Source organism: Oribacterium sp. oral taxon 108 str. F0425, assembly GCF_000214455.1.
Lineage (GTDB): Bacteria > Bacillota > Clostridia > Lachnospirales > Lachnospiraceae > Oribacterium > Oribacterium asaccharolyticum.
On record NZ_AFIH01000001.1, the window covers coordinates 2,083,187 to 2,140,857 of the forward strand.

Sequence of the window (57,671 nt, forward strand, 5' to 3'; positions counted from 1 at the left end):
AATGCCGTAAGAATTATGGGAAGCCAAAGTAAAGATAACCACAAAGGGGCTCGCAGATAAAAATCTATTACCCCCGGTAATGCATTTCTTTTTTTCATGATTCCTCTTTCATCATCTTTTATCTAAACAAAACAATCTCTGTTAATCTGCTGTTTCTTTTCTAAATCCTTTTTCCGAATAATCTTTGCCATTATACTATTTCTTCCTTCCAAGGTAAAGTTACAAGCTTCCTGCGGAGAACGAAAAGATTACTCCGGAGAACAAAAAGATTACGAACTTAAGGAAAAACGAGTTATCCTTAAGATTTTCTTTATTGTTTTATTTTCTTCCTCTAGTAGAATGAATGCAGTTTTGCGAATGATTTTTCGAAAATAAAATGTAGAAGCAGAGGTTACACTATGAAGAAAATGAATTTAGTTGCTACTCTTGCTATTGCAATGAGTATTATGGCATCTATCCCCGCTATGGCAAATTGGAACATGGGCCAGGGAGAGAACAGCAATCGTTGGTGGTACGGAAATGAAGACGGAAGCTGGTGCCACTCCGGTTGGTTCTGGCTGGACGGAAACAGAGACGGACTCGCAGAGTGCTATTACTTTGATGATGCCGGTTGGGCTTTGATGGACACTACCACTCCGGACGGGTATACCGTAAATGCGGATGGTGCCTGGTATGTAGGGGATCCGGATGAAGGCGTAAAAGAAAAAGAAGTAGAGGTGCAGTACGAGCAGGCCGAACAGGATGCTATCAATAAGAAAAAGCCTGTCATAAAAGTTCCCGAGAAAAAGAACGGTGTTATGAAGAACTATAAGCCGAGAGGAACAGGCATCCAGGGAAGCGGCGTAACCCCTAAATCCGGGGAAGTCAATGCTGCCGATTTCAGTAGAGAGCAGGGCAAGAATTAAACAGCGCAAAGAGCGAAACAGACTATTTAAAAGGCTTAAGCAGGTATCAGGGCTGAGATTTAAAAAATCTCAGCCCTGATTCACCTATGAGACTTATGGAATCATCGGCTTGGAACACGAAATCCCCTAACCCCTTAGAACAAGAGCAGACCCAAAACTTCTTTCTTTAAAGTCTCCGCCTTTCTCTTCATATTCAAAAGACTTCTCAAATCACTTCGTCCTGCCGCCACAAAAACAAGAGTACGATACATCCCCAATTTACTGATGCCTTCTTCATTTTTGAAAATATCACAGGCATAGGAACAACTCAAATAGGGACTTTCGTCGTTCATGAACTTGACCGTTTTTTCTAAAAGTGTCTTGTCCTCTCCTACAAAAAGAATCTCTTCGGCAATATTCCTTTCCTTAAGGAGCAGAGAAAGGTTACTCTTCGCAAGGGAAAGCAGAGCCTCTTCATCCCCTTCTCTTTCCCGGTCTCCCGAAAGCTTGTCGGATAAGCTTTTGCAAAGCCCCTCTCTTCCGAATCTTCTTTTACTTCCCAATACGGTAAAACCGTAGATGCTCTCCAAATCTTCTTCTCTCGGAAGCTTCTTTTCAAAAAGATACTGCAATGTAAAAACAAAAACAGAAAGAAATCCACCCAGTATCACGCCTAAAATGGCTTGTTTCGCAAAGGTTCTTTTGCTGAATCCGAGGTTCACACTTGCCGTTTCCTTAGGAAGACTCTTCTCCTGATCCTTCAGGTTTTTAATGTTTTCCAAGCGTTTGTTCAGACTTGCCTTCTTGTCCTCCTGTCTTCCCAGGATAGAATCCTGTCCTCTTCCTTCCACATTTTCCCCGGAGTTTTGATAGGTCAAAACACTGTGCACACGCATTCCCTGTGCGCTTGTATCCGAAAGAAGAATGATGCTATGCGGTTCCAACTCTTCTCCCAGTTTTGCGGCAGCATTCTCCCAATAGGCCTTCGCGGCATTTCCCATTTTTTCTACCTCTTCCGCACTTGCACCTGCGAAAGAGAGACTGATGTTCCCGGTTTTATCATCGGCATCCAGGAACAGGAGATCCGGAATATCACTGCTTTTCAAGCTACCTGTAGAGGATGCAATTTGATCATAGAAATCCGTCGAGCGAAAAAGCGTCTTATAAGCTTCCACCAAGCCTTCTCTCTCCGCTATTCTGTCCCTGTAAATCGATTCCGAATTTCCCTGCGCATCCACAGGATTGGGCAGCTTCAGATAAAGGTCCATCTGTCTCTCATAGACGGAATCCGGCTTCAATTGAAAGAGAGCCGACTCCTCCAGTCTCTTTACTTCCCAAAGAGCTAAATCCTTTTCCCGCTCCAGCTGCGTTTTTACATAATTCGCCGTTCCCTCTTCTAAGGCCCGCTCCTTATCAAACGCCGACTCTTCCTCCGTACTTACGGCAGGATTCTCCTCACCTCTCCGCAAGGTTCTCAGGCTTGCAAAAAGAATGCCGAAAATACAGCTGCACGCAAGAATCAGGATTCCTTTTCTCAAGTACATGGCTAAAAGCTCGGGAAGGTCAAGTACAAGCTCCTCTTGCATCTCTTTTTCCATAAGTTTGTTTTCTCCTAAACTGCTACTCTTTTCTCCGAAGTGTGTCCGTTTCATTGTATCATAGAGAAGAAAAAAGATAAGCCGTTTTCGTGATTTAGCTTATCTTTTCTCTCTTCTGTTTTTCTTCGTAGAAAAAGCATTTCCTCTCTTCTCATCCGGTCTTACAGAACTTTTCTCCCTTGAACATACTTTGCTTCCATCTCAAATAATTCCTTTTCCGTATACAAAAGCATTTCCAGACGCTCAATCAGGCTTTCTTCCCTGACGCTCTGTCTCTTCCGGGAAAACACCAGGAAATCCGCCTCATAATCCGGCATAAAAGCCCCAACCTTCCCGAAGAAAGCGCCGCCGGAAAGCGTTGCCATATAAAAGGCCTCTTCCAGATTTAAGGCACTGTCATGCTCTTCCAAAAGGCAGTTTCGGAGCTTGGAGGCCCGGATGGCATCCGTAAGGGCTCGAAACATGGACAGGTTCGCCCCTCCCGCAACATCGGTTCCCAAGGAAAGCTTTGCGCCTTTCTTCAGAAAATGCTTTACCGGAGAAACGCCGGATTGCAGATTGGTATTGGACTGCGGACAGTGACAAATAAAGCATCCTCTCTGAATCAGAAGCTTAAGCTCTTCCTCTCCGGTATGAACACAGTGGGCCATAACGGTATGGTTTAAGAGACCATAACGATCATAACTCTCTCCATAGTTTCGGGTACCCGGACAAAGCTCGGAAACCCAGGCGATTTCCGCCTTATTTTCGGAAAGATGAGATTGCAGCGGAATTCCCTTTTCTTCCATCATTTTCCCGAGACCGAGAAGCAACTCATCCGAGCAGGTTGGGGTAAAGCGCGGCGTCAGAATCGGTCGGCAGTGCCGATAGTTCTTCGGGATTTCCTCCAGCCACTCTCTTGTATTCTTTAGCGACTCTTCCGCACTATGCTCTGTTAAATAATCAGGAGAATTCCGGTCCATATTGACCTTTCCCACCATAGTCTCCAGGCCGCTTTCTTCCAGAAGCTCCATCAGGCAAAGCGTTGCATCCTTATGTAAAGTTCCGAAAATGACTGCCCTCGTAGTAGGACTTTCCTTTAAATCCTCCACAAAATTACGATAAGCCGCCCTTGCATAGTCGGTATCCCGGTATTTCGCCTCTTCCGGAAAGGTATTGATATTCAGCCAGTCCAGAAGCGGTAAATCCATTTTCGTTCCCCGATAGGCATACTGGGGTGCATGGAGATGCAGGTCCACCATCCCCGGAAGCACGAGTTTTCCACGATAGTCTTTGATTTCCAAAGCGGAACAATTCGAAGGCAAGCTCTCATAGACGGCAAGGCATTTCCCGTTCTTTACGTGCAAATAGGCATTTTCCTTTGTCTCAATATGCTCCGGTCCCGTGCTGTAGCACAGGTCTCCAATTACTAAATATTCCATTTCCCCTCCTACAAAAACAAAATGGAACAGCTTCCGATGCCCGAAGCGGAAGATTTCTCTTTCCTGTCCGGACACTTTAACACTCGATGGAAACCGTTCCTTGTGCAGTGTATCTTAAATGAAAATATATTTCAAAATGAAGATAAAGCTTAATACGTACATCAAAATGCTGACTTTCTTTCCTTTTCCACAGAGAAGGTGAATGACGGTATGGCTCATAATTCCGAATGCAATTCCCTCGGAAATGGAATAGGTAAAGGCCATCGCAATAATGCAGATAAATACGGGAATCGCCGTAAGCATATCGTTCCAATCAATCTTTGCCACCTGCTGCATCATGAAAAATCCGACTACGATGAGTGCCGGTGCTGTTGCAAAGGACGGAATCGCAAGGAAAATCGGAGAGAAGAACAGTGCAATAAGGAAGAGTACACCTACTACAATAGACGTAAGACCGGTCTTGCCGCCTTCCGCAATCCCGGAAGCGGACTCTCCGAAGGTTGTAATCGTGGAAGTTCCGAAAATAGCGCCTACCGTGGTTCCGATTGCATCCGCAAGAAGGGCCCCCTTAATCCCGGGAAGCTTTCCGTCCCGATCCAACATATCGGCCTTGGAAGCGCATCCGATTAATGTGCCGAGGGTATCAAAGACATCCACGAAAAGGAAGGCGAAAACAACCATACCGAATTCAAGGCTGGCAAGCTTCGATAAATCCATTTTCATAAAGGTCGGTGCCACGGATGCCGGCATGGAAACGACCTTGCCGGGAATCAGGCTGTAAAAACCGCCGTCCGGATTCGGCTGATAAAGGCCGGTAAGCTGGCAGAGAATTCCCAGTCCCCAAGTGATCACAATCCCCAGCAAAATATTTCCTTTTACGTTTTTAATAACCAGGCAGGCTGTGATTAATACGCCGAGTAAGGCAAGAAGCACGGTGATTCCTTCTGATTGGAAGGTACCGTTTAGGACAGAGCCCTTGAAAGAAAATAAGGTTACCAAAGTTGCACCGTCTACTACAATATGTGCATTTTGTAAACCGATAAAGGTGATGAAAAGTCCAAACCCTACGGAAACACCAAGTTTCAGGCTGGGCGGTATCGCATTGAAAATTGCCTCACGAACATTGGTCAGAGATAAAAGGATGAAGATGATTCCTTCCACGAACACGGCTGCCAATGCCATTTCCCAGGTGTAACCCATATTTAGTACCACGGTATAAGCGAAGTAAGCGTTCAGTCCCATTCCCGCCGACAAAACAAAGGGCAGATTGGCCAGTAGCGCCATCATGATGCAGGCTATGGCGGAAGCTATGGCTGTTGCCGTAAACACGGAGCCCGCATCCATTCCTGCTGCAGAAAGTACTCGCGGATTTACGGCGAGGATGTAAGCCATCGTCATAAAGCTGGTAATGCCCGCTATGAGTTCCGTTCTTACATCAGTTTGATGTTCCTTGAGTTTGAAAAATTTTTCCATTTGTCGTCCCCCTAAAAATGAAATAGACAGTATATGAAAACCGGTAAAGACTTCACGACATGTTCATACCGGGATTCAACGAGAAAAAAAGAACCGTTCAAAATATCTTCTTAAGTGAATCTCTGACTGAGCTATACATCATTCGTTTTTTACGAACAAACGATATTTTACATCAATCATCAAAAAAGAACAGGACTTTTTTGTTTCCTATATTTCTTTTTTGTTTTCCTATATTTCTTTTTATTCTGCACTGCATAAAAACTTTCTATTTTCTTTCCTCGACAATCTTCGCTATAGTTAAGTTATAAGGGTTCCGTTCCTCTATTTTTATGGCTTTAGACTCTATATTTCACTTCCTTTCCCACTTACTTTTCTACTCTTTAAGGAGCAGCAGTATGAACAAAAGTCTTTACGACAAATTATCCAAGGTTTGCAAAAAAGAAAGTCCTGCGGATCTGATTTTTCGAGACGCCCATATTTTTGACGCCTACACCGCCTCCTTTTACGATGGAGATGTAGCGGTTAAACAAGGCTATATTGCCGGAATCGGAAAGGACTTTCCGGGAGATACCGTAATCGACTGCAAGGGGAAGTATCTTTTCCCCGGATTCATCGATGCACATGCTCATTTGGAAGCCGCTCTGGTTCCTCCCAATGAAGTGATTAGTGCGGCAGCGGCCTGCGGAACCACAAGCTTTATTGTAACCCCCCACGAAGTATGGACGGTGGCGGGAAAGGAGGGTATCGATTATCTCCTGAAGCAAAGTGAAAAAAGTCCCGCCAATGTCTTTCTTATGCTTCCCTACTGCATCAGTCCATCCCTTTCGGAAGGGCATGAAGCCAAGTTTTCCTCAACAGATTTCTTTTCCTTCCTGAAAAATCCGCGCATTCTGGGGCTTGAAGAACTCATGGACACAAGAGGAGTTATCCACTCCAATCCTGTACTTTGGAAAACGGCAGACGGAGCGGAAAGCAAATTTCCCGGCGGCTATTCCAGCTTCTTATCCTTAGACTCTGAAGCCTGTTCTCTTATGAAATTACAAACCGGCCAGATTCCGAAGGACTTTTCCTATACGCTGGATGAAGTTCACGCCGGGATGCACATTCACATCAAGGAAGACTCCGCCGTGCATAAGCTGGAAACCTCGATTCAGGGAATCCTTTCCAAGGGAATAGACAGTAGGAGCTTCTCCTTTTGTACCGACGGTAAGAAAGTGGGGGACATTCTAAGAGAAGGTCACATTAATCACTTAATCCGAAGAGCGATTTCTCTCGGCCTTCCCGTTGGAAAGGCTTATCAGATGGCAAGCATCAATGCTGCGGAATGCTATCACTTAAGTCATCTGGGCGTGATTGCTCCCGGAAAACAAGCCGATCTCGTCCTCCTTTCCGATCCGAAAAAAGTCGATATTGAGGCCGTTTTTCATAAAGGAAAACGGGTGGAGAAGAAGGAAAAGTATCCCCTTCCGCATTGTCCTAAAGAACTGAAAAAAACACTCCACTTCCCTCCCCTGGAGGAAGAAGATTTTCATCTTCCTATCTTCAAGCAAAACTCCACGGTTATCGGAATCCAAGAGGGAGAGATTCGCAGCAGCCGTCTGCAGGTCAACTTCCGAAGAAGCAATAACTTTGATCCCCTGGAGAACCCGGACTATCGGAAAATCGCTTCGATTTCTCGTAACAACGGAAGGAAGAGAATGTGTGTCGCCATCTGCTCCGGCTATCCTATCCGGCAAGGTGCGGTAGCTAGCTCTCTTTCCCGAGACTGTGACGGCATTCTCGTAATTGGAGACTCGGACAGGGATATGTGTCTTGCGGCAAATGAGCTTCTCCGAACACAGGGAGGCGTTTCCGTCGTATCACAGGGCACCGTCCTCTTTTCCCTCGCCCTTCCCATTATGGGACTACTGACGGAATGCGGTCATGAAAAGGCGGAAGAACAGTTACGGCTGGTGAAAGAAAAACTGCATGAAATGGGAATCGGTACTGCCATGGACCCTCTCCTTCCGCTTGCCTTCCTGTCCTCTCCCTCCATCCCGGAGATTCGAATCACGCCGAGGGGAATGTATGTTATAAAGGGTGCCCAGTCCAGACTTTTAAAACAATAGCTTGTTTTCGAATTAAATAGCTTGTTTTCGAATTAAATTATTCTTGAAGATAAGATAAAATTATGATTAAATTCTAATGAGTTAAAAAGCTTTTTACATAAGGAGGATTGTATGGAAGAAAACACAAAGCAAGAAAACGTAGTACAGAACAGTACAACGTCAGGAAATACAACACAGGGAAGTACTGCACAGAATAGCGGAGCACAAAGCGGTACAGCTCAAGGAAATGTTGCTCAGGGAACCCCCATTTATGTGGGAAGTCCGGCTCCCTCTACACAAAATGCACAGAGAACACCGGGCAGTATCCCGGTATACCCTGTGGAAGCCAAGGGTAAGTCTTACTTTGACGGAACCACCTTACAGCTTATCGGCTGGCGTTTCTTAGGTGCTATGGTTTCTTTAATCACTTTCGGACTTTGCATTCCATGGGCCTACACCATGATTTATAAGTGGGAGGCAACACATACTTATATCGAAGGACGCCGCTTAAAGTTTGACGGTTCCGCGCTCCAACTTTTCGGAAAGTTTATCATTTGGTTTTTGGGCGGTTTCGGTCTCAGCATCCTCTTTATCATAGCGGAAGTGATTGTGATTTTTGCTGCAGGCGGATTCGAGGATACCTTTGACAGCATTCAATCCGGCATCATGCCTCCACTTGCTCTGATCGTTGTCTATCTTATTTTCATTCTTGCCCTCTTCCTTTACGATGCATGGGTAGAGGTTGCTTTACGGAAATGGAAGGCTTCTCATACCTTCTTTGCTTAAGGGATTTCCGTATTTAGATTTCAGTATTTACACAATTTCAGTATTTACACAAAAACGCCCGAGCCGCAAAGCTCGAGCGTTTTTTCATTTCTCAATAAATTCATGTGCGAAATGTGCGGAATCTTATTCCTTTTTATCTTTTTTTCTTTGCTCTTTCCAAAAGACTGTAAGCAGCGAGAAGCATAATACTTAGGCTACTTGCCAAAGCATACCAGAGCATCCGGGATGCATCCGCTGTATTGACTTTTCTGGATTGCTCCCTTCGAAGTGCTCCGAGAACTTCTCCCAATCGTTTCAGTTCTTTTTGTTCTTCCGGTGTAAGCGGGCGCTTACGAGCCTCTCCGAGTATTTCCCCGATTCGCTTTTCAATGATTCTGATTCTTTCCGGAATACTTGGTGTTGGAGGTACATTCTCTCCGCCTCCCGGTGTCGGATTCTCCGGCGTTCCGGGAGTTTCCGGTTCCTCCGGAACCGTCGGTTTGTCAGGCTCTTTCGGCTTTTCTCCCGGTCCTCCCGGTGTATTCGGATTCGGGAAAATCGGCTTTCTGGGCGTTCCTCCTCCCCCTCCGGGATAACTCGGCTCTCCCGGCGTCGGAAGAGGCGGTTCATCCGGAATATAACGGTTTTTATATTCCAAAGAATCTCCGCTGACCAGTGCAATCAGCTTTCCCGTTCCGAAGTCACTCACCGTGATGGTAATCTCTCTCAGCGGTCTTTCGTCGTTTCGAACATCGGTCACCTCTCCGGTTTCCACGAGTTCGTATTTATATTCACCGGGAGTGGTAAAGGTGATTCGCCCGAAGGACATCTGTCCTCCGTCCGCATCCGGATTCGTCTTTTCCAGAGTACTTGCCCCTCCCGCCTCATCCGGCATCGGCGCACCGTTTAATGCCTTTAAGGTAAATTGGTACTTTCCGCTGATATCCGGTTTGTCGGCCTTGGAAGACAGCAAGCTCTTCGAAACTTTGATTTCCGGTTTTACTTCCTGTACGCCATAAACATTTCGGAAAATCAAAGGATTCTCATCTGTTGCGGAAAGATTGGCCTTTAGGATATTGTTTTCCCGCACTACCGTGACAAGCAGTTCCTTTTCACCCATGGAATCCGGTGTTACACCGGCAGTATTCACCAGTTTCGATTCCTTGATTCGATACTTATAAATCCCCGGTTTTACAATCCGAATTCCGGAAAAGCGAATGATTCCGCCGTTTTCATCCGGATTCTTAATATTGTTTATAATCGGGTTATCATACTGATCTGTAAGCGGAGCATCTCCAAGCGCACGGATGTTAAACGAAAAATTCTCCCGAATATCCGGAGCCGTGAGTCCTGCCGGTACCTCCAACTCCTTCTTCACCGGAATATCCAGCGTAAGGGGAGGAACAATGGCGTGCTTAGCCTCACTCTTTGCCTCGGTCAGGTTCACATTCATCGGAACCGTTCCTCCGGTAAAAAGAGTTGCCTTCCGGTATGCAATGTTGGTGTTCACCACGGGAACCTTTGCAGAATCTCTGGTTGCCAACATTTCCACATAGGCGACCATAATTCCCTTTTGGTCCAAAATAAAGTTTTGTCCGGACACTGTCTTTCGGCAGTCAATGGCAATCGCCTTGATACTCTTCTTGTCGATTCCGCTCATGTTATCCGGATCAAAGGCCGTCCAAACCGTGCTGTCATCTACATTTCGGTCATCCGGAATCGTTGTTGCGTAATAGCACACCGGCTTACAATAGTCCAGAGCGCTCGGGTTAGACGGATTGTAGCTTGCCTTCATCTTTAAGCTGCTTAAATCCAGTCCTTGGAAATCGCCGTTTCGATTTGCCTCTTCTCCTAAAATGTCGTAGAAAACAAAGTCCTTGGTTCTGGTGGCTTCCGCCGCCTGATACTGCAGTCTGTGACGATACTCCTCTCCGAGATAGCTGATATTTTCCTTTAAAAAGCTCTTATGAATCTCGGTGGAAACGGTATTGCTTAAGTTTGCCTCAATAACGGTAATCGGCTTGAAATTCAGCTTTCTCTCCCCGAGAATCATTTTATGTCCGTTTCCGGCACCTTCCATCATAAGATTTCTGTAGGCTTCCCGCTTTTCCACATCGGGATTTTCGCTATTGCTAAAATTAGCTTTAAACTCGGTATCCCCGGTATTTAAGAAGCCTACGGTGTTCATCGGCTCTCTACCGCGATCAATGATATTCGTATAGGGATTGTGCAGGGTATATTTCAGTTTCATACCCGCACAGTTAAATCCCGTATCCCAGTACAAGGTATTTGCGGAATCGGGAACCTTAACCTTTACAATCATCATAGTCTGTCCCGTGCCTTCCCAGTTCCTTTGGAAATGCACGGTATAGTCCGTATCCTGGATATATTTTCTGCTTGCGGAAATGGGAGACGCATTACTGATTTCCCAAGTGCCGAGCTCCACCTCTTCTTTGTTGACATAGGTACCGAAGGGAAGGAGGTCATAGAAGATTCCTTCTTTAATGAGGTACGGATCCATTACGGAACGCTTACGCATGCTGACGGGAACATTTGCCTTATTCAACAGCTCAATGGAAATCGGCGTCCACTGTTCCAGGACATCACTGTGGTAAACGCTCTCCCCGGTCTGTTCCTTCAAAATATCCGTCTTATAGCTAAAAACATTTAATTCATAGCCTATTCTGCCGAAGCTTTCTCCCAGTCTCGCGTGGAACAGTTCACTCGCACCCTCACTGTACCTTCCCTCTGCCGGTCCCGTAATAAGGGAGGTCTTATTCTTGTTGATGTCTTCCTGAATCCGATTTGCCATAGCGGTCGTCGGATGGATGTTCAAAGTAAAGGATGCGGTAAATTCCGTCCTGTAGAAGGAGCTTTCTCCACGGAAATCAATGCCTACCGTATCGTCGGGAAGGGCCATCGGCTCCGTTTCCGAAATTTTTGTCTCCGCCCCGGACTGATTTACAAAAATAAGTTCTCCGTTCGCTCTCCGCTTTACTGTTCCGTACTCTGTAAAATGGTTCTTCGCCTCTCCCTTCTTACGAATCATGACCTTCACTTCCGGGTACTTGGCATAATCCGTACTCGGCTGATTCAACTCCGTTAGCTTGATAGCGGGATTTGCATGCTTTTTCACATCATAGGTATTGAACTTCGGCACAAAGAAGCTCTTGTAGGAAAAATCTTCCTCTGTTAAGGAATAGGGATTCCCTCCTGTAATCGGGTCCAAATAGTGGGTATTGGATAAATCCTTCGCCACCTCTTTTCCTTCCGCGGAGCTCTTTCCGTTTGGAAGCGTCAGCAGTGAATACTCTCCGTTATCCTGCAAGGAAAATTTCACCCCGTTTGTAGTATAGCGGTCATCTCCGTAGGGGAAGTTCACACTGTCTCTGGAAACGGTAGAGATATAACTTAAGGAAAAGCTTTGCCGGAAGGCATTATACACCAAAGGCGCTTCTTCCCGCTTGGCATAGAAACTTTGCAGGGTATCCAGATTGAGAAGGGACTTATTCGTCGGATCTCCCTGCACCCACTTATCGAGCTTAAAAGTTCCGTTTCCCGTCTCCGGAAGAAGAACATGCATTTTCTTATTCTGATCCGTAATCGTGAATTCCTGCTCTCTTTCGTATGTGTCCGCCCAGATTTCCTTTAATTTCACTCCCGTTCCGATATAAATGCCATCGTGCACCATATTGATTCCGTGCGCCTTTGCATCTTCAATGATTTGCATCGGGTAACGATATAAAAGCGCATAAATCTGCGTGTTGAAGGTTCCGTTATATTCTTCCGGTCCTACATACTGTGCTTTATCCGCATGCTTATTATAGGGATCCTTCGGGATTCCGAGGTAAGTCTTTCCTATCGGGTTTGCAAGCCAGGGCTGAGAAGCCGGTGCTGCTGTCCCGTCCATGTGCTTGGTAATGTCCTTATAGCTTGCATCAACCTGTTGATCGATCCAAGATTTATAACGGTAATCATCAAAGTTTTGACTTTGAGGATATTTTTTAGCTCCGATGAGCTTTCCGCCTTCCAGGACCGCCGGATTGGAAGGCTCGGTAAAGACATAATCAAAGGCCTGGCTGCTGTTTTTGCTTCTTGCCACCTCGACATAAAACACGCCGTAGAAAAAGTCTCCGGGGTGATCATCCGAAGGTCTCTCTCCCCAGCTGTTATCCCAGTCAAAGTAAAGCCCCTGATTCTGTCCTTTCCTTCCATGGTAAACATTTACCGTCGTCGGTTCTACCTTGGTGCGTACATCCACGGAAAGCTGCTTTGCATCATCCAGATCAAATTGATTATCATCATGATTGACATGCAGTTCCACCGGAAATTCCCATTTATACTCTCCGACTTCTTTTCCGCCAATCTGTGTTCTTGTAACCCCGAGCATGGTTGGAGTAAAGTCATAGCCGACTTCTACACCAAACTCGGTATTTCCCTCCAGGGGGCGGTAGTTTGTCAGTCGGTAGTAGGCCTCCCCGTTTACCGTATTCGTGATTTCCGTATAGTAAAAGCTGCTCTGTCCCGTTTTATTCGGTGCCTTCGGAATCCCCGAACGGTAGGAAGAGAGCAATTCCGCTCCCCTGCTTTGTCCGTTTCCTTCTTTAACCAATACTCTTCCCGGATTGGCCGGGTCCCAGGACTTAAAAACATTGACGGGAATGTCGATGGAAACGGTTCCCTCCGGATATACCGTATCCTTTCTTCCCTTCAGGTTCAAAAGAATTTTATAGGTTGTCGTAAAGCGCGCATTATTCGCCGGATTCAAAACAACATCCTTTTGGTCCTCGATTTTATGAACTGTTCCCGTATAGGAACGAGTCGGATTGGCCCCGGTTGTAGCCGGATCGGTCCAATAAACTTTGAACTCCGTGGAAATCTTTTCAGACGGCGCCTCTCTTCTTCTACGCACGCGCGTGAAATAATAGGGAGTGAAGGAATTGGTCTTAAACAGAAGTTTTCCCTCTTCTTCCTTTGTCTCTATCAGTTCAGGATGCTCTTCATCCTTTAAGTGCAGAACATAGGAGAGCTCCTCACTATATTCACTGCTACTTTCTCCATTTAACCCGGAGACCGTTTTATCAGCCTCTTCTTCCTCCTTCTTCGCAAAGAAAGACTTTCCTTCAGGATAGCGGATTGATACGGAAACTTCCTTTCCCTCCTCCGGCTCTACTTCTCTGTAGATTCCGTTCTCTTCCTTTACTTTAAAGGAGAGGTCTATTCCGTAGATGTCAATGACCTCGGAGGCGCTTTCCTCTTCCCCTTCCGTCTTTCCTCCTTCAGAAAAAGCGGACTCCTGCTTTAAAAGTTTTTCCGATATAGCCAGAGCCTTTTCTATTTTCTTCTCGTTCAAAATAGGCGTAGCGAAAAACTTCGTTCCCTTCGGGAAGGTTCCCTCTTCAAAGCTTACCTGAATTTCCGTTCCGTCCTCCAGGCTCTTTCTGAACTCTCCCGCTTTAGCGAAATCCTTCTCTTCCTCCGTAAAAACGGAATCCCCCTCCTTTTTTGTGCTGTCGACAGAAAAAGCTTCGGAGCTAGCCTTGGAAGGTTCTTCCGCGGCTTTGCTTTCGTCTGTAGCCTGAACAGCGTCTTTGTCTTCTTCCGAAGACCGAGATTCTTCCGATGATACAGCCGCGTCTTCCTTTCTCGCAAGCTCCCCCCGATTTTCCGTGAGGCCTTCCACTCCCGTCTCAATCCGTCCTTCTTCCACCGCATAGGAAGAGAGGGGAGAAAGAACCAGGTTCATCACTAAAAATAAGGCCATAAGTCTTTTTCGATTGTGCATGATTCTTGGGCGATGCATAATGGTCTCCTTACCAAAAAATTAAATTATGTCTCTTTTTGTCTGTTCTTAAATTTTAATATTTATTCGCAGGCAAGTTTATCTATTTAAGCACAAAATCAGTTAAATTCCAAGGGTTTATACCGATTATATATATTTTTTACTCTTCGCACTTTTCTATAAATAAAATCACTCTTCCAATATTGCAATAAATTCTGATTTCGCTTCCATGCTATACTATTTGAAGATTTTATAAATTGGCTGTCGCATATTTTGTGCAAGACAGGCTTTCAAGAAGCCGTCACACATTCTTTTCGCGCGTTATCACTGTGGAGAAGTGATTTCGTGCTTTTTGCGACACACGTTTTGAACCGAAAGCTCCGCAGGTCAAGCGGAAAGAGGAGGAAGTATGAATTTTAAAGCGGAACGTATTCACATCGCCATTGCCGGAGGAATCATCGGGATTATCTCCGTTGCATTGGTACTGCTGGGCAATCCTGCAAACATGGGATTCTGTCTGGCGTGCTTTATCCGAGACACGGCAGGCGGTCTTGGTCTTCATCGGGCTGAAGCGGTACAGTATATTCGTCCGGAGGTAATCGGATTGGTATTGGGTGCCATGATTCTTTCTATGGCAAGAGGAGAGTTTGCGCCGCGCGGCGGTTCCGCCCCCGTTACCCGTTTCTTTATTGCCTTCTTCGTCATGGTCGGTGCCCTGATGTTTTTGGGTTGTCCCTTCCGTATGGTTCTCCGTCTTGCCGGCGGTGACTTAAATGCGGTAGTCGGACTCATCGGCTTTGTAGTCGGTATTGCTGCCGGCGTATTCTTCTTAAAGAACGGTTATTCCTTAAAGAGAACCTATAAGCAGACCATGGTCGAAGGCTTGTCCCTTCCCATCGTGCAGCTTGTTCTCCTTATCCTTTTGGTATCCGCTCCGGCCTTTATTTTCTTTACAGCCGAAGGCCCCGGTGCGAAGCATGCTGCAGTAATTTATTCTCTGGGTGCCGGGCTTATCGTAGGTGCTTTGGCACAGTATACCAGACTCTGTATGGTTGGCGGATTCCGTGACATCATCCTTTTCCGCGAGCCGAAGCTCTTAATCGGATTCTGCATGATTTTCCTGACAGCACTGATTGGAAACCTGATCTTCGGTAAGTTCCATCTTGGATTCGCAGACCAACCTGTTGCCCATACCGACTCTCTTTGGAACTTCCTCGGCATGGTTCTTGCCGGTCTGGGATGCACCATGCTTGGCGGATGTCCTCTCAGACAAATGGTCATGGCGGGAGAAGGAAATGCAGACTCCGCAGTCAGCTATCTGGGTCTTTTGGTCGGTGCCGCTTTCTGCCACAATTTTGGTCTTGCCGCATCCGGCAAGGGACCGACTCCCAACGGAAAAATCGCTGTCATCATCGGCCTTGTTGTACTTGTATGCATTGCCTTTATGAATACTTTTGGAAAGAAAGAAGAAAGGAGCTAATATGATAGATGCCAGAGGACTTTCCTGTCCACAACCGGTCTTACTGATTAAAAGTGCTGTTGAAAAAACACACGAATCCCAGTATACTCTTTTAACCGACAATATGCCCTGTGTGGAAAATGTTTGTCGTTTTGCCAAGAGTGCCGGATACGAAGCCGAGTATAAGAAACAAAATGAGGAAGAGTTCTTAGTAACTCTCACAAGGAAGTAAGATGTTAAGAGAATATATTGCTACATTTCATAGCCATTTTGGCGCAGCCCGTTTTCATAAGGAAAAGGTGAAGGAGGGAAAGAAGGCCTATCTACAGCCTGTTCCCAGAGACCTTAGTTCCTCCTGCGGTACTGCTGTGCATTTTTACGTAGAGGATAACGGGAAGAGTGAACCCTTATCGATTAAGGATCCTCACGGTGAAATCGAGCAAATTGTGGAAATTGTAGGGCACAGCTATAAAGTTTGCTACGCGCCCCTGGAGTAAGATATTGCAAAAGAAGTGTCCCGCATTTCGCAGGACACTTCTTTTTTGTTCATAACGAGTATCATGCGCAAAGCGTACGATAATATCTCGTTTAAGCCGCTTATCCGGGGAAAAGCCCGAGGCAACCGATTCAATCTGCACTTTACTCTTTTTCGGTTTCCGGAATCTTATCCCAGTCAATCGCCTTCATCTTTTCGATTAATTCCGCGATGCTGTTGGCTTTAACCTCCACCTTCTTGACTCTTTCTTTTTCCGCCTTCTTGGCTTCCCGTTTTTCAGCAAGCTTCTTCGTTTCCTTTTCGCTTTCCCGTTTCTTTTCCAGCCGCTTTGCTTCCGCCTTCTCCGTCTCCTTTTTCTTTGCCTGCTCGGCAGCGGTTTGTTTCAAAGACTTCGAAGACTTTTCCAAGCTTGCCAGAATCTCCATGCTTCCGTCTTCTTTTATACGAAGGGCAATATCTTTTACGTCGGAGGCATTGGTCTTTCCGCTTCCATTCTCTTCTCCGAGTCCGAGAGAGGCTTTCAGCATTTCCTGCATGGTCTTATCAATGATTGCCAGCTGTTTCTTTTCGAAGGCCTTGTCCGTTGCCATCTTCTCGATTTCTTCATTCGTAAGTACCACGGTAAATTCCTTGGCTGTCGTCTTATCCAGATACTTTTCTTCCATGCCCTTTTCTGAAATTCGGAAATCCACATTTTTACGGCTTTTCCGCAATTTGGCAAGATACCCCTTCGCCTTGTCGGAAAGCTGTTCTTCTACCGTAAGAGTCTTTTCTTCCGCTTTACGAGTCGCTTCGTTAGACAAGGTCAGTCTGTCCGTCTTTGACAAAGTGGCAACTTCCTTGTCAGCCACATTGGGAGAAAGTACCGAGCTCTCTTTGTGCTCCGGCTCTTTCTCTTTTTTTGTATGCCCCAATACTTTGTTTTGGTAGGAATCCCCCACCGCTTTCACATTTGGTAACATAGCTCCTCCTTACTTTGTTTTTATTGGCTTTTTTGCCCATAATAAGCATTTTTTCCGTGTTTCCGGAAATAATGCTTATCAAGTATATATTGTTCCATGGATGCATTGGGATTTAAAAGCAGGGTACGAAAAGCCATTTCCGCCGCTTTTTCCAAAACAACCGCATTTTCTACCGCCTTGGCGGGAGAGTTTCCGTAGGCAAAGGGACCATGGTTTTTCACGATAATGCCCGGCACTGCCAGAGGATCCAGTTTTAACTCCTCAATACATTCCACGATGACATTTCCCGTATTTCTCTCATAAGCTTCTTTTACCTCTTCTTCACGAAGCGCTCTTGTGCAGGGAATATCTCCGTAGAAGTAATCCGCGTGGGTGGTACCCAGAGCCTTAATTGCCTTCCCCGCCTGCGCAAAACTGACAGCGTAGGTGGAGTGGGTGTGCACAACACCGCGAAGAGTCGGAAAATGTCTGTATAAAACAAGGTGCGTTTCCGTGTCGGAGGAAGGGTTCCATTTTCCATCCGCCACTTTTCCCGTTTCCAGCTCAACCACAACCATGTCCTCGGCCTTCATCTTTTCATAAGCAATCCCGGACGGCTTGATGACCATGTATTTTCTGTCTTCCGTAATTCCGCTTACATTCCCCCAGGTATAAATCACCACGTTCTGTCTCTTCAATTCCAGATTAGCCTGGAAAACCTCTTCTTTTAAACTCTCCAGCATCTTGACATGTCCTCTCTAAAAAACGGATTCCTCGGTAAAACAAACTCTTCACGCATCTCGTACAAGTCCCCATGGGGAATCCTCTTTTCACAAATAAATTTTAAACTAACTTAATTTTATTAAATAATAAGAGAAAACACAAGCCTTCTTTACCGGGCTTCTTTTCAGAGGACTGTAGAATTTCTTTTTTTGGGAAGCGCAACGGATAATTCCTCCCGGAACAAGATGTCTCAGGCTTCGCCTCGCCACTTGTTAAGAATCGAAAAAAGATGCCCCCGGAATCTTTCCGGAGGCATCTTCCAATTCTTCACGAGTATCGCTCACGTAGCATGCGGTATCTCGTTCATAACGAGTATCGTGCGCAAGGCGTGCGAATACCTTAGCCTGAATTTACTTATAATACTGTGTGTACAGCTTGTTCCAGTGCTCTAAAACCTGGTCCTTATTCTTGATTAACCAATCAATATCTCTGTCTACCCACTTCACTTCATCATCCTTCGGGATGTACTTATAGTCAATCTTTGCATTCGGGTTCGTAAGACGGATTGTTCCCAATGCATTTCCTCTTGCAGTCTGGCTCTCTGCGGACTGCAGGAAGTTTACCATAGCCTTGGCTGCCGCCATATGAGGAGCACCCTTTACTACTGCACAGCCGAAAGCAAAGTTGGAACTTCCGGAAGCGGGATAAACCAGCTTGATGTTCTTCGCACCGCTCTTTAAGAGAGTGGAAGCACCGTCTTCATAGGTAAGACCTACTACGTACTCACCGTCTGCCACATTCTTAAAGCAGGCGGAGGAGCTTCCCTGAATCACCATCTTGTTCTTCATCAGACCTTCAATCATATTCCAAGCTTCCTCGCTGTCATTTCCGTAAACAGCCATGATGTTGGAAATATTGTTCCATGCTGCGGAAGACTCATTCGGATCGGAGAATACAATCTTTCCCTCCAGCTTCGGATCCAAAAGATCCTTATAATCCTTAATATCCAGACCAAGCTCCTTCTCCAAGTCTGTATTGACACAGAATACTACGGAAGAAAGGTGATCATAGTTATAGAATCCGTTATTGCTCTTATACTTGTCCGGAAGCTCATTCTCATGTACAGAGATAAACGGCTCGAAGATATCCTTGTTCTTGTCTCCGTCCGCCTGATTCATTCCGCCAAGCATAACGTCACCCTGAGGATTGGCTGCCTCTGCCTTTAATCTTGCAAAGAGCTCTCCTGCGGAGCCGTTAACAACTTCAACTGTGATATCCGGATAGAGTGCATTAAAGCCTTCCAAAACGGTATCGATATCATCGTCGGTCATAGAGCAGTAAAGAGTAAGACTGTCTCCTAAATCCTCTGCTTTTTCCGCAGCCGCTTCCGTCTTGTCCTGAGCGGCCTCAGTCTTTTCTGCATTGGCATCCTGCTTTGCAGCCTTTGTCTCGGCAGCCTTTGTCTCGGCACTCTTTGCCCCGCCGCAAGCTACAAGGCTCAAACTCAAAAGTCCGAGTCCCAGTAATTTCATTAAGTTTTTCTTCATCATTTTCCTCCTTAATCTATTGCAAAAACACTTCTGTTTTATGCACAAAATCATTTTACCGGAAAGCAAAACCTCTTCCCTGCAGACCCTGCTTTCCCTCCTTTTCGCCCTTTCCTTAAACCTTCACATCCTCGGACTTACTTACGAAGAGGTAGATAATCAGGGAAATGGTTGTCAGTATAGTAAGCACTGCGGAAAAAGCTGCCGCTATTCCGTAATTTCCTCTGGAAATTGCCACATAAGCCGACATGGTCAATGTAATGGTCTTATTGTTATACAGGATAATGGCACTGGAGAGTTCGGTTACGATTGCAACCCAGCTCAGGATTGCACCGGAAAGGATTCCGTTTGCCATCATCGGCACTGTAATCTTGATAAAAGTCTTCAGCTTGGAAGAGCCAAGGCTTAATGCCGCTTCCTCAATGGAATAAGGAATCTGCACCAGTGTTGCGGTAGCGGAACGTATGGTATAGGGCATACGCCGAATAACCAGTGAAAGTACCATAATCCAAAGACTTCCCACCAGTACGATAGGCGGCTTCGAGAAGGATACGGCAAGGGCAATACCGATTACCGACCCCGGAATAATGTAGGGCAACATGGAAAGCGTATCGATGGTATTGTTCAAAACACTTCCTCTCCGTACTACCAGGTACGCAATGATAATCGAAATCAGAATAATCAAAGCCAAGGATAAAAATCCCAAAAGGAAGGTATTCTGAATGGAACGAACAAGCAACTTCTTTGCCGCCTGCGTATAATTGATTAACGAGTAGCCCGGTTTAAATACGGAACGGTCGCAGTTTCGGAAGGACAGGTAAATAATATAGACATTGGGCAGAATGGCAATTCCGCTAAGTCCGTAGGTATAGAGATAAATGAGAACCCCCATCAGCCCCTTCGGACGCCTTTTCTCTACCGGATGCAAGGCGTTGATAGAGAAGGTAAAGCGCTTTCCGACCCACTTCTGAATTAGGAAAACCAGTGCCGTAACAAGAATGGCCACAACGGATATCGTTGCCGCAAAGGCATGGTTTGTTCCGTTCTCTCCGATATACTGCTTATAGATTTCCACCGGGAAAGTACGGAAACCTTCTCCAATGATAAGGGGCGTTCCAAAATCCGCGAAAGAACGCATAAACACCAATAAGGATGCTGCCAAAATGGTCGGCATGGAAAGGCTCAAAATAATCTTAAAGAAACGATTAATGCCCTTACAGCCCAGGCTTGTGGATGCCTCAATCAGGGAGTTGTCAATGTTCTTAAACGCTCCGTTCATGTAAATAAAAACCAGGGGATAGAGCTTTAAAGCCTGTACGAAGAGGATTCCCTTAAATCCGTAAATGCTGCCTATATTGATTCCGATTTTCGCCAGACTCTGCGTAATCACACCGGATCTTCCCAAAAGCATAATCCAAGCATAAGCTCCGATAAACGGGGCGGACATACAGCAGAGAATACTGACCACAAATAAAAACTTCGCGCCTCTTAACTGATAGAAAGAATAAAAATACGCAAAGGGAATTCCCAAAACCAGGGTGCTGACGGTAATGGCAATCGTCACGGTAAAGCTGTTCAGAATGGTACTGCTATAATAAGGGTTGGTAAAAAACTTATGAAACTGCTCTAAGGTAAAACGCCCGTTTTCATCAATCACCGACTGTTGCAGGATGCCAAACAAGGGGTAAATCAAAAATACGATAAAAAGTGCCAGGAGGGCAAAGGTAAAAAAGGTCCAGATCTCCAATTTTCTTTTCATCATACCTGAACTCCTTTTCCGTCAGCAGAAATCAGGATATTCTTCTCCCCGTCTTCAGTAAATACGTTCACCTTATCCGTATTAATCTTTAAGGAAATCTCCTCTCCCACGTTTAAGATGTTGCTAATCGTGGACTCCTGAATAATTTCCGCACGTGCTCCCGTTTCCAATTCCACAGTGTAGTGGGTATTCAGCCCCAGGAAAATACTCTCCGTAATACGTGCACGAAGCAGCTCTTCTTCTTTATTGCAAAGAATAAACTCTTCGGGGCGGACACTGAGCTTTACCTTTTGGTTCTTTCGGAACTGCCCCTGCACATTCTGAATCTGTGCTTTCTTTCCATTGGAAAATACCAGGAAATCTTCTCCGCCTTCCTGCTTCAGTTCCGCTTCCACCACATTGGAACGGCCGATGAAGCTGCTGACAAAGAGATTTGCCGGTCTCTGGTAAATACTCTTCGGTGTACCGACTTGCTGTAATACGCCGCCCTTCATAACAGCGATACGGTCGGATATCGCCATAGCCTCTTCCTGGTCATGGGTAACGTAAACCGTGGTAATACCTACCTGATGCTGCGTTCTTCTGATTGCACCGCGCATGTCCACACGAAGCTTGGCATCCAAATTGGATAAAGGCTCATCCATTAAAAGAACATCCGGCTGAATCACAAGGGCTCTCGCGAGCGCCACACGCTGCTGCTGTCCTCCGGACATTCGCTCCGGCTTTCTGTCAGCCAGATTCTCAATCTGCATCAGACGCAGGAATTCATCACTTTTTTCTCTTCTTTCCTTTGCCGGAACCCCTTTATTCTTCAGGCCGAATTCCACGTTCTGCCTTACGGTATAATGCGGGAATATAGCATAATTCTGGAATACCATTCCGATGTTTCTCTTGGCAGGATCCAGGTCATTAATTCGTTTGTCATTGAAGTAAAAATCTCCTCCCTCAATGGAATTAAATCCGGCAATCATACGAAGGAGTGTTGTCTTCCCGCAACCGGACGGCCCCAACAGGGTGAAAAACTCGCCTTCATGAATATCTAAACTTAAATCGGGAATAATGGTACTGTCCCCATATTTTTTCACAGCATGTTTAATAGAAATGGCTACGCTCAAGATCTTCTCCTCCTTACTCTCTATCAGGCTTTTGTAGCATTTGTTCCTATTGTCTAAATTTATTTACACAATAGGCAGCAGGAACAGTATATTGTTTCGTGCTTTTAAAATCAAGTTTTTTATTTATAAGTATTTGCTATGACAAGACTTAAAATCCACAATTTCCTTGTGCATTTTGAAGAATGAATCTAAAAAATATCTATCCCGGACCTGCGTTCAACTTATTGAAAAAAAGAGTCCATATCCCCATAGCAGGCAAAACAGAGGAATACTCAATCTGAATTTCAGTTTTTTCGTTTTATGATGAAAAAATACATAGCAAAAAGTGAGCCGAAAGCGCCCCCCATCAGTGCCGTCAGCAATAAAACCCTCTCGGGAATACGCCATGCATGATGAATGGCTTTATACTTATCCGCCCCATAAAATAAGAATGCGATAATATTAATGGATAAAAAATAGACGCCAAACGGAGTGAACAAGCTCTCTATCCCCACAGCTCGTCCTCTTCTTTTTCCTCTTTGTACTTTGCATAAATGTCCTGTATATTCAGAGCCGTGAGAATTGCCTCCAGTACACTCACAAGAACCAGACCGAGTTTTGCAAGCCCGACCATGCCTTTATCTCTTCTCTTTTTTCCTTCTTTTATTCCTTCCAAAAGGATTAAAAGACCGATTAAGTTCCCCAAATGAACAAGATTCCGATTCACCTGTCTATTTTCCTGCAGAATTTCTTCCAGCATTTTCTTTTTATTCATCTTTCTTTTCCTTTCTTTTTACACCCTGAAACGGATTGTAAACTAGAGCATGGTCCGAATCGCTTCTATTTCTTCCTCCTTAAAGGCATAGGCCCTGGCATTCTCCACCCGCACACGAATGAAGCTGTCCGACATGGCATAGCCGTCCCGCAAGGACAAAAGCAGCATAATGACCGCGCCGTGTGTGATAATCAAGATATCCCCTTTTTGGGCATCGGCATCCAATGCACTCCGTTTTTTCTTTATCAAAGAGTAGGCGGAGAAGAAGCGATTCAACACATCTTGGTAGGACTCGCCCCCTGAAATCCTCCTGTATCGCTTGTTTTGCTCCCACTCTTCCAGTTCTTTCGGATAAAGGCTTTTTGATTCTATCCAGGTTTTTCCTTCGCAAATTCCGAAATTCATCTCCTCCAGACCGGGCACGGTTTCCACTTCCACGCCAAGCCGCCTTCCCACAATTTCCGCGGTCTCCTTTGCCCTCATGAGAGGGCTCGTGAAAATAGAGGAAAGAAATCCTCCCTCGGCATGAAACAGCCTATCCAAATAGCTGCTTAAAGAATGTGCCTGCCGGATTCCGTTTTCATTTAAAGGAATATCGGTACTCCCCTGAATTCGTCTTTCTACATTCCAATCCGTTTCTCCATGACGAGCCAAAAAAATGCGCACAGTCTTTCTTTACCCCTTTCCATTATAATTTTTCCGCTTCAGCAATTTCCCTTGCCACAAAAATACCGGATGCCGATGCATGAGAAAGAGAATGCGTTACTCCTGATCCGTCTCCAATCACGTAAAATCCCTTATACTTCGTCTCCAGATGTTCATCCAAGGTCACTTCCATATTGTAGAACTTTACCTCCACTCCATAGAGCAGGGTATCTTCATTTGCTGTACCGGGAGCGATTTTATCCAGAGCATAAATCATTTCCATAATCCCGTCCAAGATACGCTTGGGAAGCACAAGGCTTAAATCTCCCGGCGTCGCTTTAAGAGTCGGCTGCACCATTCCCTCTTCAATCCGCTTCTGATTACTTCTTCTTCCTCTTACCAGGTCTCCAAAGCGCTGCACAATGACACCACCGCCCAGCATATTGGAAAGACGGGCAATGCTTTCTCCGTAGCCGTTACTGTCCTTGAAAGGCTCCGAAAAATGCTTCGCAACAAGGAGCGCAAAGTTGGTATTTTCCGTATGTTTATCCTCTCCCTCGTAGCTGTGTCCATTCACGGTGACGATTCCGTTTGTGTTCTCGTTTACCACAATGCCGTTCGGATTCATACAGAAGGTTCGTACATTATCTTCAAAGAGTTCCGTCCGATAAACAATTTTACTTTCATACAGTTCATCGGTCAGGTGAGAGAAAATCACGGCAGGCAGTTCCACACGCACACCGAGATCCACACGATTGGACTTCGTAGGAATCCCCAACTCGTCACAGACTTTCTCCATCCATTTACTGCCGGAGCGTCCGACGGAAACAATACATCTTTTTGCGGAAAAATCTTCCTTCTTGGTATGCAGCAGATAACTTTCACAATCCACTTTTGTATCGCTTTTTTCTGCGGAAGACTTCTCTTCCCGTCTTCCTTGAATTTCTATTTTCTCAACCGGTGTATCAAAATGAAACTCCACCTTATCTTTCAGCTCGGCATACAGCTTTTCCAAAACTACATAGTTGATATCCGTTCCCAAATGACGGACGGAAGCATCCAGAAGCTTCAGACGATTCTGCATACAGAGCTTCTTGAATTTGGTCCCGGCCGTGGAAAAGAGACGGGTCCCTTCTCCTCCATGTTCCATATTGATTTCATCAACATATTTCATGAGGGAAAGGGCTTCTTCTTTTCCGATATATTCATAGAGGGTACCGCCAAAATCGTTTGTGATATTGTATTTCCCGTCGGAAAATGCACCTGCTCCGCCAAATCCACTCATAATAGAACAACTCTTACAGGAAATACAGGACTTGATCTTCTTCCCGTCAATCGGACAGTGCCGCTTTTCCAAGCTGTGCCCTGCTTCTAAAACCACAACAGAAAGAGCGGGATTCTTCTTTATCAGCTCATACGCCGCATAAATTCCGCCGGGTCCCGCCCCGACGATAGCCACATCATAATTCTTCATTTTCCCTCCCTGCCGCTACGCACGAATCCGATTCACAATTACGACTTAGTTTATCATAATTTATTTACTTTTGCATAAGAACTTATAGGCAAAAAATCTTACGGAAAGCAAACTGTCTTCCATAAAGAATAGGCCTGAAATCGGGGGCCGTTCGATTCTCCCCTTTTTCAGACCTATGCTACATAAGCACTTTACAAGATTCATTTCTATAAGTTTTCTTCCAAAGCGTTAAGAGCCCCGGTTAAAAACTCGGCATGCTATTTACAGTAACTGTAAGAAAAGCTCCTTGATATCCTCGAACTTCGGATCTCTCGGGTTTCCGGGTCTGCAGGCATCATCCATAGCGGACTGGGATAAGAAATCCACATCCTCCGGCTTTACTATATTCTTCAGATCCTTGGGAATCCCTACATCTTCAGCAAGCTTCTTTACAGCATCGATAGCTGCCTTCTGATACTCTTCCTTGCTCATCTTCTCTGTTCCGGAAACACCCATAGCCTTTGCTACTTCTCTTAACTTCTCGCCGACAGCATCCTTATTGTATTCCATAACGGTAGGAAGAATAATCGCATTCGCTACACCGTGCGGTGTATCGTAAAGAGCGCCTAAACCGTGTGCCATGGAGTGCACGATTCCGAGTCCGCAGTTGGAGAATCCCATTCCGGTAAGATACTGCCCGAGTGCCATCCCTTCTCTGCCTTCCGGGGTATTGTCCACTGCACCGCGAAGGGACTTCGCAATCAGCTCAATTGCCTTTAAGTTGAACATATCGGTAATGGTATTTGCTCCTTTTGTGGTATATCCCTCGATGGCATGGGTTAGAGCATCCATGCCGGTAGATGCGGTAAGACCTTTAGGCATGCTGGACATCATATCGGGATCCACGAAAGCTACAACAGGGATATCATGCGGATCTACACAAACGAACTTTCTCTTCTTTTCTACGTCAGTGATAACGTAGTTAATGGTTACTTCTGCCGCGGTACCTGCCGTTGTCGGAATGGCAAAAATAGGTACGGACGGCTTCTTTGTAGCGGAAAGTCCCTCTAAGCTTCTTACATCCTCAAACTCGGGATTGGCAATGATAATCCCGATAGCCTTGGAGGTATCCATGGAGGATCCGCCGCCGATAGCGATGATATAGTCAGCCCCGGACTTTTTGAATGCCGCTACGCCGTTCTGCACATTCTCGATTGTCGGATTCGCCTTAATATCGGAGTAGATTTCATAGGGAAGCCCTTCCTTGTCGAGTAAGTCCGTTACCTTCTTGGTAACATTAAACTTAATTAAATCCGGGTCGGAACAAACGAAAGCCTTTTTGAAGCCGCGCCCCTTTGCCTCTTCCGGAACACTCAGGATGGCACCCTTTCCATGATAAGATACCTCGTTTAACACAATTTTGTTTGCCATAATTTTACCTCCTTATAAATAAATGGGACTATTTGTCCTCACCCTTTCTCTGTCCATAGCTCTTGAATTTCTCAAGCATCACCTTCATCTCCTCCTCCGGCAGAATCACCGGGTTGCCTATCGATCTTGCCTTGGTGTAAATCTCTGCACAGTATTCCACTTCTTCAATAATATTAAAAGCATTTGCCAAATCCTTCGCTCCGGCAAGAAGGCCGTGGTTCGCGAGAATAACCGCCTTCCTATCCTTCATTGCGTCAAATGCATTTTTTGCAAGTTCCATAGAGCCGAAGGTGGCATATTCCGCCACTCTGACATTCTCTCCGGCAACCGCAATCATATAATGCGTAGCCGGTAAATCCTCTCTTAAACAGGACAAAATCGTAGCATACATGGTATGGGCGTGAACCACGGCGTCTATATCCTCTCTATACTTATAGGGCATAACATGCATGGCCCACTCGGAAGACGGAACTCGGTTTCCTTCCAGTACATGACCGTCCAAGTCCATAATCACTATATCTTCAGGCTGAATTTCAAAAAAGTCAATTCCCGAGGGGGTAATGGCAACTCTTCCGCTTGCTCGATCAAAGACACTTAAGTTTCCGCCCGTACCTTTGGTCAGTCCCGCCTCTACAAGCTTCCTTCCGTACTTTATCAAAAGTTGCCTTTCTTTCTCCATATCCATATATCGTTCTCCTTCGCTTTCCTTTCCCCAATCGATTTTCTCTCTTTGCAGAAATTATGGTCCAACTTGTATCTGATTGCAAGAGAATCTTATCAAAAGAGAATGTTGTCAGAAGCAAAATACTCATGCTATATTATGAATTGCTTTAAGGAAAATAATTTTTTCCTTATTTTAAATCATTTTATTATTTAGAAGGGGTTTTTTATGTGGTTTATTCTTTCTTTGGTTGCCGTGTTTTTCTGGTCCGGTTCCGATTTTTTTTCCAAGCTCGGTTCTCCGGAGAAGGACACGAACAGTCATCTGAAAATGGTTGTTGCCGTAGGGCTCGTGATGGGTTCCCACGCAACATATCAAGTTCTCGTAAACGGAGTGACTTTTAATCTTCAGACGGTTTGGGTCTATCTCCCCGTGTCTTTCCTCTATATCTTCTCTATGCTTCTTGGGTATATCGGGCTACGCTATATCGAGCTTTCCATAACTTCTCCGATTTGTAATACCTCCGGAGCCGTAGCTGCCTTTTTATCTTTTCTTTTTTTAAAGCAGACACTCAGCTTTCCACAACTTATCGCTACCATACTTGTAATTGTCGCAATCGTTCTTCTATCCTATTTTCAAAAGCAGAAGGAAGAGGCGGAGCTTAAAGAATCCGGGGAAGAACCCGGTATGAAGCACATGAACAGCTTCCTTGCTATCTTCTTTTCTATTGCTTACTGCATCATCGACGGTTTGGGAACCTTTATGGATGCCGTCGTTTTATCTCCGATATCGGATAATCCTGCAGAAAGAACCCTTATGGATTCCATCTTTGTTCATCGTCTTTCCGAAGACTCCGCCAATGTGGCATACGAATATACATTCCTTGCAGTAGCTCTTATCACTTTACTTTATCTTGTCTTTGTGAAGAAGACCAAGTTCTTCCCGAGCTATGACGGAGCAAAACTGATTGGAGCCATGAGTGAAACAGCGGGACAGGCAGCTTATATTGTTGCCCTTGCTGCAAATGCCGTTGCCTCGGCACCGCTGATTTCCAGCTACTGCATCTTCTCCGCTCTCTGGGCACACATTTTCTTAAAAGAAAGGCTCAGTAAAAAGCAGTACTTTGCTGTTGCTCTGGCGGTAGTTGGTATCGTCATCATGGGATTCTTCGGAGAGGATTAAGCTGTTTCTTTTCCCGGTTTCTTTAAATATAAAAAAAATTTATGCATTACATTGCTTCCTAAAAGAAAAGCAATTCAACGCTAAAAGAAAAAGGGCTGTAAAAATCAAAGTTGATTTTTTACAGCCTCTTTTCTTCTTAAACGAAGATTGCTCCTTATGGAGAAATCCTTACTCATAATATGTAGAAAACATTCGACAGCTCGCTTTTATAAAGCGGAATAGTTTTTTACAGATTCTTCTCCAAATCCTCTACGATCTTCTTAATCGTTCCCTCTTTAAAGGGATTCATGAGTCCCGCCTTTTCCTCCAGTTCTGTAAAGAAAAGGGATGCAGAGCACTTGGAGAACTCCATATAGCTCTTCCAAGCCCCTTGGAAATCCTTATCCATCCAGGCCTTGTACTGTAAAGCATTGATACTCGCGATACAGTAGTCAATGTAATAGTAGGGCAGGTCATAGATATGGTGCTGCTTCTGCCAGAATCCGCCCTCTTCCATAAAGGTATTGTCCGCATAATCTAAGTGTGGCTTATACTCCTGCTCCAGGGTTCTCCATAGCAGCTTTCTCTCCTTCGGAGTCATTTTCGGATTCTTATAGACCATGTTTTGGAACTCATCCACCATGGTGCCGTAGGGGATAAACATCAGGAACTCTTCAAAATGCATGGAAAGGTAGTCCTTTGCCCGCGTACCGAAGAATAAATCCATCCAAGGCTCGGTAAAGAACTCCATGGACATGGAATGGGTTTCCGCCGTTTCCATGGTCAATTGATTATGCTCATGAATGGGCAAATCCGCCGTAATATAACCCTGGAAGGCGTGTCCGCACTCGTGGGTAATTACATCACAGTCCCCGGCTGTTCCGTTGAAGTTGGCAAAGATAAAGGGCATGTGGTAGTTGGGAAGCATTTCCATATACCCGCCGGTTCTCTTATTCTTTCTGCCCAGCACATCGAAAAGCTCCATTTTCATCATATCCTGCATAAACTTTGCGGTTTCGGGAGAAAGTGCATCGTACATCTTCTGTCCAGCCTTAAGAATTTCCTCCGGTGTTCCGATGGGGGCGGGATTTCCCTCCTTGAAAAATACCCCTTCGTCGTAGTAATAGAGCTTGTCCAGCCCGAGGCGCTCCCTTCTTCTCTCATGAAGCTTCTGAACAAATGGCACCAAATCCCGTTTTACCTGCTGACGGAAGGAAGCAATCTCCCTCTCCCCATAGCAGTTTCGATTCATTCTGGCATAGCCGATTTCCGTGAAATCCGGATAGCCCATCATCTGCCCCTGCTCGGTACGATTCTTTACCAAAGCATCATAGATAGAGTCCAGCTTTTCCGCATTGTCCTCAAAAAACTTGGTATACGCCTTCCATGCCTTCTTACGCACCTCTCTGTCCTCTGCCGTAAGATAGGGTGTCATGAGGGAAAGATTCAGATTCTCCCCTTCCCAGGGAATCTTTGCAGAAGCCAGAAGTTTACTATATTCGGTGGTTAGTTCATTTTCCTTTTGCATCAGGGGAATGAGGCCAATGTCCACCGCCTTCTGTGCCAGCTCCATGTTTTTAAAGGCTACATGCCCAAGCTTCTCTTCCATATAGGCTCTGTGAGGAGAATGGTAAATCCGCATCTGGTAGTCCACTAAGAGATTTCGGAAAATGGGCATATTGGCATCATAAAAGGCTCTCTCCTTCTCGTAGAAGGGATCCGTCATGTCAATGTCGTTTCGAATGCTGGCAATCACACTTTCCGTCATTACATCATCCACCAGCTTATAGCATTTTTGGTGCAGGGCAAAGAGCTCCTCCCCGGACTCAGCCTTATCTACCCCCTCGCAAAGCTCCAAAAAATCAGCCTTCAGTTTATCAAAATCAATTCTCTCATAGGGAAATTCCGTAAATTTCATCTTTTCCTCCAATTCATAATCATAAGTGAAATGCATAAGTGACAGTCTAATACAATCGGTATAAGCATAACATTTCTATGGGAATATTCCATAAGTTTTGTGCTTTTCCTTTACCCTTTTGCACAGAAAAATAGAGCTGTAAAAAATCATAAAGTTGATTTTTTACAGCTCCACCTATCAAAGTCGCAACACTATAAGGCCTACAAAAAACTCATACCAACGTTTTCTTACATTATGATTCATCTTTTTTCATGAGAGGGAGGTCTGATAGAGTAATTCTTTCATATGCACCATTCTTCTTATCCTCCGGATGTGGCTCCAGTCCTATAATCGTGATAGACTTTTTATCCGGGCCATATACCCAATATATTCTCATTGCTCCACTGGTTTTATTTTCAAGATAAGATTGCCACACACGTTCTCCATATCGCTCCGATAATACTTCTATATCATGTGTTTTCAGACTAGGATGTCTGGGATTTTCTGATAACAACTTTAAAGCTTTTCCCCACTTTTTGAAAATAATTGCATCATTTTTACTGATTGTCCCAATTCTATATTCTGTTTGAAGTTTATTCCACAGTTCTTCCATTTCCGGAAGTCCCATACGTATTATAAAACTCATATATTCACACTACCCAAAATCCGAGAGATCTATAGGATCTGATACGTATCCTTGTTTATAATTGCTGATAGCCTTATCCATATCTTTTAAAGTACGTGCAGAAATAGTATCCGGAACTGTCAATTCACGAGGCTCTAGCATAATACAGCCATTTTCATATTCCTTAACGTTATAATATTGGTATAAAGCACCGCGCAAAGTAACTCTCTTCTTACTATCCAGGTGAACATTATACTCCTTTGCTGCTTCCATCATCTTCCTCCTATGCGTGTGGGATTTCCCACTTTTTAATCTATACTATATTTGGCCAAATGATTTGTCAATGATTATTATGCTCCCTTCTAATCAATCCACTAATTATAGCTTATACTTATCCAAAGATATATCTACAAAGTCAATGGATTTCTCTTCTAAAAACATCACCATATAGATTGGAAAATAGCTGACTTGTCCCCTCGTTTTGACATTATCATTGCTAAAGACATAAGCATTCTTTATACCATATTCAGGAACGCGCAATATGTTATCCAAAGCGGAATGTTTCTCATAATCCTTTCCGCTTTTTACTTCAATAGGAAGTACTTCTCCTGCATGCTCAATAATAAAGTCCAGTTCTCCTTTTTTCTTATTACTATAATAATACAAGGGATAATTATGTGCACAAAGCTCCTGAGCAATCACATTTTCATATACGGAGCCTTTATTGATATCTTTTTCTTTACTAACAATTTTTAATTTACAGGACTTTCCATACAGGCTTGTGAGCAAACCCACATCGGACAAAAACAGTTTAAATAAAGTACTTTTTTCGTTGAGTAAAAGCGGAACTGTCGGTTCTGTCGTATTAAAAGTTGCTAGTGCAACTCCGGCCTTCCAAAGCCATGTAAAACTATCAGAAACCCTTTCAAATCGAAGATTCGCCTTAATATCTGCAAGCTTAAAGCGTTTATTTTTTTCATTTAATTCTGCGGGAATCAATTCATAAATTTGTGTAAGCAATAATTTTCGATTCTCTTCCTCGTATTGTGTAAAATCTAACTTATATTGCTCGATAATGGCTTTGTGTTCCTCTATGACATTATCTATATTTTCTGTTTTACGATATTGCTCCACAGCAGCAGGCATCCCCCCTATAATGAGATACAAATTAAATATCTCCATTATTTTTTGATGAAATACTTCATCTACCGGAGTCTTGGATAAAAAGGAACTGCGGAGCCTCTCCAATACTTTATCCTCAACATTAAAGATTTGAAGGAACTCTTCAAAATCAAGGGGAAACATTTTTAGAGTCTGCAAATATCCTACCGGTGCTGACTTCAAATTAACCAGTTCTATTCCTAGCAAAGATCCCGATAAGACATAGCGAAAACGCTTATCCTCTACAAGAAACTTTATCTTTGTAACAATTTCTTTGTATCGCTGAATTTCATCAAAGAAAATGATTGTTTTTCCGGGAATTATCTTCTTACTGCTGTACAAAGACAGCTTTAAAATAAGATCATCAATACTATTCGCTTCACGCAAAATATCCACTATTTCCGATTGTCTAATAAGGTTAAACTCAACATAATCACATCCTGACTGCTCTAGGCATGCTCGAATAATATAGGTCTTTCCTGCCTGACGAACACCATAAATCAGTAAGGCTTTTTCTCCACTCGTAATCCAATTCAAAAGGTCTTTTTCAATTTTTCTTTTCAGCATCTTTTCTCCAAAATCCGGCATAACAGCGCCATAAGTCATTTCTCCCTAACCGGCCAATGACATTTTTCCAAGGTATTTTGACTTATATTTTGACATTTTTCCAAGGTATTTTCAAGCCAATTTTGTCACTTTTCTAAGGTATTTTCACACTAATTTTGACACTTTTCCAAGATTGCATAATGATTGTGTAGCAGTCATGAAAAGCAGACACGAAAAATGTTCTAGCAGTCAAGAACGTAGGTATGTAGCAAAAAAGCAATAATCGCACGTTTTGCTCATTAAGAAAAAATACCTTTTCATGACAGTCTCCATGAAAAGGCATTTAAGTTCATAACAAGCATCATCCGTAAACCATCAGGATGATAGCAAAATATTATAAATTCGTTACATTGGTAATTTTCTTTATTCCCATCTTCCGCTCTACCTTAATAAGTCGTTAATTTCAATTGCTTATCAACATACTCGCCTAAAAATATATCGCTACACTTTTCAATTCCCTGCTTTTTCAGCTCCTCAAGAAGCCATTCCTCGTCCTTCCCGATTACTTTAAGAATATCATGCTGTACTTGACCATCCGTAATAATAGGGAACTTTGGATTTTCTTCACCGGAATGAATGATAATCAGTTGTCCATTTTGCTCCACTATAGCTCTTTTCACATCATCGGAGGAAAAAATGCCGTTGGTACGCAGTTTAAAGGCCACATCATGGGCAGACAAGCCCGATTTCTTGCAATTTTCAATAAGAATCTTGCCGTCATCAATGATGATATGCGCCTTACCATCGATTAACTGCTTCGCCTTTACATTATGATTCTTAACCCATTTCTGGCAGAGCACAAGAAGACACCATATTCCCAGAATGGCAACAAATTCATAGATTTTAATACTATTGTTATAAATCACTCCTCCGACAATTCCACCGAGTACATAATTCACAACTTGGTCACTGGCAGATGACGGTGCCAAGTTTCCTTTCCCTGTGATGTTGATAATCAATGTCATGGCCAGAAACCCGATTAAGAGCTTAATAGCTACAAATAAAAATGGATTCATGTTTTACCCTCCCCTAAATACACCACTCTTTCTTTATGTTTTCGCCTCTCTTAAGAGGCTTTCGTCTTCCGGTCTTTCCTCTCCGTGACCTTAGTCTTCAAGTCCTTCAACGAGTTTTCTAATACTTCCTTCCTCAAAGGGACTCATAAGTCCTGCCTTCTTCTCGAGTTCGGTAAAGAAAAGGGATGCGGAAAGATGAGAAAACTCCATATAGCTCTTCCACGCTTCCTTGAAATCCCGCTTCATGAAAGCCTTGTATTGCAGGGCATTTACCGCAGCAAGACAGTAATCAATGTAGTAATAGGGGTTTTCATAGATATGACTCTGCTTCTGCCAAAGTCTTCCCTCATTTAAGAAAGCATTGTCCTTATAATCAAGGTGCGGTCTGTATTCCTTTTCAAGCTTCTTCCAAAGCTCATTTCGCTCTTCCGGAGTCATTTCCGGGTTCTTGTACACAATATTTTGGAATTCATCGACCATGGTGCCGTAGGGAATAAACATCAGCGTATCTTCAAAATGCATTTCCCTATAGTCGTCTGCCCTCTCTCCAAAGAAAAGCTCCATCCAGGGCTCGGTAAAAAATTCCATAGACATCGAATGGGTTTCCGCCGTTTCGGAAGTTAAGTCATTATGCTCCCGAATAGGAAGATTCGCAGTCAAATAGCCCTGAAAGGCATGTCCGCACTCATGGGTAATCACATCGATATCTCCCGCTGTCCCGTTAAAGTTTGCAAAAACAAGAGGCATCTTGTAGTTCGGAAGCATATCCATGTAGCCGCCGGTACTCTTATTTTTCCTGCCAAGAACATCAAAGAGCTCCATTTCCCGCATTTTTCGCATGAAAGTAGAGGTCTCCGGGGAAAGCTCATCGTACATCTTCTCTCCTGCTGCCATGATTTCTTCCGGGCTTCCGCACGGCGCGGGATTTCCCTCCGGGAAGAAAACATCTTCATCATAATAGTAGAGATGCTCGAGTCCCAGTCTCTTTCTTCTCTTTTCATGCAGCTTTTCCACAAAGGGAACAAGGTCACGCTTCACCTGATTCCGAAAGCTTTCAATCTCCTTCTCGCCATAACAGTTACGATTCATTCTGGCATAGCCGAGTTCAGTAAAATCAGGATAGCCAAGCAGGCGTCCTTGCTCAGTTCGGTTCTTTACCAGCTCATCATAGAGGGAATTCAGTTCCTCCCTGTGCTCCTCAAAAAAAGCACTGTACTTTTCCCAGGCTCTTTCCCGGACAGAACGGTCCACGCTTGTCATATAGGGGCGCATAAGAGAAAGGTTTAATTCCTCTCCCTCCCATTCAATCGTCGCCGTGCCAAGAAGCTTTCCATAGACGGTCGTAAGCTCATTTTCCTTTTGCATAAGGGGAATGAGCTTTTCGTCCATCCCTTTCATCGCAAGTTCAATATTCTTAAAGGCCACATGCCCGATTTTCTCTTCCATCTCTTTTTTGAAAGGAGAATGATAGAGCTTCTTCTGGTATTCCACCATGGCATTCCAAAAGCCCGGCATCTTTTCGTCATAGTAGTCCTTCTCCTTTTCATAGAACTCATCGGTCATATCGATATTGTTCCGAAAATTCGCAAGCACCATCGCCGTCATCACATCGTCCTGCATCTTGTAATACTTTTTATGAATGGAAAAGACCTCCTCTACGGACTTTGCCTTGTCCAAGGCCTTCGTTAAATCTGAAAGCTCCTTTTCCATTTTTGTAAAATCCACCCTCTCATAAGGGAATTCACTCAGTTTCATAATTCATTTTCCTTTCCTTCTATATCCACTCACCTTTTATACTAGGCGTCATTTTTAGAAAGCAGATATACACAATACTGGTTCATGCTAATTCCTTCCCTCTCAGAATGCACCGCTAAGGATCGATGCAAGCTCCGGGGAATCCTCAACTTAAACTGTCCGGAATAGTCTTCCAGACTATCCGGCTCATGAATCTTCACACCTTCTTCCAATGCTGCTGCAAGCCATTCTTTTTTTGCATCCATCGCATTCGCTACTGCACTTTCTACAGTCTCACCACAGCTAATACACCCGGGTAAATCCGGAAAAGAAACAACGAATCCACCTTCATCCTTATCTTCTACAATTTCCATACGATAAGACATTGCCAAATAATCATTCAGCGTCTTCATCATTTTTCGCCTCACTTTCTACAATCTGCCGCACCATTTCTACATATACCTTCTTAATCGGTTCGTGCTTTGGATTGCAAGAAATGCCTGAAGCATCGTAACCTCATTTACACAATATCCTTCAAAATCTCCAACGGAAACGGCTCTCCCACCTTCTCTACGGAAAGGTCTCTTAGCGTAAAGTTTGACTTCCGAAGCGTCAGTGCCGGGTTATAGTAGGGATCTCCCTTTCTCAAAATCTCCGGCCAATGCTTTGCCAGGCAGACAATCTCTCCGTTGAAACGCTTTACCTTCTCCGGATTGTCCTCCAGACCTCTGGACTTGGACTCATAGTGGGTAAAAAGGGCATAGGGGGTATAAACCACCCGCTTTCCAAGGGCCCGAATCTTTAAACAAAAATCCACATCATTAAAGGCTACCGCAAGTTCTTCTCGGAAGCCCCCTACCTTATCAAAGAGGGATTTCTTGGTCATTAAAACGGCAGCGGTAACCGCTGTATAGTTTTGAATGCAGGCCGCCCTATGCATATAGCTGTTTTCCGTTTCGTGGGTACCGATAAAGGTGGCGCCGGCAATACCGCCAAAGCCCATTACCACACCGGCGTGCTGAATCATCTTATCCGGATAGAGAAGCCTTGCACCGCAGATTCCGATTTCCTCCTGCTGCACAAACTGGAGCATTTCCTCCACAGAATCCGCCTTTAAGCACTCAATGTCATTGTTCATAAAGAGTAGGTAGTCTCCGTGGGCAAAGCTCACCCCGAAGTTATTGATGGCGGAGTAGTTAAACTCTCTTTCCCAGCGTACCACCCGTACCGCCTTCTTTTGGAAATCTCCGTATCGTGCCGGAAATTCCTCCTGGATTTTTTCATAGTAGGAAAATGTCTTTTCCTCTACGGAATTGTTCTCCACCACAATCACTTCCAGGTAAGAATAACTTCCGGCAAAGAGGGAGCGAATGGCCAGATCCAAATCCTCGCTGTGGTCCTTACTGGGGATAATCACGGAAATAAGAGGAAGCTCCCCATCCTTTTTCTCCAAGGCATAGTGGCAATGATAATAGCCGTAGGTAATGCCTCGCTCCACCTTTTCAATGGGAAGACCCAAGCGCTTGGCATGGTCAAAAACCGCCCGCTCTCCGGCAGTAAAGGCATAGAGCTTTGCCTCCGGATTTTGTGCCGTGGAAAGCTGATGAGAACGCCAATGATAGAGGACCTTCCTGATATGGATAATGGTGGAAGAGGTAAAGAGCGCCTCTTCCTGCGCCTTCTTCTCCTCGTCGCTAAGTCCTGTTGCCTTTTCTCTTCTTTCCGCCTCTTCGCATAAACGTAAAATCAGGTCATAGTCCTGGGCACCGTCATATTCCTTTTGCTCGTAAATCTTCTCTCCTGCCTCTCCCTCCTTCGCTACAGCTTCCAGCAAAGAACGCTTGGCAATCAGAAGATGGCAGAAATAATTTACACTGCGAAGAAGCTCCGGACTGTAGTCCGGCTTAAAGTGGGGTTCAAAATAATAGGCGGAAGCAAAGTCAATCTTGTCCTCATCACTATAGAGAAGCTCCGCCTTAGGATGCTTCTTGATGGTTTTTGCAATGGTATATAAGGCATCTTCCGTCAGCTCATCATCATGGTCGGAGAAAATGATGAACTCTCCCTTGGCCATGGCAATGGCGGCATTGGTATTTCCGGAAATACCCAGGTTCTTGGGAAGTACGGAAAAACGCACTCTGCTGTCCTTCTCCTGATACTCCTGTAAAACCGAAACCGGGGACTTTTCTCCATTCTCCAAAGTATCCCCGGAAAGCTCGGAAGCATCCGCAAGGCAAATTTCAAAATGGGGATAGGTCTGGGCTAAAATACTGTCCAAGAGTCTTCTTAAAAAAGCTTCCTTGGGACGGTACACCGGAATCACAATGGAAAAAAGCAGGGGATTCTCCCAAACTTCCGCCCTTTGCCGTGAAAGTTCTTCCGCTCCGGTCTTCTCTTTTTTGTACCACTCGTTATAATCGTAGTCCTGCTCGATGCTCTTTAGCTTCCGCACACTCTTATGCCAAAGAGCGGAAAGTCCACCCTTTTTCAAGGTATCCTTTACCGCTTCCACGGTTTCCCACTGGAAGAGAGCCAGAAACTTCTCCATCTTCTTGTGGGCATGGGAGTTAAAGGACTCGATTTTTTTATCATCAAAACTAAAACGACGAAGCTGCTGATCCACCTGAATCAAAAGCTCCACCCTCTCGCCTTTAGAAAGTGCATAGGGGGTGTCTAAAGAAAAGCCCAGCTTCCTCTGGATTTTCTTCCCGTTTTCCTCCTCGTACTTGGGAAAATAGGCTTCATTTACGGTTTCCCGCTCCACTTCCTCATAGGAAAATTCTCTCTTTTCCCCGCCCTTTCCCTGGATGGACAGTTTTACCGGAGTCTCCGGGTCTCTTCCGAAAGCCCAGCCCTGAATATGCAGTTTTCCTTCTCTGACTAAGGCAATATCAATCTTTGCTCTCATTTTCTTACTCCTCTATCGAAGCCTTCTCTATAGAACTGCTTACTTTTGTAGCCTGTTCCGAAGTACTGCTTTCACAGGCATCCTGCGCCGGCTGTTCCGAAGAACTGTCTCCGCTTATTGCCTGTTCCGAAGTACTGCTTTCGCCGGTAGCCTGCTCCGCCTGTTCCGAAAAGTTCAGTCTCTCTTCCTCTACCACCAGCGGTCTCTTCATCACCCTTTGGTTAATGGATAAAATATATTCTCCTAAAAGTCCAATAAAAAAGATTTGCACAGAGCCCAGGAAAAGCATTCCTATCAGCATAGGAGCCATACCTGCCGGAAAGCGGTCCCACCAGATCAGTTTCATTATGAGATAAACGAGGCCGACCAGCATGCTGATTCCTGCAAAGATCCCGCCAAAAAATACCGCCAAGCGAAGTCCCACCTTGGTATAGCTGGTAAAGCTCAGCATGGCCGCATCATAAAGAGTATAGAAGTTGTTGTGTGTCACGCCCGCCCGACGCTTCGGCTGCATATAGGGAATGTCCTTTCTTCTGTAACCAAGCTCCGCCACAATACCGCGCAGAAAGGGGGTGGGATCGTCCAGAGATTGCATTACCGAAATAAAGCCTTTGTCGTACAAGCCAAAGCCTGTAAACTGGCTGATTTGATCCACGGAAGACATTTTCCGAATAAGCTTATAGTATATTCCCCGAAGCGCGTACATAAGCTTCGACTCGTTACTCTCTGTCTTCACCCCGATTACGATACGGTAACCCTCTTCCCAGGCTTCCACAAACTTCGGAATCATTTCCACCGGATCCTGAAAGTCTGCCGCCATAAGAATAGTCGCATCTCCCGTGCTGTTCAGCATCCCGTAATAGGGAGAGTTGAACTGTCCGAAATTCTTCGCATTAAAAATCGCCTTGATGCCCTTATCTTCCCGGCAAAGCGCTCTTAAGTTCTCCCGCGTCTTATCCTGTGAGTCGTTGTCAATAAAGAGAAGCTCATAATGATAGTTCTGAAGCTTCTCCTGAAAACAAGTTCTAAGTGCATTCGCAAGGGGAATGACATTTTCCTCCTCGTTATAGCAGGGAATGACAATACTGATGGTTTTCTTCAAATTCCAACCTCTTTTCTATCCTTCCAAATCGGTATACATTAAAACTCTTATGGCCCTTCTATTCTTCTAAATCGCTATATACCAAGACTTTTACAGCCTCTCTATTCTTCATATCATACAGTGCAGCTTCTATATTTTCCATACCGCGGTAGCTTTTCGTAAAAAATGCGCTCGGGTGAAAATCCTTTTCCCGGACAATCTTCATGATTTTCTCAAGATGCGCTCTTCCGCCCTTGGAAAGGGAGAAGACAAAGCTCTTTCCCGCCATCCCCTTTCCTAAGGAAAACTTCGGTAAATAAAGGGCGTCTACCGCCTTCTTTTCTCTCTCTTCTCCATCAATTAGATAGTGGAGCGGTCTTCCGGAAAGCTCTTCCTCTACAACTGCCTCATCCGCCCCAAAATAGGCCACATTGCTGACCACGCCTCCACCGTATTTTACCATGTCGGAGGCTTCGCAAAGGGCATATTCGTCTCCTCCGCAAAGGAGAACCCGATCCACGCCTTTTCCGCCCGTCCGATTCCAGATTTCATTGACAATGGGAGAATTTGTGGAATTTGCTAGAGGATGCTTCCCTTCCGGAAGGGGAGTTCTAAGCTCTCTATAATCCAAAACCTCCACCGGGCAATCCTTTGTTCCCATACTAAGAGCCAGTCTTTTACTCTCTTCTCTGCTCCCTACGGCAAAAATACGACTTGCTCCGAAATACTGCGCCGCAAAGATTGCCGCAAGGCCGATAGCCCCGATTCCCAGTACACAAACCGTATTTCCCCTCTCCACTCTTCCTTCTTCTGCAGCAGTAAATCCGGTTTGCAGAACGTCGGTGCAGAGAAGCGCGTCTTCCAAGGAAAGTCCCTCCGGAATTTTTCCGCAATTTTTATCCGCATGAGGTAAATAAAAGCATTCCTGAAAAGCCCCGTCTATGGACTTTCCAAGGGAATGGGCAGAAAAAGGATAGCCTGCATGGGACTCATTTTCCGTAACTTCTTCACTGTCCCAGTTCGGGGTAATGGCGGAAATCGCCACAATTTCTCCCACGGAAAAATCCTTTACCGCACTGCCTTTCTCTATAATCTTCCCCACGCACTCATGTCCCAGAGTGAGATTTTCTCTCTTCGGAGAGCCCTGCCAAATCGTATGCACATCGCTTGTGCAAGGCGCAAGAAGAAGAGGCATGATGAGCACACCGTGTTCCGAAAGAAGGCTTGGCTTCTCCTTCTCCATCCATTTCACTTTTCCTCTTCCCTCTAAGACAAATGCTCGCACAGCGACTTCCTTTCTTTTTTCGTAATATACTATGCAGCTCATGTACATACTCATTGTGAGCGATTCTCGTTAAAAATTCTTAACAAGTGGCGCAGGCGAAGCCTGAGACATCTTGTTCATAACGAGTATCGTGCGCAAAGCGTGCGATATCTCGTTTAAAGCTCCGTTATCCTTTCACCCCTAAGTGCTAAAATCCGCGGACAGGGTTGAAAATCCCGCTTGATAATCCCGGCTATTTCGTCCGTATAGCCCGGTGCCACGATAAGAATTTCCTCCACCGGCTCCTCCTGAAAATGCTTAGGCGGCACAATCAAGACATGGGAAGCCGGACTGTACAGCCCCTGCTTAAAGGGAGCAGAGTCAATGATATAGGATACCGCGTCCTTTAGTGCAGTCGTGGAAAGCAGGGTGAGGCCCTGATGGCTCGCACCCCATATCGCTATCCTTTCTCCCTTTTCCTTTAGCTTTGCAATATGAGCCTCTACATCCTCTTGAATCTCCTTTTCATTTTCAAGAAGAGGAGAAATGTCGATTTTCTGCCCGCTATAGCGGAAAATGCTTAAGTTCTCCTTCGCTTCCTTTTGCAAAATAAACTCAATGGTATCCCGATTGATTACGCGACTCTCGAGAAGAGAAAAACCGGCTTCCTGAGAAAGGTATTGCAGGCTCTCTTCCGTAAAATTACTGATATGGTCACGGAGCAGCTCATAGTAGCTCTTGTTTTCCAAAATATAATGAAAACTCGGTACCGTGAGGAGGAAAATGCCGCCTGCCCGAAGATGCGTATACGCGTAGTCCAGCATCCCCTTCGGGTCCTTCTGGTGCTCGAGAAAATTAAACTGCACCATGGCATCGACTTCCTCTCCGACTTCCTTTTCCTGTTTTCCGTCCGGAGAAAGAGCTGTAAGTCCCTTTAAGGAAAAGTCTTCTTCCGGGAAGCCTTCATAGAGAGGAAGACCTGCCGCCCTCCCCTTTTCCACAAGACTCTTCTTGTGTTCTATACCAAAAGTATAGGGAGTCAACGCTCCGCATTCCACGCCTTCCCACATCTTAAGGAACTCTCCCTGCCCGCTTCCAAGCTCCAAGATTACGGGCTCCCTCTGTCCCTTATTTTGCAAATAGGAAAGGAGCTTCGTATATTCTTCCTCTCGAAGACGGCGCATGGTTGTTGTTCCGCCTCCTGCACGAATCACATCCTTATAATAGGGAACCGGCTCGGTATCAAACTGCACCAGACCGCAGTGCAGGCATTGGCAAAGCGGTAAATCCACCGGCTTTTCCCGCTCCAAATCCTCTTTTCTCGGAAAATCCTGCGCAGAGGCAGGCATATTATGAAAAACGGCAAGCTCGAAAAGCTTCTCCCCACAGACGATACAGTTTGCCATCGATTTCCCCTTTCTTATTTTCTAAATAGATATATAGCTTTAAAAGTAGTTTTACACTTTTAGGAATTCCTTTTCATAAATCCATTCGTACAGCTCCTCTATCCCGGAGGAGAAACTGACTCTCTCTTCAAATCCCAGCGCGGAAAGCTCTTTTGTATGCGCCGTAAAGTCATAGTCACCCTCCACATTGGGCGGACGAAGACCAAAGCGCAGGAGACTTTCTTCGCTTTTCCTAATTCCCTTTTTCTTAAGGAAGGAGAAGCCGATTTGCTCGATTTCCTTAATGTAGTCGGAAAGAAGACGACTTTCTCTACTGCAGATATCTATCGTAAAGCTACCGCAGTCTTTACCCTGTCCGGACAATCCCGACTCAAGCTGTTTCTCCTTATACTCGGTTTCCGAATCAGCGCTCTCCGATTTTTTACTTCCTTGCTTTCTGCTTTCTTCCTTCCGCGTCTGAATGTCCAAGTCCGTAAGAAAGGCTAATGCTCGCCCGAAGTCTTCCTCCGCCATAAAATTCCAAATTTTATTTCCGCTTCCGAGCTCCGTTTCCATGCCTCTTAAGGTGTTTCTCACAAGCGTCTTTACAAGACTTCTTTCATGATCTCCTTTTCCGTAGATAGAATAAATTCGAAGGTCGATAAATTCCATCTTCCCGTGGTTTTTCAGTCCGTATTCGGAAAAGGCGAGCTTCTTCTCTCCGTAGGGACTTGCCGGAAGAGGCTCTTCTCTTGTTCCTCTCCCCATTTCCGCCTGTGATCCCGCAAAGAAAAAGCGTTTTACGCCATGTGCCTTAGCCCAGGAAAAAAAGGCCTTGCTCATGCGAAGATTCTTTTCCTGCGTTGCAATATCCGAACGCCCGAGAGAGCCTACACCGTCCCAGGCAAAATGCAGAACTGCGTCAAAGTGAAGCTCACTAAAAGGGGCCGGACTAACCGGACTAAGGTTTTCAGAAGTAGCATTCCTTTCTGTAGTGATGCCGGCTTCCGTAGTACTGTTGTTATATTCTGCTTCTATTCCATGTTCTTTCTCCCAAAGAAGAAAGCTTTCCATGTTAAGGGAGAGAAGTTGAATTCCCTTCTCTCCCTTAAGTCTTTCTTTATTCCGACTCTCCGGGCGTAAAATCCCGTAGACTTCATGTCCCTTTTTTAAAAGCGCTTTTCCCGTACTAATGCCGAGGAAGCTCGTAATCCCACTGATCAGTATCCGCATTTACTGCCTCTTTTTTAGGAGCATAAGCATTTCCATTTCCTTTTCCGGAAGGAAGGGATCCATGTCCTGCAAGGGAGGGCTGAAAAGATTTCCGTCCTTATCCCTCTTTGCACTGGATTTGGGCAGGAACTGCTGCGTAAGGCTTACAAAGACTTCGCAAAGCACCGGGCCCTCCTGCGATAAAGTTTTCTCGATTCCCTCGGAAAGCTCCTTATTGCTGTGAATGGAAATATAGGGGTAGCCATAGGCATACGCGAGCTTCTCTAAGCTTGGGAAAGAAAGGTCCGTACCTTCTCCCTCCATGCCGGAGTCCACACCGATTCCCACCAAAGGCTTTCCGAAGAAGCTGTTCTGTGTCTGACGAATGGAATGATACCCGCCGTTATTTACCACAAAAATCTTCAGCGGCATCTTGTGGTGGATAATGGTCTGCAGCTCCTGCAGGTTCATCTGAATGGAGCCGTCTCCGGTTAGGACAATGATATCCTTTTCTTGGTAAGGCGGATAGCTTTCTTCCTTTCCCTGCCAATACGGCGTCTTCTTCAGCCTTTCCGCCTCTTCCTTTGTAAAGTCAACTGCCGCACAGTAGGCGCCGATTCCCGCCGGAAGGCCGTATCCCATGGATGCTACACCGTCCTGACTGATAAAACGGGTACCCTTTTTAATGATATAACTCTGTCCGCCGGCAACACAGGGAGAACCATTCCCTACCGCAGTAATCTGATTTTCCTCCGCTCTTTCCGAAAGCTTCTCCACTAAGGCATAGACATTGCACTCCGCAGTCTCTTCCGAACGATATTCCGGAAGAATCGTAGGATAATTTGCCTGATAGAAGCGCACGGTATCAAGCCAAGTGAGACGCTCGCTCTTATCCTCTTCCAACACGGCCTCTGCCGCCTTTTCCCGAATGAACTTCCGGGCTTCCGCACGCACAATGCCCTCTCCGCCCTTAAAGAGGGGAAGACTCTTTTCTTCCTTTAAAAGCTCAAGCAGTGCGCGAATCAAGGCCTTGGCGTCGCCGTGAAGCTGTAAATCGCAGTGCACGGAGGGCTTTGCAATCTCTTCCTTATCAATATCGTTCTGCATCACATAGGCTTCGGGTGCCCAGTCACGGAAGGCATAGCCCACCTGACGGATATTGAGTCTCGATCCTATACTTAAGATGCAGTCTGCATTTTGTACGGCAAGGTTTCCGGGTCTGTCACCTCGTCCCCCGGGGCGTCCCGCATTTAAGGGGTGCTTAGTCGGGAAAATGTCCGGCGCATTCCAGCCGAGAACCACGGGAATGCCGAGTTTCTCGGAAAGTTCTAAGAACATCGTCTCCGCTCCGGCAATACGTATACCGTTTCCTGTATAAAAAATGGGACGTTTACTTTCTCTGATTTTCTCTAAAACCTGCTTGGCAAGGGGAAGGAAGTCCTCCCACTCGGTAAAGCCGTGATCTTCCTGTCCTCCCAAGTCCTCGGCTAAAACATGCGGATTCTCTTTCTTCGCATACAGTGCATGGAGGGCCTTCTTCTCTTCCTCATCCTGAAAATACTTTCGTAGCGCAGTTGCAAACTCCGGATGCTTGTTCTCCACGGCTCTCTTTTCCCAGCCGTCTCCTCCATTTTCAAAATCGGAAACATCAAAGCCCAGTAAATCCTCGGTTTCAATCATGCAGCCTTGTACATCCACCGGAATATCCAGCCAACAGGGACCGGGACGACCGGTCTGGCTTAGGTAAATCGCCTTTTCAATCGCATAGCGCACGCGGTACGGATCAATCAGCATCTCGCTGTATTTGCACATGCAGGATACGGACTGCAGGATATCAAACTCCTGATCTCCCATGGCACGAAGCGCTCTTCCCGACCAGCGGGCGGTATTGTCATGCCTCACCTGTCCGGAAAGGACAATCATGGGGAGGGAATCCAAGTATGCTCCCAAAACACCGGTAATCGTATTCGTTCCGCCGGGACCGGAGGTCACACAAAGGAGGGCCGGAACATTGTGGACTCTGGCATAGCTTTCCGCTGCCATAGCACAGGCCTGCTCATGATGCTGGTAGAGGGTTTGAATTCCCTTATTGTGCCCAAGCGCATCATTTAAGTGCATTGCGCCTCCGCCTACAACGGAGAAGGAGCGGCAAATCCCCGCTTCCACCAGTTTTTCCGCAATGTAATCCGCTAGTCTTTTCTTCATTTTCCTAATCCTTCCTCTCTAAAAATAAGCCATGGTGATTGATATGATAATTGCTGATTAATTTTTCGTTAAACAGTCGAGCATTCTTCTCTTCTTCGCTTTGCTTTTTTATATTCCCATCTTCGAAAATGTCCATTCCGAGTATCTTTACTCCCGCTTCCAAAACATAGGAAATGCCCTCATCAAATTCTTTTTCCGTAAAGCGTTCTCCTAAAATTTTCTTGTCCATGGAGCAGTAAAGAGGAAGATCAAGCATCTTTAAGAGCCTCGGCAAATGTGTCTTTACTCTTCCGCTCTGAAAATCTCCATCCGTAAAACAGTACAGGCTGGTATTTAAAATGGGATCTCGAAAGGCTTCCTTCTCCCTATTCAAATCCATCTTTTCCGCTCTCGCATCCTTTAAATGCGACTCCCGCCTCGGACGATACTCGTCGCTTAAACTCATAAGAGCATCATTGATCTCCGCCTTTTCCTTTTCCGGTGTTCCCAGAAGAAGAATCCCCTTACAACGCGGTACGGACACCATGACCTCCCTGAGCCAGGAGCGATGGCTGAGTTCTTCTCCCTCTCCTCTCTTTAAATCCGCCTGATGGTCAAATAGGAGGAGCAGAAATTCCTCTGAAAGACCGTCTAAAAAATATTTTGTCAGAAAATGATAGTCTGCAGAATCGAAAAAATGCAATCCATAGGGAGAAAACTTTTCTTTCTTTAAGGCTTCCCTAAAACTATTTGGAGAACAGTTTTCTACTCGTATCCCTTCTGTAAGGGAAAGCTCCCGATAGCCTCCTTGTAAATCCAAAAAGATAATCTCCGATTCTCTCCCCATCTCTTCCCGGTCTTCCTCCATCTATGGCTCCTTTCCAAATTTCAAAAAGCCTGTCTGCAACCCATTATAGCTTATATTTCCCTAGGAAAAAGCGAATTTTCGCTTACAACGCATCTCCATAGTCTAAATGCAGTAAACAAAGCCCCTTTGCGGGAGCTGTCGGCCCGGCAAGGCGCCTGTCTTTTCCGGCAAGTATCTCAGAAAGTGCAGAGGGCGAAATCCTTCCTCTTCCGACTTCCAAGAGGGTTCCGCAAAGGATGCGAATCATGTGATAGAGAAAACCGTTTCCCTTTACGGTAAAATACAGATACTCCCCCTCTTCTTCAAGGCGAAAATCCGTGATACAGCGTACCGCGGAGCCTCCCTGTAACAGGGTCTGCGCCTTGGGGTTCGCAAAGGAAGTGAAGTCGTGCTCTCCTTTTAAAATTTCGATTCCCTCCCGAATCTTCACCAAATCAAGTGGAAAGGTATAATGGTAGTACAGTCTTTGAAAGAGCGGATTTTCCACTCGCGCCCTGTCTATACTGTAGCGATATTCCTTCGTATGTGTCGTAAAACGAGGATGAAAATCCTCCGTCTTTTTCCAGGCGGAAAGAACTCGAATATCTTCCGGAAGATAGCTGTTTAATGCTCTCTCATAGTTTTCGGGATTCCGCTCCGCTTCCGTATCGAAGGAAAGAATATTTCCCAGAGCATGGACTCCTTGGTCCGTCCGGCTCGCCCCGATAAAGTTTTGGCACTCCCCCGGAAAAAGACGCGAAAGCACTTCCTCTACCTCTCCCGAGACCGTCCGAAGCTCCTCTTGCCTCTGAAATCCATGATAATTTGTGCCCTCATAGGCCAGTTTCAATACAAAACGATGCAAGACGCACCTCTTTCTTATATTCTCTTTCTTTTTTTATTGCTAATTATCTAATCTCGTATTTATCAACTTTAAGGGATAGGCTTTTACACTAATTACAGCTTTGGAAACCGGACCCGGTCTTACAACTCTCCTACTCTCCTTAAATAAAGAATGCACGAAACCCTTTATCATTGCATTTCACCTAGGGAAGGCTGATAAATCGACTTCCGATAGCCAGTCCTAAAATTAGAAAAAGGACAAGATAAGAAAGGTAATCCGCCTTGGTATAGTGGAGAGGCTTCATCTTGGTTCTGCCCTCTCCTCCCTGATAGCAGCGCGCCTCCATAGCCATCGCAAGGTCATAGGCTCTTCGGAAGGCGGAGACAAAAAGCGGTACAAGAATAGGCACCATAGCCTTTGCTCTATCGAAGATGCTTCCGCTCTCAAAGTCCGCGCCTCTTGCCATCTGCGCCTTCATAATCTTATCCGTCTCTTCCACTAAAATCGGGATAAAGCGGAGCGCGATGGACATCATCATCGCAATTTCATGTACGGGGAAATGGAATACTTTGAAGATTCCCAGTCCCTTTTCCATACCGTCTGTCAGCGCATTCGGCGTAGTGGTTAAGGTTAAAATGGAGCTCGAAAGCACCAGCATCACAAGACGAATCGCCATCATGCTTGCAATTTGCAGTCCTTCCTTGGTCATTTTCAAGAAAAAAATCCGAAATAATTCTTCTCCCGGTGTGAGAAAGAGATTAAAGCTCACGGAAAGCAAGAGTAAGAACAGTACACTTTTTAAACCTCTCACCATAAAGGAGAAAGGCACCTTCGATAAAAGAATAAAGCCGAAAAGCACAAGGGCAAGCACCGCGTAGGCAGTCCAGGAATTCACAATAAATAGGGCAATTAAAAACAAGAAGGTACCGGCAAGCTTTACCCTCGGATCCAGTCTATGAATAAAGGAATCTACGGGATAATACTGCCCTAAGGTAATTTCTCTAAGCATAGCTTACCCCCTTTCCCTCGGAAAAGCCCACAGAAAAATAGGTCGAAAGAGCCTGCACCGCCTCCGAAACGGTATTTCCAAGCGGAATCTCAAGACCCTTCTTTTTTAAATCATAGAGAAGCGCACGAATCTGCGGAAGTCCAAGTCCCATACTTTCCAGCTCTTCCTTCTTGGAAAATACTTCCTCTACCGTGCCTTCTATCTTCAGCTCTCCCTGATGCAAAACCAAAACCTCGTCCGCATAACGCGCCACATCATCCATGGAGTGAGAAACGAGAAGAATGGTCATTGCATAGTTTTTTCGGAGCCCTGCTATCTCTTCAAAAAGTTCATCTCTTCCGGCAGGATCTAAGCCTGCTGTCGGCTCATCCAAAATAAGAAGCTCCGGCCCCATGGCAAGTACACCCGCAATCGCGACCTTTCGCTTCTGCCCTCCGGAAAGCTCGAAGGGAGACTTTGCATAGAGCTCTTCTCCGATTCCGAGACTCGCCAAGGCTTCTTTCGCAAGCGCTTCCGCATCTTCCCTACTCTTTCCCTGATTTAGGGGGCCGAACATCACATCCGCGAGGACCGTTTCCTCAAAAAGCTGGTACTCCGGGTACTGGAAAACAAGCCCTACCTTAAAGCGGAGCGCACGATAATCAAAACCTTCCTCCGAAAGGGAGAGTCTTCCTTTTTTTTCTATAACCGTCTTCTTCCCCTTGAAAAAGAGGAAGGATTTCCCACTCTTCACGAGGGGCGGATTCTCCCGGAAGGAAACAAAAATCTCTCCCGACTTCGCCTTAATGAGCCCGTTTAAGTGCTGCACCAGCGTAGACTTTCCCGAGCCGGTATGCCCGATTACCGCGGTAAGGCTTCCCCGCCGTATTTTCACGCTTAAATCCTTTAAGGCATAGCTTTCCATAGCCGTGCCCTCCTGGAAAATAGCGGAAAGATGTTCCACTTCCACGATATAGTCGTCTGCCTGCGGCTTCTTGGAAGAAAGTTCCGACAAGCCCGGGAGCTCCAACGCCGTAAAGCTTTCTTGCAGAGAAAATCCTTCTTCCTTTAGCTTAAAAAGCTCTTCCTCCAGCTCCTCTTTTTTTAGAATGGTCTTCTCTATCGGAAAGCCCTTTTTTTGCAACTTATGCGCGAGCTCCGTGATGAGCGGCACATCCATGCGATATTCCTTTAAGCGCTCCACATTTTGGAAAACCTCACGGGGACTTCCGTCCATAACGAGTTTTCCGCTGTCCATAAGGAGAATCCGGTCCGCATCGACCGCCTCCTCCATATAGTGCGTAATCAAAATAATGCTGATGCCCTTCTTCCGTTTCAGCTCCAAAACCGATTCCAAAACCTCTTTTCTTCCACTCGGATCCAGCATGGCGGTCGGCTCATCGAGCACAATGGTCTTTGGCTCCATGGCAAGAGTTCCTGCAATCGCCACACGCTGCTTCTGCCCGCCGGACAAGTGGTTCGGGGACTTTAGTCTATAGGCCTCCATATGCACTGCGGAGAGAGCGTTGTTTACCCTTTGCCAGATTTCATCGGTGGGAAGCCCGATATTTTCCGGTCCGAATCCAACATCCTCTTCCACAACGGACGCAATAATCTGATTGTCCGGATTCTGAAAGACCATTCCCACTTCTCTTCTTATCGGGAAAATGTTCTTCTCCTCCCGACTGTCCATTCCGGAAACCAGAATTGTGCCCTCTGTTGGAAGCTGCAAGGCATTGAAAAGCTTAGCCAGAGTCGATTTTCCGGAACCGTTATGCCCCAGAATACAGACAAAACTCCCTGTCTCTATCGAAAAATCAAGTGCGGAAAGAGCAGACAAGGTTTCAATCACCTCATCGTTTTCATTTCGTCTCGTGTATTGATAGGACACTTCTTTTACAACAATATTTTCCAAAGCACACTCCTGCTCTCTAAACATTCTTTACTCTTGCAACATTTTACAATAGATAGGGGTGCATAACAAGAGAAAAGGCTCCTCCACCCTGAAAGGGTAAAAGAACCTTTTTATAAAACTACGATATTATTACAGGAATGATCCTCACTTAAATTATAAATCTTTCCCGTCTGAATCTCTACGACCTTGGGGCGGGTAGGATAGCGTTTGTTGTTTTCCACAACTTTAGCCATTTCTCCGTTGGAAAGTTCCACGATAGAATCCACCGGATAAAGAATGACGCTTTCTATGAAGCTCTGAATAACCGTATTATCCAGCTCGGATCCAAGTGCCAAAACCATTTCCATCGCTTCCCGTCCGCTAATCGGTCCCTTATAAGGACGTTTTGTCACTAACGCGTCAAAAATATCCGCTACGGACAGGATTCTGGAAAAGAGGGAAATATCCTTCCCCAGCAATTGATCCGGATAGCCCAACCCGTTCATTTTCTCATGATGATGTAAAACACCGTCTAAAATTAAAGCGGAAAAATTATTCTTTTCTTTCAAAATCTCATACCCATAAAGGCTGTGATTCTTTATCGTTTCAAACTCTTCATCGGTCAACTTCCCCGGCTTATTCAAAATTTCATTTGGAATTTTTGCTTTTCCCACATCGTGCAAAAGACCGGTAATACCGAGATGATGGATTTCCTCCTTGGCCATCCCGTATTCTCTGCCAATCATCATGGAAATTGCTGCGACATCTACACTATGCTTAAAGGTATATTCATCACTGATTTTAATCATATTGACATCGATTGCCACCGCGTCATTTTTAAAAATTGCCGATTCCAACTCTCCGAAAATATCCAATGAATTCGAAGTAAAATCCTCATCTTCCGTATGCTCAAAGATGTGGTTCATCCTTTCTTCCAACTGTTGCTTTACTTGTGCGGAAAGCTGAATCTTTGCTCTATCGGGTTTTCTATGCTGGCGGATAATTTTCTTAGTAGCCTCCGGAATTGGAACTGCTTTATCATCCACAAAGCGATAGGTGTAAATTCCCGGATACATTTTCTCTTTAATATAACGAATCTGATACTCATCCAAATAAACCCCATTTTCGATCATTACTCTTCCCATGGAGTCTTTGATGCTTTCTCCGAGTTGCATCCCTACTTCTATTTTTTCTCTTTGGACAAATATTTTTTCTTCCATCTTCTTCCTATCCCTGCGGCATTACTCTTCCCTTGTTTCAATATTGCTATGCATAAAACGGACATTTTCTTCCAAAAATACAGTTACCTTCCTATCGTCTATAATTTCAATTTTTATAAGCCTTTCATCCACTTAAAAAAAGCAAAATTAGCATGAACTAATTTCGCTTTTTTAATAAACAATGAATATTCTCTATAAAGACAGGTGGCTCAGGCAAGCTGTCCCTAAAACACACGGTATAGAAAGAAAAAGATATTCCTAGCAGCCTGTATCTTCCTGCAAACTCTTTTCCACCCATTCACGAAGCGCAGTAAAGAAGCTCTTATCTTTAGGATAATGCATAAAGCTCAACTTCATCCCCGCTGTCTCCTCAATTCCTTTTAGAACGCTATCTCTACCAAGACTTTGTTCCGCCATCTTTAATACCCGAATATCCGATAAGGCTTCTTCCAAAACCACAGAACGCATCGACTCATAAGCAGTCCCGTCCTTTCCGGGATAAACGATAAAGGGGTCTCCCGAAGGAAATGCCTCCCCTGCATCGGTAACTGCATAGGGATCAATATGCTCAATAGACTTTTCCGAATTATAGAAATTAAAGCCCCAATGTAGAAAGCCTTCTACCTGATAGATATAGCAAAGGACACCGAGGATTCTGTTCCTTGCAGAGGGCATTACGATAAAGCGATTGGGAACGTCCACAGCCTGCCCCGTGCAGTAGTATGCCCAGAGATTTTTTACTCCCGCCTCCACAAAGGGCTCAATATGATTTACCGCCACAACCGGACGTTGTACATAACCTCTTCGATAAATTTCAAAGCTGCTTAAAGCATCCATCACCTTACAGTCCGCCAAAAGCTCTCTTACCGATTCGACTGCTGCACCAAAGCTGTCCATATTGTCCTCATTTGGCTCATCGGAGATATGAAAATAGCTGTTCTCCAAGATATTTTCCTCTTTTAAAAAGGCCTTTAATTCCGGTAGGAAGACTTTCAGGAATTCGGTATATTCTCCCCCCACAGCCGGACTGTCCCAGGAGAAAAGTTTACATTCCCGGCCCTCTTCCGTTTGGGCCATCACTTTCGGTGCCGCAACAGCTCCCCATTGAGAAAACAAGTGGGAAATCTCAAGGTACTGAATTCCGTGTTTTCTGCAAAGAGAAATCCATCTATGCAGTTTTTCGAACTTGAAACTGTATTTTTCATCCTGATACAGGATATCCACCAACTGAATCGTAGTTCTCTCCCCACCCTTTGCCGTATCGAGAGGCGGCGTGAAAATCGGAGTGAGAAGCATATTTACACCGCAGCGCACTGCAGTCTTCATGAAATTTTCAATGATTCTCCAATGCTCTTCACTAAAGACAGGAACCCGATAATAATCCGCCAGACAATCCGCATGAAACCATTCCGTGTGCAGAAGTGTCTGTTCCGGGAGATTTCCTTCCAAAACTTCGGCAAACAAAGTGTACTCTTGCAGCCGATTCCCCGGCGCATCGGAAAGGATTAGTTGAATCGGATATTTCCCGGGATGAATGTTTCCCTCGCCCAAGTCAAGATCAATCCACAGACTTCTCCATTGTCCGGGAACCGCTTTTATTTCCTCCTCGGAAAAAGGAAGAAGAACATCCGGATACAGACCCGCCTCTCTGGACAGGTAATTTTCATCCGCTACCCCATGACAGGGATAGGCGCAGGGCACCAATCCTACTTTCCTAAGCCGTATCTGTGCCTTCAGATCTGAAATCACTTCTATCCGAAAATGCCTGCCACTGTGTCCTCTATCATCATTTTGGCAACTGTAGGCAAGTTGGAAGGAGAGCCTCTCTCCTGCATATCCTTTTAAAACGGAACGATCCATTTTCTCCGGTTCCTGATTCGGAAGAACCTTTTCCAGTGCATCCACTAATACAAATTGATAAGTTGTCATAGCATCACCCCAAATCTTCCTTTGCCTTTTTGACAATGTCCCCTACTCCGTTTAACACAATAGAGGGGCGGTAGGCATATTGTTTCACGGTTTCTTCATCCGAGATTCCCGACAGTACCAATACCGTGGACATTCCGCTCTCCAAACCGGAAATTACGTCCGTATCCATTCTATCTCCAATCATAACCGCTTCTCCGGAGTGGCAATTCAGGATTCGAAGTCCCTTACGCATCATTAAGGGGTTCGGTTTCCCGCAGAAATAGGCTTTTTGTCCCGTAGCAATTTCAATCGGTGCAATCAGTGCACCGCATGCCGGAGAAATGCCATCCTCTGTAGGCCCGGAGACATCCGTATTGGCTCCGATCAGTTTTGCCCCGTTTAATACTAAGTTAGTGGCTCTGGTTACCGTCTCCAGTGAATAGGTCCTTCCCTCTCCCACAACCACATAATCCGGATTGACGTCATTCATGGTAATTCCCGCATCGTATAGCGCATTGAGAAGTCCTGCCTCCCCAATAGCATACACCGAGCATCCGGGACTTTGCTCCTTTAAAAAAGCCGCAGTAGCAAGTGCACTGGTATAAAAACGTTCTTCCGGTACATCCAGCCCCATTCTTTCCAGCTTCTGCTTCAGCTCTCGCCTGGTAAGTCCCGAATTATTGGTCAGGAATAAATATTCTTTTCCCTCCTCCTGCAACCATTGCACAAATTCCTTTACTCCCGGAAGCAAAGTATTTCCATGGTAAAGTACACCGTCCATATCGGAAATGAACCCCTTCATTTCATTAAAATTAATCATATACTTCTCCTTATCCATTGAGCAAACGGGTACCTTTTTCATGCCCGCAGTAAACACGTTATCGTATGCTTTTCCTACAGAATTCACGATAAACGGAATACCGTATGCTTTTCCTATAGCATTCACGATAAACGGAATACCGTATGCTTTTCCTATAGCATTCACGATAAACGGAATACCGTATGCTTTTCCTATAGCTTACACGATAAACACAGTATCTTACCCTTATACACAATACTCATTATGAACAAAAATCCGTCAACAAGCAAGCTTGTCGCGGATTTTTTGTCTTTATCCTTATTCCTAATGAGTATTATGCGAAAAGCACACGATATCTCATTTTATAGGTCATCTTCAATTGCGGTGCTCTTGGCATACGCGGTGGAGCGTGCTTCGAAGAAGTCGGTCTTTACCATATTGGCATCGGCATACTGAGATACCCACTTCATGGACTCCGGCTCCTTCTCATAACCCGGGTAAAGGGTTCCGAATCCTAGGGAGCTGTAGCGTAGATTTCCCAGATACTTGATGTAATCCTCTACCATTTTTCCGTTTAAGCCGGGAATGGCCTCTCCGATAACATACTGTCCCCAGGCAATTTCCTGCTCTACACCTTCTTTTATCATGGCGGTGATTTCCTCGATATGCTTTTCATCGAAGAGCTCCGGCTCTTCCTTTTTCAGTTCTAAAAGAATGTTTCTAAAGAGCCAAAGGTGCGTATTTTCATCCCGGTTAATATAACGGATTTCCTGCACGGAGCCGGGCATCTTTCCGTTTCTTCCGAGGTTATAGAAGAACATAAAGCCGGAGTAGAAGTAGATTCCCTCTAAGATGAAATTCGCAATGCAAACGCGGAGAAAGCTCTCCTTCGTTTGCGCTTCCACAAACTCATTGTAGAGGTTTCCGATAAATTCATTTCTGCGCAGTAAATGCTCATCCGTCTTCCACTGGTAAAGAATGTCATTTCTCTCCGTCGGATTGCAAATGGTGTCCAGCATATAGCTGTAGCTCTGGCTGTGGATGCACTCCTGAAAGGTCTGGATAGAAAGGCAGAGGTTGACCTCATTTGCCGTAACATACTGCGAAATATTCGGCAGATTCGCAGACTGCAGGGAATCCAGATATACTAAGAAGCTTAAAATCTTGTCATAAGCCGTCCGCTCCGGAGCAGTCAGATTCGGATAGTCACTCTTATCCTGATTTAAGTTAATTTCTTCCGGCACCCAGAAATTGTTCATTGCCTGACGATACCAGTCCGAAACCCACTCGTACTTCATATTGTTAAAATCATTGATGTTTGTCGTGTTGAAATTGATCATCCTACGATTTCGAACATCAATATCCCCTTCCGGGTTAAATAAAGGCTTACGCTTAATCTCTTCCATTCTATATTTCCTTTCCTACTGCTGAGCGCAGTAGAGTAATCTATTGTCTTTATGATCCTTAAAAAGGCATAGTTCAATTTTTATAGATAAACATCCTCATGTATAAGGGAGAAATTTATGAGACTTCCTCCGTATATGCTGTGAAAAGGCTATTACGAGGCTTCCGTTAGGAGCCCCATGCTAGCAACGAGTGCGATGCGTGTCTGAGCGAAGCGAGTTCGCAAGGAGCACGAGTGCATCGGCGCATGGGGCGAGTAGGAAACGCAGTAGGCCTTAAGCGGCATATACAGAGGAATCGATTACTCCTTTAGGCGGAGCAAGACTCACATTCATCCGGATCCAATGCTTTAGAACGCACATAGTAAATCGTCTTCACACCGGACTCCCAAGCCAAAGTATAGAGGTTCAAAAGCTCACTCATCTTGTAATCGTTGGTAATCCAGAGATTTACACTCTGCGCCTGATCAATGTGTCTCTGGCGAAGTCCCGCAGCCCGTACTGACCAGGTCTGGTCAATCTGGTGCGCCGACTTATAGTACCAATAGCTCTCCATGGAAAGCTCCGGAGCAACTCTCGGTAAGATTGCTCCCTTCTTCTCCTCTAAGAAGAAACGGTTCATAATCGGATCCAGTCCCGCTGTGGTTCCGATCAGAATAGAGGTGGAACTGGTCGGTGCCGTTGCCAAAATCCAGGCATTTCGGATTCCTTCATGCACTTCCTTCTCCAGCGCCTTCCATTCGGAAGAGCTATAGTCTCTTCTACGGAAATACTCTCCCGTTTCCCACTCTGATCCGGCAAATTCTCTATAGCTTCCGCGCTCCTTGGCAAGCTCTGCACTCGCCTTAATTGCCGCAAAGTTAATATTTTCAAATACGGTATCCACAAAGCGCAAATGCTCCTCGGACTCCCACGCAATATGATGCTTGGCAAGCATGTGGTGATAGCCGGAAACACCGAGCCCGATGGCACGATACTTCTTGTTGGTTAGCTCCGCTTCCTTAACCGGATAGAAGTTTAGGTCAATTACATTGTCCAAGGCACGAACGACCGTCTTCGTGATTTTCTGCAACTCTTCCTTATTTTCCACATCAATATTTCCAAGGCAGAGAGAAGCCAAATTACAAACCACAAAATCGCCGGGCTTTACGGTGCTGACAATGACCTCATCACCCTCTTCCGTAATGACCTTTCGCTCCAAAATTTCCGCTTCTTTCATATTCTGCGCAATTTCCGTACAGAGGTTGGAGCAATAAATGATGCCCTTATGCTTATTCGGATTCATGCGGTTTACCGTATCTCTATAGAAAGCAAACGGGGTTCCGGTCTCTACCGCAGACTTTAAAATCAGCCGCACAATATCCTTCAACACATAAACCCTCTTACTGATTCGGTTATCACGCACGCAGTCCTCATAACGACTTTCCCATTCTTCCCCGTAGAAGTCCTCTAAGCAGTAGCCCTTAATCAGGAAAATGTCGTGCGGATCCATAAGATACCATTCCTGGTTTAAATCTTCCTTTACCTTCTTCCAGAAAAGGTCCGGGTAGCAAACCGCCGGGAATACATCATGTGCTTTCATACGGTCATCGCCGTTATTGGTACGAAGCTGTAAAAATTCCGGTAAGTCCTTATGCCATGCGTCAAGATAGACTGCCACGGCACCCTGCCGCATTCCCAGCTGGTCAACCGCAACCGCCGTGTCATTGACAACACGAATCCAACGAATCACACCGCCGCTTGCCCCCTCAAAACCGCGAATCTTTCCGCCGCGGGAGCGCACCTTTCCGAAATACATTCCCATACCGCCACCGTACTTGGATACATCAGCAAAACGGGAAATGCTCTGGTAAATGCCGTCCAAAGAGTCCGCAACCGTATCAATAAAGCAGGAGCTAAGCTGATGGTAAGGCTTTCTGGCATTGGACTGTGTCGGTGTCGCCATAGTAACCTGATGCAGGCTCATAATGTCGTAAAACTCCTTGACATAGAAGGCGCGGTTCTTTTCCTCCTTCATGGCAAGATGCATGGCAATACCGAGATACATCTCCTGCGGAGACTCAAGCGCAATATGCTGTCTGTCCCGAATCACATAGCGGGAAAGGAGAAGGTCCAGTCCGGAATAGGTGAAAAGGTCATTTCTTCCCTCGTCAATCACCTTCTCCAGCTCTTCCACTTCTTCCTTCGTATAAGCCTCCAAAATATAGCTTCCGTAAAGTCCCTGCTCGGTCAAATAGCAAAGCTTCTCATAGAAGCCGTGAAGCGCGCGGCTCTCTTCCGTCCTCTTTAGTTCCTTATGGAAATGGTAGGAAAGCAGTCTCCCCGCAATCTTCTCCCAGTTCGGCTCTTCCTGTGTGGTAAGCTCCGCTGCAGCTCTTGTAAGAAGGGCGAGGCGCTTCGGAATTTCCTGTTCTCCCTTACTTAAGGAAAGATACTTTGCGGAAAGACGAGAGAGATCATAATCCGGAAAATCCTTCTGGATCTTCTTTAAAACTTCCTCAATGCCTTCTTCTCCGATTTCTTCCTTGATTCTCTGCCTT

At 45.3% G+C, this 57,671-nt stretch carries 45 protein-coding genes and 1 pseudogene (2 of these 46 running past the window's edge); 7 read left to right on the forward strand and 39 right to left on the reverse strand.

The genetic code is table 11. The features are described from left to right. On the reverse strand, positions 1 to 98 hold the 5' end (the start) of the coding sequence (locus HMPREF9124_RS09505; protein ID WP_009428555.1) for a DHH family phosphoesterase. 1,948 nt of this gene lie to the left of the window's left edge; the window shows 98 of its 2,046 coding nt (coding positions 1-98); the start codon lies at positions 96 to 98; its stop codon lies beyond the left edge, outside the window. A gap of 300 nt (positions 99 to 398) precedes the next feature. Here HMPREF9124_RS09505 and HMPREF9124_RS09510 point away from each other — a divergent pair, with 300 nt between their 5' ends. Further along, a complete protein-coding gene (locus HMPREF9124_RS09510; RefSeq protein WP_009427984.1) occupies positions 399 to 905 on the forward strand; it encodes a hypothetical protein in 507 nt (168 codons plus the stop codon). Positions 906 to 1,039: 134 nt separating this feature from the next. Here HMPREF9124_RS09510 and HMPREF9124_RS09515 read toward each other — a convergent pair whose 3' ends face one another. The 3 genes from HMPREF9124_RS09515 to HMPREF9124_RS09525 form a co-directional block, all read right to left on the reverse strand. Next, on the reverse strand, positions 1,040 to 2,482 hold the full coding sequence (locus HMPREF9124_RS09515) for a hypothetical protein (RefSeq protein WP_009428557.1): 1,443 nt from the start codon (positions 2,480 to 2,482) through the stop codon (positions 1,040 to 1,042). A gap of 161 nt (positions 2,483 to 2,643) precedes the next feature. Continuing rightward, the gene (locus tag HMPREF9124_RS09520) at positions 2,644 to 3,903 is read right to left on the reverse strand and encodes an amidohydrolase family protein (protein WP_009428280.1); all 1,260 of its coding nucleotides are present in this window, start codon (positions 3,901 to 3,903) and stop codon (positions 2,644 to 2,646) included. 114 nt (positions 3,904 to 4,017) lie between these two features. Continuing rightward, positions 4,018 to 5,376, reverse strand: a complete 1,359-nt coding sequence (locus HMPREF9124_RS09525; protein WP_009429872.1) for an NCS2 family permease — start codon at positions 5,374 to 5,376, stop codon at positions 4,018 to 4,020. A gap of 395 nt (positions 5,377 to 5,771) precedes the next feature. Here HMPREF9124_RS09525 and HMPREF9124_RS09530 point away from each other — a divergent pair, with 395 nt between their 5' ends. After that, the gene (locus HMPREF9124_RS09530) at positions 5,772 to 7,484 is read left to right on the forward strand and encodes an adenine deaminase C-terminal domain-containing protein (RefSeq protein ID WP_009427761.1); all 1,713 of its coding nucleotides are present in this window, start codon (positions 5,772 to 5,774) and stop codon (positions 7,482 to 7,484) included. Between the two features lie 111 nt (positions 7,485 to 7,595). Continuing rightward, on the forward strand, positions 7,596 to 8,249 hold the full coding sequence (locus HMPREF9124_RS11505; protein WP_009427763.1) for a DUF898 family protein: 654 nt from the start codon (positions 7,596 to 7,598) through the stop codon (positions 8,247 to 8,249). A 133-nt stretch (positions 8,250 to 8,382) separates the two neighbouring features. On the opposite strand, the gene HMPREF9124_RS09540 is transcribed toward HMPREF9124_RS11505, so the two are convergent. Next, positions 8,383 to 14,031, reverse strand: coding sequence for a Spy0128 family protein (locus HMPREF9124_RS09540; RefSeq protein ID WP_009428726.1), 5,649 nt, complete (start codon positions 14,029 to 14,031; stop codon positions 8,383 to 8,385). 388 nt (positions 14,032 to 14,419) lie between these two features. Here HMPREF9124_RS09540 and yedE point away from each other — a divergent pair, with 388 nt between their 5' ends. From yedE to HMPREF9124_RS09555, 3 genes are read left to right on the forward strand one after another with little or no spacing between them, the layout of a single operon-like run. Beyond that, the gene (gene yedE, locus HMPREF9124_RS09545; protein WP_009428982.1) at positions 14,420 to 15,490 is read left to right on the forward strand and encodes a YedE family putative selenium transporter; all 1,071 of its coding nucleotides are present in this window, start codon (positions 14,420 to 14,422) and stop codon (positions 15,488 to 15,490) included. A 1-nt stretch (position 15,491) separates the two neighbouring features. Next, positions 15,492 to 15,701, forward strand: coding sequence for a sulfurtransferase TusA family protein (locus HMPREF9124_RS09550; protein WP_009429693.1), 210 nt, complete (start codon positions 15,492 to 15,494; stop codon positions 15,699 to 15,701). Between the two features lies 1 nt (position 15,702). Beyond that, positions 15,703 to 15,966: a DUF3343 domain-containing protein gene (locus HMPREF9124_RS09555; protein ID WP_009429105.1), complete on the forward strand. Its 264-nt coding sequence runs from the start codon at positions 15,703 to 15,705 to the stop codon at positions 15,964 to 15,966. 142 nt (positions 15,967 to 16,108) lie between these two features. On the opposite strand, the gene HMPREF9124_RS09560 is transcribed toward HMPREF9124_RS09555, so the two are convergent. From HMPREF9124_RS09560 to HMPREF9124_RS09610, 11 genes are all read right to left on the reverse strand, one after another. Next, positions 16,109 to 16,927 (reverse strand): DUF6033 family protein, encoded by an 819-nt coding sequence (locus tag HMPREF9124_RS09560; protein ID WP_009429627.1) that lies wholly within the window; start codon positions 16,925 to 16,927, stop codon positions 16,109 to 16,111. 20 nt (positions 16,928 to 16,947) lie between these two features. Then, positions 16,948 to 17,649, reverse strand: coding sequence for an L-ribulose-5-phosphate 4-epimerase (locus HMPREF9124_RS09565; protein WP_009427816.1), 702 nt, complete (start codon positions 17,647 to 17,649; stop codon positions 16,948 to 16,950). Between the two features lie 390 nt (positions 17,650 to 18,039). Next, positions 18,040 to 19,179: an ABC transporter substrate-binding protein gene (locus HMPREF9124_RS09570; protein ID WP_242821583.1), complete on the reverse strand. Its 1,140-nt coding sequence runs from the start codon at positions 19,177 to 19,179 to the stop codon at positions 18,040 to 18,042. Between the two features lie 112 nt (positions 19,180 to 19,291). After that, on the reverse strand, positions 19,292 to 20,938 hold the full coding sequence (locus HMPREF9124_RS09575; protein WP_009429013.1) for an ABC transporter permease: 1,647 nt from the start codon (positions 20,936 to 20,938) through the stop codon (positions 19,292 to 19,294). Beyond that, a complete protein-coding gene (locus tag HMPREF9124_RS09580; RefSeq protein ID WP_009428136.1) occupies positions 20,935 to 22,050 on the reverse strand; it encodes an ABC transporter ATP-binding protein in 1,116 nt (371 codons plus the stop codon). Before HMPREF9124_RS09580 ends, HMPREF9124_RS09575 begins: the two co-directional genes overlap by 4 nt. Before the next feature lie 284 nt (positions 22,051 to 22,334). Beyond that, complete coding sequence (locus HMPREF9124_RS09585; protein WP_009427780.1) at positions 22,335 to 22,544, reverse strand: DUF1294 domain-containing protein; 210 nt, start codon at positions 22,542 to 22,544, stop codon at positions 22,335 to 22,337. Next, positions 22,535 to 22,804 carry a hypothetical protein gene (locus HMPREF9124_RS09590; protein WP_009429201.1) on the reverse strand — a complete coding sequence of 90 codons (270 nt, stop codon included), beginning with the start codon at positions 22,802 to 22,804 and terminating at the stop codon, positions 22,535 to 22,537. The genes HMPREF9124_RS09585 and HMPREF9124_RS09590 overlap by 10 nt, the downstream gene beginning before the upstream one ends. 42 nt (positions 22,805 to 22,846) lie before the next feature. After that, positions 22,847 to 23,470, reverse strand: coding sequence for a histidine phosphatase family protein (locus HMPREF9124_RS09595; RefSeq protein ID WP_009428693.1), 624 nt, complete (start codon positions 23,468 to 23,470; stop codon positions 22,847 to 22,849). A gap of 22 nt (positions 23,471 to 23,492) precedes the next feature. Continuing rightward, positions 23,493 to 24,923, reverse strand: coding sequence for an NAD(P)/FAD-dependent oxidoreductase (locus tag HMPREF9124_RS09600; RefSeq protein ID WP_009429614.1), 1,431 nt, complete (start codon positions 24,921 to 24,923; stop codon positions 23,493 to 23,495). Positions 24,924 to 25,184: 261 nt separating this feature from the next. Further along, positions 25,185 to 26,333 carry a lactaldehyde reductase gene (gene fucO / locus HMPREF9124_RS09605; RefSeq protein ID WP_009429088.1) on the reverse strand — a complete coding sequence of 383 codons (1,149 nt, stop codon included), beginning with the start codon at positions 26,331 to 26,333 and terminating at the stop codon, positions 25,185 to 25,187. Between the two features lie 28 nt (positions 26,334 to 26,361). Continuing rightward, positions 26,362 to 27,018, reverse strand: a complete 657-nt coding sequence (locus HMPREF9124_RS09610) for an L-fuculose-phosphate aldolase (protein WP_009428261.1) — start codon at positions 27,016 to 27,018, stop codon at positions 26,362 to 26,364. A gap of 204 nt (positions 27,019 to 27,222) precedes the next feature. On the opposite strand from HMPREF9124_RS09610, the gene HMPREF9124_RS09615 reads away from it, so the two are divergent. Continuing rightward, positions 27,223 to 28,176 carry an EamA family transporter gene (locus HMPREF9124_RS09615; RefSeq protein ID WP_009427665.1) on the forward strand — a complete coding sequence of 318 codons (954 nt, stop codon included), beginning with the start codon at positions 27,223 to 27,225 and terminating at the stop codon, positions 28,174 to 28,176. Positions 28,177 to 28,402: 226 nt separating this feature from the next. Here HMPREF9124_RS09615 and HMPREF9124_RS09620 read toward each other — a convergent pair whose 3' ends face one another. The 23 genes and pseudogenes from HMPREF9124_RS09620 to HMPREF9124_RS09725 form a co-directional block, all read right to left on the reverse strand. Continuing rightward, positions 28,403 to 30,073, reverse strand: coding sequence for a M3 family oligoendopeptidase (locus HMPREF9124_RS09620; RefSeq protein ID WP_009429413.1), 1,671 nt, complete (start codon positions 30,071 to 30,073; stop codon positions 28,403 to 28,405). 232 nt (positions 30,074 to 30,305) lie between these two features. Further along, the gene (locus HMPREF9124_RS09625; RefSeq protein ID WP_242821584.1) at positions 30,306 to 30,665 is read right to left on the reverse strand and encodes a hypothetical protein; all 360 of its coding nucleotides are present in this window, start codon (positions 30,663 to 30,665) and stop codon (positions 30,306 to 30,308) included. A gap of 42 nt (positions 30,666 to 30,707) precedes the next feature. Then, a complete protein-coding gene (locus HMPREF9124_RS09630) occupies positions 30,708 to 30,950 on the reverse strand; it encodes a hypothetical protein (RefSeq protein ID WP_009428795.1) in 243 nt (80 codons plus the stop codon). A 105-nt stretch (positions 30,951 to 31,055) separates the two neighbouring features. After that, complete coding sequence (locus HMPREF9124_RS09635; RefSeq protein WP_036598093.1) at positions 31,056 to 32,405, reverse strand: ATP-binding protein; 1,350 nt, start codon at positions 32,403 to 32,405, stop codon at positions 31,056 to 31,058. Positions 32,406 to 32,830: 425 nt separating this feature from the next. Further along, positions 32,831 to 33,460 carry a DUF421 domain-containing protein gene (locus HMPREF9124_RS09640; RefSeq protein WP_009428976.1) on the reverse strand — a complete coding sequence of 210 codons (630 nt, stop codon included), beginning with the start codon at positions 33,458 to 33,460 and terminating at the stop codon, positions 32,831 to 32,833. Between the two features lie 90 nt (positions 33,461 to 33,550). Continuing rightward, positions 33,551 to 35,215, reverse strand: coding sequence for a M3 family oligoendopeptidase (locus HMPREF9124_RS09645; protein ID WP_009428927.1), 1,665 nt, complete (start codon positions 35,213 to 35,215; stop codon positions 33,551 to 33,553). 41 nt (positions 35,216 to 35,256) lie between these two features. Continuing rightward, on the reverse strand, positions 35,257 to 35,607 hold the full coding sequence (locus HMPREF9124_RS09650) for a type II toxin-antitoxin system HicB family antitoxin (protein ID WP_009428403.1): 351 nt from the start codon (positions 35,605 to 35,607) through the stop codon (positions 35,257 to 35,259). Continuing rightward, positions 35,591 to 35,680: pseudogene (locus tag HMPREF9124_RS12885) on the reverse strand (toxin HicA); the annotation flags it as partial. The pseudogene HMPREF9124_RS12885 and the gene HMPREF9124_RS09650, both read right to left, overlap by 17 nt. 34 nt (positions 35,681 to 35,714) lie before the next feature. After that, positions 35,715 to 38,102, reverse strand: coding sequence for a glycosyltransferase family 2 protein (locus tag HMPREF9124_RS09655; protein ID WP_009427883.1), 2,388 nt, complete (start codon positions 38,100 to 38,102; stop codon positions 35,715 to 35,717). Positions 38,103 to 38,106: 4 nt separating this feature from the next. Continuing rightward, positions 38,107 to 39,204: a glycosyltransferase family 2 protein gene (locus tag HMPREF9124_RS09660; protein WP_009429792.1), complete on the reverse strand. Its 1,098-nt coding sequence runs from the start codon at positions 39,202 to 39,204 to the stop codon at positions 38,107 to 38,109. A 58-nt stretch (positions 39,205 to 39,262) separates the two neighbouring features. Then, positions 39,263 to 40,468: an alcohol dehydrogenase catalytic domain-containing protein gene (locus HMPREF9124_RS09665; RefSeq protein ID WP_036597826.1), complete on the reverse strand. Its 1,206-nt coding sequence runs from the start codon at positions 40,466 to 40,468 to the stop codon at positions 39,263 to 39,265. Between the two features lie 155 nt (positions 40,469 to 40,623). Then, positions 40,624 to 41,853, reverse strand: a complete 1,230-nt coding sequence (locus tag HMPREF9124_RS09670) for a class I SAM-dependent methyltransferase (protein ID WP_009428473.1) — start codon at positions 41,851 to 41,853, stop codon at positions 40,624 to 40,626. 51 nt (positions 41,854 to 41,904) lie between these two features. Then, positions 41,905 to 43,065: an NAD-dependent epimerase/dehydratase family protein gene (locus HMPREF9124_RS09675; RefSeq protein WP_009429258.1), complete on the reverse strand. Its 1,161-nt coding sequence runs from the start codon at positions 43,063 to 43,065 to the stop codon at positions 41,905 to 41,907. After that, entirely contained in the window at positions 43,066 to 45,249 is a 2,184-nt protein-coding gene (locus HMPREF9124_RS09680) for a thiamine pyrophosphate-binding protein (RefSeq protein ID WP_009428622.1), read from the reverse strand. A gap of 4 nt (positions 45,250 to 45,253) precedes the next feature. Then, the gene (locus HMPREF9124_RS09685; RefSeq protein WP_009429440.1) at positions 45,254 to 46,096 is read right to left on the reverse strand and encodes a hypothetical protein; all 843 of its coding nucleotides are present in this window, start codon (positions 46,094 to 46,096) and stop codon (positions 45,254 to 45,256) included. Positions 46,097 to 46,178: 82 nt separating this feature from the next. After that, positions 46,179 to 46,940 carry a tRNA pseudouridine(38-40) synthase TruA gene (gene truA / locus HMPREF9124_RS09690; protein ID WP_009428898.1) on the reverse strand — a complete coding sequence of 254 codons (762 nt, stop codon included), beginning with the start codon at positions 46,938 to 46,940 and terminating at the stop codon, positions 46,179 to 46,181. Positions 46,941 to 47,121: 181 nt separating this feature from the next. Beyond that, positions 47,122 to 47,928 carry an energy-coupling factor transporter transmembrane component T family protein gene (locus tag HMPREF9124_RS09695; RefSeq protein ID WP_009429638.1) on the reverse strand — a complete coding sequence of 269 codons (807 nt, stop codon included), beginning with the start codon at positions 47,926 to 47,928 and terminating at the stop codon, positions 47,122 to 47,124. Next, entirely contained in the window at positions 47,921 to 49,846 is a 1,926-nt protein-coding gene (locus HMPREF9124_RS09700; RefSeq protein ID WP_009429366.1) for an energy-coupling factor transporter ATPase, read from the reverse strand. The genes HMPREF9124_RS09695 and HMPREF9124_RS09700 overlap by 8 nt, the downstream gene beginning before the upstream one ends. An 86-nt stretch (positions 49,847 to 49,932) precedes the next feature. After that, positions 49,933 to 51,021, reverse strand: a complete 1,089-nt coding sequence (locus HMPREF9124_RS09705; RefSeq protein ID WP_009428558.1) for an HD-GYP domain-containing protein — start codon at positions 51,019 to 51,021, stop codon at positions 49,933 to 49,935. A gap of 258 nt (positions 51,022 to 51,279) precedes the next feature. Next, positions 51,280 to 52,950, reverse strand: a complete 1,671-nt coding sequence (locus HMPREF9124_RS09710; RefSeq protein WP_009428220.1) for a DUF4091 domain-containing protein — start codon at positions 52,948 to 52,950, stop codon at positions 51,280 to 51,282. 4 nt (positions 52,951 to 52,954) lie between these two features. After that, complete coding sequence (locus HMPREF9124_RS09715; RefSeq protein WP_330361853.1) at positions 52,955 to 53,749, reverse strand: HAD-IIA family hydrolase; 795 nt, start codon at positions 53,747 to 53,749, stop codon at positions 52,955 to 52,957. Positions 53,750 to 54,090: 341 nt separating this feature from the next. Beyond that, complete coding sequence (locus HMPREF9124_RS09720; RefSeq protein ID WP_009429703.1) at positions 54,091 to 55,134, reverse strand: ribonucleotide-diphosphate reductase subunit beta; 1,044 nt, start codon at positions 55,132 to 55,134, stop codon at positions 54,091 to 54,093. 307 nt (positions 55,135 to 55,441) lie between these two features. After that, on the reverse strand, positions 55,442 to 57,671 hold the 3' portion of the coding sequence (locus tag HMPREF9124_RS09725; protein ID WP_009429083.1) for a ribonucleoside-diphosphate reductase subunit alpha. 281 nt of this gene lie beyond the right edge of the window; only the last 2,230 of its 2,511 coding nucleotides appear in the window; the start codon falls outside the window, past its right edge; its stop codon occupies positions 55,442 to 55,444.

What these genes read in the sequence shown, in the direction of transcription:
- HMPREF9124_RS09510 (WP_009427984.1), top strand. Translation starts at nt 399, where the DNA reads ATGAAGAAAATGAATTTAGTTGCTACTCTTGCTATTGCAATGAGTATT.
- HMPREF9124_RS09515 (WP_009428557.1), bottom strand. Translation starts at nt 2,482, where the DNA reads ATGGAAAAAGAGATGCAAGAGGAGCTTGTACTTGACCTTCCCGAGCTT.
- HMPREF9124_RS09520 (WP_009428280.1), bottom strand. Translation starts at nt 3,903, where the DNA reads ATGGAATATTTAGTAATTGGAGACCTGTGCTACAGCACGGGACCGGAG.
- HMPREF9124_RS09525 (WP_009429872.1), bottom strand. Translation starts at nt 5,376, where the DNA reads ATGGAAAAATTTTTCAAACTCAAGGAACATCAAACTGATGTAAGAACG.
- HMPREF9124_RS09530 (WP_009427761.1), top strand. Translation starts at nt 5,772, where the DNA reads ATGAACAAAAGTCTTTACGACAAATTATCCAAGGTTTGCAAAAAAGAA.
- HMPREF9124_RS11505 (WP_009427763.1), top strand. Translation starts at nt 7,596, where the DNA reads ATGGAAGAAAACACAAAGCAAGAAAACGTAGTACAGAACAGTACAACG.
- HMPREF9124_RS09540 (WP_009428726.1), bottom strand. Translation starts at nt 14,031, where the DNA reads ATGCATCGCCCAAGAATCATGCACAATCGAAAAAGACTTATGGCCTTA.
- yedE (WP_009428982.1), top strand. Translation starts at nt 14,420, where the DNA reads ATGAATTTTAAAGCGGAACGTATTCACATCGCCATTGCCGGAGGAATC.
- HMPREF9124_RS09550 (WP_009429693.1), top strand. Translation starts at nt 15,492, where the DNA reads ATGATAGATGCCAGAGGACTTTCCTGTCCACAACCGGTCTTACTGATT.
- HMPREF9124_RS09555 (WP_009429105.1), top strand. Translation starts at nt 15,703, where the DNA reads ATGTTAAGAGAATATATTGCTACATTTCATAGCCATTTTGGCGCAGCC.
- HMPREF9124_RS09560 (WP_009429627.1), bottom strand. Translation starts at nt 16,927, where the DNA reads ATGTTACCAAATGTGAAAGCGGTGGGGGATTCCTACCAAAACAAAGTA.
- HMPREF9124_RS09565 (WP_009427816.1), bottom strand. Translation starts at nt 17,649, where the DNA reads ATGCTGGAGAGTTTAAAAGAAGAGGTTTTCCAGGCTAATCTGGAATTG.
- HMPREF9124_RS09570 (WP_242821583.1), bottom strand. Translation starts at nt 19,179, where the DNA reads ATGATGAAGAAAAACTTAATGAAATTACTGGGACTCGGACTTTTGAGT.
- HMPREF9124_RS09575 (WP_009429013.1), bottom strand. Translation starts at nt 20,938, where the DNA reads ATGATGAAAAGAAAATTGGAGATCTGGACCTTTTTTACCTTTGCCCTC.
- HMPREF9124_RS09590 (WP_009429201.1), bottom strand. Translation starts at nt 22,804, where the DNA reads ATGAATAAAAAGAAAATGCTGGAAGAAATTCTGCAGGAAAATAGACAG.
- HMPREF9124_RS09600 (WP_009429614.1), bottom strand. Translation starts at nt 24,923, where the DNA reads ATGAAGAATTATGATGTGGCTATCGTCGGGGCGGGACCCGGCGGAATT.
- fucO (WP_009429088.1), bottom strand. Translation starts at nt 26,333, where the DNA reads ATGGCAAACAAAATTGTGTTAAACGAGGTATCTTATCATGGAAAGGGT.
- HMPREF9124_RS09610 (WP_009428261.1), bottom strand. Translation starts at nt 27,018, where the DNA reads ATGGATATGGAGAAAGAAAGGCAACTTTTGATAAAGTACGGAAGGAAG.
- HMPREF9124_RS09615 (WP_009427665.1), top strand. Translation starts at nt 27,223, where the DNA reads ATGTGGTTTATTCTTTCTTTGGTTGCCGTGTTTTTCTGGTCCGGTTCC.
- HMPREF9124_RS09620 (WP_009429413.1), bottom strand. Translation starts at nt 30,073, where the DNA reads ATGAAATTTACGGAATTTCCCTATGAGAGAATTGATTTTGATAAACTG.
- HMPREF9124_RS09625 (WP_242821584.1), bottom strand. Translation starts at nt 30,665, where the DNA reads ATGGAAGAACTGTGGAATAAACTTCAAACAGAATATAGAATTGGGACA.
- HMPREF9124_RS09630 (WP_009428795.1), bottom strand. Translation starts at nt 30,950, where the DNA reads ATGGAAGCAGCAAAGGAGTATAATGTTCACCTGGATAGTAAGAAGAGA.
- HMPREF9124_RS09635 (WP_036598093.1), bottom strand. Translation starts at nt 32,405, where the DNA reads ATGCTGAAAAGAAAAATTGAAAAAGACCTTTTGAATTGGATTACGAGT.
- HMPREF9124_RS09640 (WP_009428976.1), bottom strand. Translation starts at nt 33,460, where the DNA reads ATGAATCCATTTTTATTTGTAGCTATTAAGCTCTTAATCGGGTTTCTG.
- HMPREF9124_RS09645 (WP_009428927.1), bottom strand. Translation starts at nt 35,215, where the DNA reads ATGAAACTGAGTGAATTCCCTTATGAGAGGGTGGATTTTACAAAAATG.
- HMPREF9124_RS09650 (WP_009428403.1), bottom strand. Translation starts at nt 35,607, where the DNA reads ATGAAGACGCTGAATGATTATTTGGCAATGTCTTATCGTATGGAAATT.
- HMPREF9124_RS09655 (WP_009427883.1), bottom strand. Translation starts at nt 38,102, where the DNA reads ATGAGAGCAAAGATTGATATTGCCTTAGTCAGAGAAGGAAAACTGCAT.
- HMPREF9124_RS09670 (WP_009428473.1), bottom strand. Translation starts at nt 41,853, where the DNA reads ATGGCAAACTGTATCGTCTGTGGGGAGAAGCTTTTCGAGCTTGCCGTT.
- HMPREF9124_RS09675 (WP_009429258.1), bottom strand. Translation starts at nt 43,065, where the DNA reads ATGCGGATACTGATCAGTGGGATTACGAGCTTCCTCGGCATTAGTACG.
- HMPREF9124_RS09680 (WP_009428622.1), bottom strand. Translation starts at nt 45,249, where the DNA reads ATGAAGAAAAGACTAGCGGATTACATTGCGGAAAAACTGGTGGAAGCG.
- HMPREF9124_RS09685 (WP_009429440.1), bottom strand. Translation starts at nt 46,096, where the DNA reads ATGGAGGAAGACCGGGAAGAGATGGGGAGAGAATCGGAGATTATCTTT.
- HMPREF9124_RS09695 (WP_009429638.1), bottom strand. Translation starts at nt 47,928, where the DNA reads ATGCTTAGAGAAATTACCTTAGGGCAGTATTATCCCGTAGATTCCTTT.
- HMPREF9124_RS09700 (WP_009429366.1), bottom strand. Translation starts at nt 49,846, where the DNA reads ATGTTTAGAGAGCAGGAGTGTGCTTTGGAAAATATTGTTGTAAAAGAA.
- HMPREF9124_RS09705 (WP_009428558.1), bottom strand. Translation starts at nt 51,021, where the DNA reads ATGGAAGAAAAAATATTTGTCCAAAGAGAAAAAATAGAAGTAGGGATG.
- HMPREF9124_RS09710 (WP_009428220.1), bottom strand. Translation starts at nt 52,950, where the DNA reads ATGACAACTTATCAATTTGTATTAGTGGATGCACTGGAAAAGGTTCTT.
- HMPREF9124_RS09715 (WP_330361853.1), bottom strand. Translation starts at nt 53,749, where the DNA reads ATGATTAATTTTAATGAAATGAAGGGGTTCATTTCCGATATGGACGGT.
- HMPREF9124_RS09720 (WP_009429703.1), bottom strand. Translation starts at nt 55,134, where the DNA reads ATGGAAGAGATTAAGCGTAAGCCTTTATTTAACCCGGAAGGGGATATT.